The organism is Gammaproteobacteria bacterium (assembly GCA_016716465.1).
GTDB lineage: Bacteria > Pseudomonadota > Gammaproteobacteria > SZUA-140 > SZUA-140 > JADJWH01.
This window is the reverse complement of the sequence record JADJWH010000004.1, coordinates 1-55,798: the sequence shown is the minus strand read 5'-3', so window position 1 is coordinate 55,798 and position 55,798 is coordinate 1. Positions and strand designations below refer to the sequence as shown.

The following is a 55,798-nucleotide window of genomic DNA, read 5'->3' as shown; positions in this document are numbered from 1 at the left end:
ATGCGCCGATGGAGATGCGATCCACCCCGGTCAGGGCGATCGCGCGGATGTTGTCGAGCGTGATGCCGCCCGAGGCCTCGAGCAGGGCCTGTCCCCGGTGGCGGACGACGGCCTCGCGCAGGGTGTCGAGGTCGAAATTGTCCAGCAGCACGATGTCGGCCCCGGCCGCGATCGCCTCGGCCGCGCCCGCGAGGTCCTCGACCTCGGCCTCGATCGGCAGGCCGCTGGCGAGCGCGCGGGCGTTCTCGATCGCCCGCGTGATCGAGCCGCTGGTCGCGATGTGATTCTCCTTGATCAGGATGCCGTCGTAGAGTCCGAGGCGATGGTTGGCGCCGCCGCCGCAGCGCACGGCGTATTTCTGCGCGTGGCGCAGCCCCGGCAGCGTCTTGCGGGTGTCGAGCAGGACGACCGGCAGGTCGCCGATGCGCGCGCGGTAGGCCGCGGTCCGGGTCGCCGTGCCGGACAGGGTCTGCAGGAAATTGAGCGCCGTGCGCTCGCCGGTGAGGAGCGTGCGCGCCGGCCCCCCTAGGCGGCACAGTGTCTCTCCCGCGGTGACCGGCGCGCCATCGGCCAGCGCCCATTCCACCGACACGCCGCCGCCGAGCTGTTCGAACACCGCCTCGAACCAGGCCCGCCCGCACAGCACGGCCGCCTCCCGGCTGATGACCGCCCCCTCGGCGCGCAGCCCCTCCGGCACCAGGCGCGCGGTCACGTCGCCGCCGCCGACGTCCTCGGCGAGCGCGCGGCGCACGTCCTCGCCCACGATGACGGCATTCGGTCCGGTCCTTGCCCGGGAGTCTGTCTGCATGGCCCTGCTTCCTCGTCGCCTCGCGTCGTCGGCTCCGGCCGATTGTCACATATCCGTCGGCTGGAGGGGTTCATTGTACATGCGCGCCGGAAAATGCCCCGTCCTTCCCGGGCGCCGTGGCATCCCCGGCCGCAAATGCGGATAATTGGCCCACGTCACCAAACGACACGGCAAGGAGAGACGTCATGAAATCGCTCTGGATCGGCACGCTTCTGTTCACCCTCGCGCTCGGCGCGGCGAACGCCGCCGTCGTCACGAAGGAAGTCGACTACACCGTCGAAGGCACCACCCTCAAGGGCTATCTGGCCTACGACGATGCCATCAAGGGCGCACGCCCCGGCGTGCTGATCGTGCACGAATGGTGGGGCATGAACGACTATGCCCGCAAGCGCGCGCGCATGCTGGCGGAACTCGGGTATACCGCCTTCGCGCTGGACATGTACGGCGACGGGAAACAGGCCCATCACCCCGACGATGCCGGCAAGTTTTCCAGCGAGGTCATGAAGAACCAGGCGCTGGCGCGGGCGCGCTTCAACGGCGCGCTGGAAGTGCTGCGCCAGGAAAAGACCGTCGACCCGCGGCGCATCGCGGCCATCGGGTATTGCTTCGGCGGCGCGGTGGCCCTGCAGATGGCCCGCTACGGCGCTGATCTGAAGGGCGTGGTCAGCTTCCACGGGACCCTCGCCCCGGTCAGCCCGGCCGAGCCCGGCGCCATCAAGGCGAAACTCCTGGTCCTGACCGGCGGCGCCGATCCCTTCGTCCCGGCGGAGCAGGTCGAGCAGTTCAAGCAGGAGATGGACGCCGCGAAGGCGGATTACCGGCTCATCGTCTATCCCGGCGCCAGGCACAGCTTCACCAATCCGGGAGCGGACGCGTTCGGCAAGGAGTTCAACCTCCCGCTGGCCTATGACAAGGCGGCCGACGAGGCCTCCTGGAAGGAGATGCAGGACTTCTTCGATCAGGTCCTGAAGTAAGCTCTAATCACGTCATGCTCCCCGTCGCCCGGATGGAGCAACGCGGAAACCGGGGCCCCAGGTTTCCCCGGATTCCGGCGCTCCGCGCCTGCATCCGGGCTACATTTAGAGATGCACGAGGATGCGATCAGGCGCGGCCTGCCGTACGGCCGCCCCGTAGCCCGGATGGAGCGCAGCGGAATCCGGGGATGCCCGTTCCCCGGACCCCGGCCCCGCACACCCGCATCCGGGCTGTATCGTCGCGCTTGAATGTCCCGCCGAATGGCCCTATATCACTGGGGGAATAACAGGCCGGTGGCCGCCGCAGAGCGCGCCATCCCGCCGCACAGGGATTCGAAAACCCAGTCAATCGATCAACAAAACGCAGAATCGCGGAGTGCATTGCCATGCGCATGGACAAGCTGACCACCAAATTCCAGATGGCGCTCGCCGACGCCCAGAGCCTCGCCGTCGGACGCGACCACCAGTTCATCGAGCCGGCGCATCTGATGACGGCGCTGCTCGATCAGGAGGGCGGGACCGTGCGCCACCTGCTCGCGCAGGCCGACGTCAACGTCAACGCACTGCGCGACCAGCTCGACGGCCTGCTCGACCGCCTGCCGCGCGTCGAGGGCACGCCCGGCGAGGTGCATGTCTCGAACGACCTTGGGCGCCTGCTCAACGTCACCGACAAGCTGGCGCAGAAGCGCAACGACCAGTACATCTCCAGCGAGCTGTTCGTGCTCGCCGCGCTGGAGGACAAGGGCGAGTTCGGCAATCTGCTGCGCAAGGCGGGTGCATCGAAGGGCGCGATCGAACAGGCCGTCGATGCGATGCGCGGCGGCCAGAAGGTCAACGACCCCAACGCCGAAGAGAGCCGTCAAGCGCTGGAGAAATACACCATCGATCTGACCGAGCGTGCCGAGCAGGGCAAGCTCGACCCGGTCATCGGCCGCGACGACGAGATCCGCCGCACCGTGCAGGTGCTGCAGCGCCGCACCAAGAACAACCCGGTGCTGATCGGCGAGCCCGGCGTCGGCAAGACCGCCATCGTCGAGGGTCTCGCCAGCCGCATCGTCAACGGCGAGGTACCGGAGGGCCTGAAGGACCGCCGCGTGCTGTCGCTCGACATGGGCGCGCTGCTCGCCGGCGCCAAGTTCCGCGGCGAGTTCGAGGAGCGCCTGAAGGCGGTGCTGAACGACCTCGCCAAGCAGGAAGGCCGCGTCATCCTGTTCATCGACGAGCTGCACACCATGGTCGGCGCCGGCAAGGCCGAGGGCGCCATCGACGCCGGCAACATGCTGAAGCCGGCGCTCGCCCGCGGCGAGCTGCACTGCGTCGGCGCCACCACGCTGGACGAGTACCGCAAATACATCGAGAAGGACGCCGCACTGGAGCGCCGCTTCCAGAAGGTGCTGGTCGACGAGCCGAGCGTCGAGGACACCATCGCCATCCTGCGCGGCCTGAAGGAGAAGTACGAGGTGCACCACGGCGTCGATATCACCGACCCGGCCATCGTCGCCGCGGCCACGCTGTCTCATCGCTACATCACCGACCGCAACCTGCCCGACAAGGCCATCGATCTCGTCGACGAAGCGGCGAGCCGCATCCGCCTGGAGATCGATTCCAAGCCGGAGGCGATGGACAAGCTGGAGCGCCGCCTGATCCAGCTCAAGATCGAGCGCGAGGCGATGAAGAAGGAGTCCGACGAGGCCTCGAAGAAGCGCCTGACGACCCTCAATGAGGAGATCGCCAGGCTGGAGCGCGAGTTCGCCGACTTCGAGGAGGTTTGGAAGGGCGAGAAGCTCGCCGTGCAGGGCGCGCAGCACATCAAGGAGGAGCTCGACCGCGTGCGCCTGGAGCTGGAGACCGCGCGCCGCGCCGGCAACCTCGCGCGCATGTCCGAACTGCAGTACGGCCGTATCCCCGAACTGGAAAAACAGCTGGCCGCCGCCGGCAAGACCGATACCTCGCAGATGAAGTTGCTGCGCAATCGCGTCACCGAAGAGGAGATCGCCGAGGTGGTGTCGAAATGGACCGGCATCCCGGTGTCGAAGATGCTCGAGGGCGAGCGCGACAAGCTGCTGCGCATGGAAGAGGCGCTGCACCAGCGCGTGGTCGGCCAGGACGAGGCGGTGAAGGCGGTATCGAACGCGATTCGCCGCGCGCGCGCCGGCCTGTCCGATCCCAACCGGCCCTACGGCTCCTTCCTGTTCCTCGGTCCCACCGGCGTCGGCAAGACCGAGCTGTGCAAGTCGCTCGCCGCCTTCCTGTTCGACACCGACCAGGCGATGGTGCGCATCGACATGTCCGAGTTCATGGAGAAGCACTCGGTCGCGCGCCTGATTGGCGCGCCGCCCGGCTACGTCGGCTACGAGGAGGGCGGCTACCTGACCGAGTCGGTGCGGCGCAAGCCCTATTCCGTCATCCTGCTCGACGAGGTCGAGAAGGCGCACCCCGACGTCTTCAACGTGCTCTTGCAGGTGCTCGACGATGGCCGCCTGACCGACGGCCAGGGCCGCACCGTGGACTTCCGCAACACCGTGGTGGTGATGACCTCGAACCTCGGCTCGCAGGTGATCCAGGAATTAGCCGGCGAGGACAACTACGACAAGATGAAGTCGGCCGTGATGGAGATCGTCGGCGGCCACTTCCGTCCCGAGTTCATCAACCGCGTCGATGAGGTGGTCGTGTTCCACCCGCTCGACGCGCGGCAGATCCGCTCCATCGCCGACATCCAGCTCGCGTTCCTGAAGAAGCGCCTGCGCGACCGCGGCATGGATCTCACCGTCACCGAGGCCGCGCTCGACAAGCTCGGCGAGGCCGGCTTCGACCCGGTCTACGGCGCGCGCCCGCTCAAGCGCGCCATCCAGACCGCGATCGAGAACCCGCTCGCCAACGAGATCCTCGCCGGCCGCTTCGCCGACGGCGATGTCATCGAGGCGGATCTGAAGGACGGGGTGCTGGTGTTCGGGAAGAAGGCGCGGAAGGCGAGTGTGGCCTGATTCAGATGCCGTTCTAGCAGTCTAAGGCCCATTTCAGGCTTTCATCCATGAGATAGGTAAAGGTATGCTGGTGGAGTCTGGGCGGAGAAGGGGGGCGATGCTATTCACCAATAGCACCGATTTCGCCTAAATTAACTATTGAACAGAAAACGTACTTTCCAAAAGTTATGTTGATTGATGACGCAAATGCAGATCTGAGAGCGTTCGGTGAGAGCCTTTTTACGCTTGTGAGCCAGCTGGGCGGCGGACAGCCAACTTCGAGCGCTGACTGGTATCGTACCGAGATTGCAGGTGCTCCAGCGCTCTACTTCAGGTTCATTGGTAATCGTGCAAGGACCTACCCCAAGAACTCCGTTCACCTCTCTACGCAGTGGCGCGCGGGTTTTGCATCTATCGATGGAGTAGAAAAGAAGAATAACTGGTATGGTAGTCAGCCATCAGCTGATGTCTGCGCTCGACCTGGCTACCCCAATGAAATTGAGAATGCTCGTAAATTCATTCGGCGCGCCTTTGGGTCGACGATAGTGCCCAAGCCGATGCCCGCACATGAGCCATCAATTTCATCCGCGCGAGTAGCGACAACATCCCCTATACCGCTGGAGAGCAACGCATTCCCATTCCGAGATTGTGGTGAAATCATAAGGTTATCTACAGTGTATTGGGAACTGATTAACTCAACGGAAGCTACAGAAGAGCGACGTTTTGAGCAGGATTTCGCTGAGGCCAGAAAGCAGGGTTTCCTTTCAAAAGATCTCTTTGTTCGAGTTGCTCGCTGGAAGTCTGTTCGCAACACCTCACACTATCAGAGCAACTCCATCGAGAGTATTCGTGCTGCTACTGCCAAGGCGTTCACGGCTGCCAATGACGCGAGTGCACTTGCTGCGCTCATGCAGTTGCAGGGCGTAGCTCTTCGCACTGCTTCTGCGATTCTCCACTGGATGAGACCAGATCAATTTCCAATTCTAGATGTTCGAGTTGTGGCCGCGCTTGGCCTCGCAGAATCTGCATCGTACGAGGATTTTGAGTTTTACTCATTGGTTGCATCCGAAGTTCGTGGTCTCGCGCGAGAATGCGACATTGATTTACGGATCATAGATCGAGCGTTGTGGACTTGGGATAAGCTAAGGAGCCGCATGGAGGTATGACTAACAATCGCAAACAATCGGGGACAGACCACGGTTTTCTTTCCTGAACCCTCGAATTGTGGGGTTGGTATCCTTTTCTCTGTGTCGACGTATCAATCTGTGACAAGGATCTGAATGAGTAATCTACCCAAATGCCCCCAATGCCATTCCGAGTACACCTATGAAGACGCGGGCATGTACATCTGCCCCGAATGCGCCCATGAATGGTCGCCGCAGGCCGCGGCGGAGACGGTTGAGGAGAAGCGCGTCGTGCGCGACGCTTTCGGAAACGAGCTGAAGGACGGCGACGCGGTGACGGTGATCAAGGACCTGAAGGTCAAGGGTTCGTCCACCGTGGTCAAGGTCGGGACCAAGGTGAAGAACATCCGCCTGGTCGACGGTGACCACGACATCGACTGCCGCATCGACGGCATCGGCGCGATGGGCCTGAAGTCTGAGTTCGTGAAGAAGGCCTAGATTCGATTTATCTGTATATCTGTCAGGGGACAGATTTAAAATCTGTCCCCAAGTGGAATGGTGACCTGGAATCGAATGTCATACGGGGACGGGGTGGACAGGCATTTATTCGTGTTCCTGTCGGTCATGCTGTCGGTGGCGTGTCCAGCGCAGGCGGCGGAACCGGCTTCCGGGCAAAGGCTCGATGAGGTCGCCGGGCGCGGCGCGCAGGTCATGCCGTTCAGCCTGGAGCGGACGACGCATGTGTTCACGAAAACGGATCGGGGCGGTGTGCAGCAGGTGCTGGCCAAGGATGACGGCGATCAGGCGCAGATCGCGCTGATACGCGAACACCTGTCGAAGATCGCGCGGGAATTCCGTCGGGGCAATTTCTCCGATCCGGCCTGGATCCATGGCGACGGGATGCCTGGGCTGGCGGCGCTGAGGGTGGCGCGGCCGGGCGAGATTGAGATTATATATAAGGAACTGCCCGCTGGCGCCGAGATCGACTATTCATCCGGCGACGCAAAGCTGGTCACCGCCATCCACGAGTGGTTCGATGCTCAGCTCAGCGATCATGCCCACCATGCCGTTCCGGGGCATGACCATCATCCGCAATTTCAGCACTGACAGATAGCAGGATAGTCTGGCAGTCGCGCTGGTTCGCACTATCGGGAAAAGGAATGGAATGGGGACAGATTTGTAAATCTGTCCCCTGCGAAATTCAAGGGTATATCCGAGCCCGGCGCGGGTTTTCCGCCGGTTATACCAGTGACGTTGTTGCCTGTATAATCAGCCTCGATTCCCGCAATCCCGCCAGAGGCCACATGATCGAGCTGTTGTCCGACCCGAACGCCTGGATCGCCTTCGTTACGCTGACCGCCCTCGAGCTGGTGCTCGGGATCGACAACATCATCTTCATCTCCATCCTGGTGGACAAGCTGCCGGAGGCGCAGCGCGCGCTGGCGCGCCGGCTCGGGCTGTTCTTCGCCATGTTCACGCGCATCGGCCTGCTGTTCCTGCTGGCGTGGATCGTTGGGCTGACGGCGCCGCTGTTCACGGTCTTCGCGGAAGAGATCTCGGGCCGCGACCTGATCCTGATCAGCGGCGGCCTGTTCCTGCTGTGGAAGAGCACGATGGAGATCCACCAGCTGCTGGAGGGCGAGCCGGGGCATACCTCCTCGGCGGTGCGCGCCACCTTCGGGGCCGTCATCGTGCAGATCGCGATCATCGACATCGTCTTCTCGCTCGACTCGATCATCACCGCCGTGGGCATGGTCGATCACGTGGAGATCATGGTCGCGGCGGTCGTGGCCTCGGTCGCGCTGATGATGTTCTTCGCCGGTCCGATCAGCCGGATCGTCTCGGCGCACCCGACCATCAAGGTGCTGGCGCTCGCCTTCCTGTTCGTCATCGGCGTGGTGCTGGTCGCCGACGGCTTCGATCACCACATCCCGAAGGGTTACGTCTACTTCGCCATGGCCTTCGCGGTCGCGGTGGAGGCCATCAACCTGCGCGTGCGCAAGCGTGCGGCGAAACCGGTGGAACTGCACGAGCCCTATACCAAGGACGAGAAGTGATCCGGGCGGGGTCGCCGTGGCGCTGTTCCTGAGTCTCTGGATCAAGCTGTTCTTCGTGCTGACGCCGTTCTTCGGCCTCACGATGTTCCTCAGCATGACCGAGGGCTACGACGCGGGACGCCGGCGCCGGCTCGCGCTGGCAGTCTCCTTGGCGGTGGCGGTGCTGTGTCTGGTGCTGTTCTTCGCCGGTCAGCAGATCTTCTCCCTGTTCGGCATCACGCTGGATGCCTTCCGCATCGGCGCTGGCGTGCTGCTGATGCTGTCGGCCATCGCGCTGGTCCAGGGTCGTACCGGCGCGGCGGATGCGGCCCGCGAAGGCGATGTCGCCGTGGTCCCGCTGGCGATGCCGATCATCGTCGGGCCGGCCACCACCGGCACGCTGCTGGTCCTGGGCGCGGAACTGGACACGCTGGCGGCCAAAATGATCGGCAGCCTGGCGCTGCTGCTCGCGGTGGCCTGCGTCGCCGCCATCCTGCTCGCCGGTTCCTATATCCAGCGCTGTCTGGGTGTCCGCGGCATCTCGATCCTGAGCAAGCTGACCGGGCTGATCCTGGCGGCGCTGGCCGCCCAGATGATCATGACGGGGATCCAGGGTTTCATCGGTGTTGCGTGAATACGCCCGCCGGTTACATGGCGGATGCGTCCGGCAGGGGGTGCGGCCGGTGTACAATCCCCGATCGTGAGTCGCCGCGACCCTCGGGTCCGGCCAGGGAGGGAGTATGTCCGAATTGAAGGTCTATCCGGTTTGGGATGCCGGCACGCGCTGGTTTCACTGGATCAACGTGCTCTGCGTCCTCGCGCTGGCGGGGATCGGCCTCACGATCCTGAACGCGGGCGGCCTCGGGGTTACCAACGACGGCAAGGCCGCCCTGAAGACCCTTCACGTCTGGGTCGGCTATGTCTTCGCGCTGAATCTGCTCTGGCGTTTCGCCTGGGCCTTTCTCGGCAACCGCTATGCCCGCTGGCGCGCGATCCTGCCCGGGGGCAGGGGGTACTTCGAAGCGCTGCGCCGCTATGTCGCGGCCTTCCGCGCCGGCCGGCCGGAACCGTATGTGGGACACAACCCCGCCGGCCGGCTGGGGGTTGCCGTTTTGCTTCTGCTCCTGGCGGTCATGGCGCTGACCGGCCTGGTTCTGGCCGGAACGGACCTGTTCTATCCGCCGCTGGGGCACTGGATCGCGCAATGGGTGGCGGCGCCGGGGGTGGACCCCGCGACGCTGAAGCCCTACGCGCCCGCGATGTACGACGAGGCGATCTACAAGGAGATGCGCGCCTGGCGCAAGCCGTTCGGGTCGGTGCATCTGTACGGTTTTTACGCCCTTCTGGTGGTCGTGGTCGTGCACGTGGCATCGGTGATCGCGACGGAGGTGAAGGAGGGCGGCAACCTCATTTCCGCGCTGTTCACCGGCCGCAAGATACTCGGCGGTCGTCCCGTTGACGACGTGCGCGACAGGAACGGCTGACATCTCGAAACGAACGGCGGCGGCCGGGAGGAAGTGCGATGGACTATGGTCTGCGTGACAAACGGGCGCTGGTGACGGGATCGACCGCGGGCATCGGGCTCGCGGCGGCGCAGGCGCTGGCGGCGGAAGGCGCGCGCGTGACGGTGAACGGCCGCACGGAGGCGCGGGTGGCGGCGGCGGTGAACCACCTGCAGGCCGCCTTCCCCGGCGCGTCCGTCGACGGCATCGCCGCCGATCTCTCCACCGCCGCCGGCTGCCAGGCCCTGATCCGGCGCCTGCCGGAACTCGACATCCTCGTCAACAATCTCGGCATCTTCGAGCCGAAACCCTTCGGGGAGATTCCGGACGAGGACTGGCTGCGTTTCTTCGAGACCAACGTGCTCAGCGGCGTCCGCCTGGCGCGCCATTACGTGGCCGGCATGCGCGCGCGCAACTGGGGACGCATCGTGTTCGTGTCGAGCGAGTCCGCGCTGCAGATCCCGGTCGAGATGATCCACTACGGCATGACCAAGACGGCGCAGCTCGCGGTCGCGCGCGGCCTGGCCGAGAGCCTCGCCGGCACCGGCGTCACCGTCAACAGCGTGCTGCCCGGGCCGACCACCTCCGAGGGCGTCGGCGAATTCGTGGCCGGGATGGCGGCGGCGCACGGCGTGGACGTCGCGACCATCGAGCGCGAATTCTTCGAGGCCGCGCGGCCCTCCTCGATCCTCCGGCGCTTCACCACCCCGGACGAGGTGGCGGCGATGATCGCCTACGTCTGCAGCGCGCAGGCCTCGGCCACCACCGGCGCGGCGCTGCGCGTCGACGGCGGCGTGGTGCGGGCCATCGCCTGACGGCGGACACCGGGTTGGACACGGCGCCGCTGCTGTGGGGTCTGCTGTTCAGCTCGATCGGGCTGGGCTACTTCATCTATGGCAGGAAGCAGCGGGCCGTGGTGCCGCTGGTCTGCGGGCTGGTCCTGATGATCTACCCCTATTTCGTTTCCGGCACGCTGCTGCTGGTCGCGATCGGCGCGGCGCTGATGATCGTCCCGTACTTCATCCGTCTCTGACCCCGGGCGGGTTCGCATCCGTCGCCGGAGGTCGTCAGCGCGCCTCGCCGCCGCGCGTCTGCCCCGTCCAGTCGCGGTGGTTGAATACCTGACCGTTCGCGCGCACGCGTTCGATCGCGGCGGGATCTACGTCGCCGTAGACCCACTGTGTCCGGTCGAGTTCGCCGATCGCGAGCACGCCGTCGGCGGGGAAGCCGCGGTCGACCGGGGTGTAGATCGCGGCGGCGCCCGTGTTGACGTCCACCCCCTCCGACCACGGCGCCGCGCCCACGGTGCTCGCCTGCACGACATGGCACTGGTTTTCCAGCGCGCGCGCCTGGCAGCCGATGCGCACGCGCCAGTAACCGGCGAGGGTGTCGGTGCAACTCGGGACGACGATCAGTTCCGCGCCGGCCTCGACCTGGCGCCGCGCGATCAGCGGGAACTCGGCGTCGTAGCAGATGTTTATGCCAAGGCATCCGAGCGCGGTATCGAACACGCGCAGCGCGCTGCCCGGGCGGATCAGCCACTGTTCGTCCTCGAAGCGCGTCATCTGCAGCTTGTCCTGGAAGTCGCTGCGGCCGTCCGGATGAAAGAGGTGAGCGCGGTTGCGATACCCGCCGTCCACCTCGCGCACCGGGAAGCTGCCGGCGACGATGTGTACACCATGCCTGCGCGCCTGCGCGGTGAACAGCGCGCGAAAGTCCGGTAACAGACCCTGCAGCGCGTCAAGCTGTTTCTCCAATGAGGAATACACCGTCGGTCCAAACAGCGAGGCCAGCTCCATACTGAAGTACTCGGGAAAGACCAGCAGCTTCGCGCCATTCGTGGCGGCCTCATCGATCCAGCGCGCGATCTTGGCCTCATAGGCGGACCAGTCGGCGAAGAAGCCGATGTCATACTGCGCGGTGGCGACGCGGAAGGGCGCGCTCATTGCGGATTCTCCCGGAGCGGCTTGAGCCAGAACACCATCGGCTTGGCCGAGGAGGCGGATTCACCGAGATCCTTCCAGGCGAAGCTCGTCACCAGCTCCGGGTGAGGCACGTAGCCATAACGCGTCCACGCCGGATCGAGCGGGGCGTAATCGGCGGGCCGCAGCGGATGATCGTCCGGCCGCTGCACGGCGCAGAAGGCGCTCCAGTCGAAGTGTCCGAGCGCGCGGGCGTGGTCCTCGCGCGCGGCAAAGAAGCGCGGATAGATGCCCCGCCCGCGGTAAGGTTTCAGCAGCACCGACTCGGCGCAGTAGAAGATGCGCTCCACCTCATAACCGGCCGCTGAAAACGGGCGCCGGAATTCCTCCGTCTCGTCCGCCAGCGGCAGCGCGGTCGTTGCGCCGACCGGCGTGTCGCCGTCGCAGGCCAGTACCGCGAGGCTGTCGGGGGATTCGACGTAGGCGCGCAGATAGTTTTCCTCGTAGTCCAGGCTGCCGTCATACAGATAGGGATAGTCGCGAAAAACATCGATGCGCAGACGCGCCAGGACGCCGAGCCAGGGTTCGATGGCGCGTCCGCGGAGAGTCCTGAAGGTGATATCGGGCTCGGCCACGATTCAGGCGACCTGCGCGATCCAGTCCTGCAGGTTGTAATAGTTGGTCACGCGTGCGACCTTGCCCCCGCGCACCTCGAAAAAGGCGCCCGCGGGCAGGCGATATTTCTGTCCGTGCGCCGGCGGCAGGCCCGGTTCGCCACGCAGGTATTCGCCCAGCACGACGAACTCGGCGGCGGCGCGCGCGCCATTGGCGCCGGCCATCACGACGATATCGGTCAGGCGTTCCTTGTAGGCGCCGTTCATGCGCCCCATGAAGGCGCGGAAGGCCGCCTTGCCGGTCTCACGTGCGCCCTGGTTGATGTCGTGCACGACATCGTCAGTCAGCAGGCCGAGGAAGGTATCCATGTCACCGGCATTGAAGGCGGCGTAGTATTTCTCGATAAGAGTGATCGTCTCGTTCATCAAGCGTATTTCCTGAGCTGGTCAAGGTATTCCCGCACGATTATCGCAGCTTTGCCGGCGGGCGTGTACTGTGCTCGCGGAGAGCCGCAGAGATGATTCAAAGAATGTCCGGCCGCGCCCGCCATCGTGCCATGTCCTGATGTTACGATGCGCATATACACACAATTTCGAAGGAGATGCGCGGCGGTTAGATGCTGGAAAAAGTTTGTTGTAGTATTAGCCGCTGTAATCGTTCGCCGACACATCGGTACGCGGGACTGGGGGAGGTCCTGTGAACAAGACTGTTGCGCTGATCGTGGCTGTGATCGCGGGCTTCATCGCCGTGGCCGCGCCCATCCTTTTCTCCATCGATCTCGCCCGGCGGCAGAGCCTCGATAGCGAAATGGATCGCGTACTGGAGTACGCGCGCGATGTGCTGCGCCGGTCGGACCGCATCGCCGAACAGATCCGCGTCGCGATCGGGAAGCTGGAGACCGCGCTTGCCGTCGATGCCTGCTCGGACGCCGGCATCGAATTGATGCGCCAGGTCGCGCTTGAATCCGCTTATATCAAGCTTATCGGCCATGTGTCCGACGATTATCTGGATTGCTCCGCCCTGGGACGACATGGAACCGAGGTGCCACTCGGGCCGGTCGAGCGGGTCACCTCGACGGGCTCGGCCGTGCGGACCAACGTGAAACTGCCGCTCGCGCGGGATACCGCATTCACCGTGATACAGCGCGGCAGTTTCGCCACCTTCATCAGCCGGGAGCTGAGTCTCGATACCTCGACCGACGAGGAAGATGTTTCGCTGGCCACCTATACGCCGGATGACAGGAAAATCCGCTCTTCCCGCGGTTTCATCAAGCAGGAGTGGATCGACCGGTCACAGGAGCGCAGCCAGACGACATTCTTCGACGGCGAATATGTGGTTGCCGTGGTGCGCTCGCCGCGGTTCGCCACCGGCACCATCGCCGCCCTGCCGGTGCGGTATCTGGACGCGCGCGCGCGTGCCTTCACCCTGCTGCTGGTGCCGCTGGGCATCGTCGCCGGGGGGGTGCTTTCGCTCGCCATCTTTTACCTGGCGCGCCTGCAGCTGTCGTTTCCCTCCGTGCTGAAGGCCGGGCTGCGGCGCCGGGAGATCTTCCTCGCCTATCAGCCGGTGGTGGAGCTGGCCACCGGGAAGTGGGTGGGCGCCGAGGCGCTGATCCGGTGGCGCCGTACCAATGGCGAGGTCATGCGGCCGGACCTGTTCATCCCCGCCGCCGAGGACAACGGGCTCGGCCAACGCATCACGGAGCGCGTGATGGAGATCGTCGCGCGCGACCTGCCGCGGGTCCTCGAGGCGGACCGCGACTTCCACGTCGGCATCAACCTGACATCGGCGGACCTGCAGTCCCGCGAAACCGTCGACCGGCTCCGCAGACTTTTCCGCGCTGCCGGTGTTGATCCGCGCAATCTGCTGGTGGAGGCGACCGAGCGCGGTTTTCTGAACGCGGACATCGCCAGGGAGGTGATCCAGGAAATCCGCACGCTCGGCATACGCGTCGCCATCGATGATTTCGGCACCGGCTATTCCAGCCTGGCCTACCTGCAGTCGTTCAAGATCGATTGCCTGAAGATCGACAAGTCCTTCGTGGACACGCTTGGCACCGACGCGGCCACCAGCCATGTGGTGCTGCACATCATCGAAATGGCGAAGGCGCTGAACCTGGAAATGATCGCGGAAGGCGTCGAGACGATCACTCAGGTACAGTTGCTGCGTGAGCTGGGGGTGAAATACGCGCAGGGCTACCTGTTCGGGCGGCCGATGTCGCTGGATGATCTGATCGACAAACTGTCGTCGGCCCGAAGCGAGGACCTGCGATAAACCCGGAAACAGGGGACATGTTTACTTATTTTCTGATTGGAGAACGGTTATGGATCTCGGCTTGACGGGCAAGCGTGCCCTGGTGACGGGCTCGACGGCAGGCATAGGGTTCGCGACGGCGCGCGCGCTGGCGTCCGAGGGTGCGCAGGTGACGGTGAACGGGCGGACGGAGGCGCGCGTCCGGGGCGCGGTGGAACGGCTGCAGGACGAGTTCCCCGGGGCCTTGGTCGAAGGTATCGCGGCGGACCTCGGGGGCGCGGCCGGCTGCCGTGCCCTGATCGACCGGCTGCCGGAGGTCGACGTGCTGGTCAACAATCTCGGCATCTTTGAGCCGAAGCCGTTCGAGCAGATCCCCGACGAGGACTGGCTGCGCTTTTTCGAGATCAATGTGCTGAGCGGTGTCCGGCTGGCGCGGCAGTATCTGCACGGCATGCGTTCCCGCAACTGGGGCCGCATCGTCTTCGTGTCGAGCGAGTCCGGGTTGCAGATTTCCGTAGAAATGATCCACTACGGCGTCACCAAGACCGCGCAACTCGCCGTTGCGCGCGGCCTGGCCGAAAGCCTCGCCGGTACCGCGGTGACCGTCAACAGCGTATTGCCCGGGCCGACCGCGTCCGAGGGCGTCGGGGAATTCGTCGCGCGCATGGCGGCCTCGCGCAATGTGGACGCCGCCACGTTGGAACGCGAATTCTTCCAGACCGGGCGGCCATCCTCCATCCTCAAACGTTTCACCACTCCGGATGAAGTGGCCGCGATGGTCGTCTACGTCTGTAGCGCCCGTGCCTCCGCGACGACCGGTGCGGCGCTCCGCGTCGACGGCGGCGTCGTGCGCGCGATCGCCTAGGCATCCGGACAAAAATCGGGGACAGATTTAAAATCTGTCCCCGTATTGCCCATGTGTTGCCGTCAGGGGACGGATTTCAAATCCGTCCCCTTGTCACGATACTCAGAACTTCCAGGCGTAGCTGGCCGCCAGCTCCCACTCGTCCATGCGCAGCGTGATGGTCTGGCCGGGGTCGAGCGGATTCGCGCCGCTGACCTCCTTCTCCGGCGCGTACATCGCGGCGAAGCTCCATTCGCCGGCCTCGCCGAGGCGCTGGGTGAAACCGGCGGTGAGGTGCTGCTCCATCACGCCGGGCGCGAGGATGTTGAACAGCACCTCGCTGTCCGGGATCGGCTGGTCGCAACGGCTGTAGCCGATACGCCAGGTCCAGTTCTCGTCGCGCACCCACTGATAGCCGAGTTTGATCACGGTGACGTCTTCCCAGCCGAAGCCGGCGCCGCCATCGTCACCGAGCTGCGCGGTCTGCAGGTTGGGCAGCATCGGGGTGCCGACCGACTTGATGTCGCTGTACCAGATGCGCTGGGCGTCGAGCAGCAGCGTCGTGGCCGGGGAGGTCTCCCAGGCCAGGCCGAGGGCCAGGGTCGCGGGGATATTGAAACCGCCCTGTTCGGCGAACAGGCCGCGATACTGGTCGAACTCGTCCATCCGCATCTCGGTCTGGTAGGAGGCGCCCAGCGTCAGGCCGGTCTGCACCTCGCTGAGGATGCCGATGCGGGCGCCGTAGCCGAACGAGGTGTCGTGGCCGTTGTCGGTCAGCTTGTCCGCATCGCTGGAGAAACCCTGTGCCCCGAAGGCCGCGAGGCCGGTGGCCTCGAAGCGCTGGTAGGCGAGGATCGGGCTGACACCCCAGGCGGTCGCGTCGTTGATGCGCTGCGCGTAGCTGAGGTTGACGAAGAGCTGGGCCAGATCGACCCCGGCGCCCGCCTCACCGCCGAAGAATCCGCCGAAGAAGGTGCCGGCGCCGCCGCCGGCGCTGTCCGGCCAGTCGGTATTCATGCCGCCGTTGGCGTAGACGCTGACGCCGAGCGCGCGGTCGGCGTCGAGCATCCGGTTCCAGCCGAAATGCGGGATCAGGAAATATTCGCTGTCGCTGTCCACTTTTTCAGGGGTCAGGCCGAAACTCCCAAGGGCGCCCGAAGGCGCCCCTTCGACGGTGTAGGAGCGATGCGGGCTGAACAGCGCCACACCGGCGTCGATGCGGTTGCCGACCTCGACCATGCCGGCCGGGTTGGCGGCCGCGGCCAGGGAATCCTGCGGCAGGGCGACGCTCGCGCCGGCCAGTCCCTTGTCCTTCACACTGTAGGCGTGCGAGAAGTACCCGTTGGTGGCAAAGGCGTTACCGGTGGCGATCAACGCGCCGATCGCGGTCCCAAAGACGAGTTTCTGATGATGCCGCATGCTGTTCCCCTCTGGTGGTTTTTAGTTATCGTGCCCGGCCGTTATGACCGCGTCCGGCCGTGGAGGACCAGTATACCCCTTCGCCCCAGGGCGGCCATCCCGCAGGCGGGGCGAGATTCGCTATAATTGCGGGCATCGGGTACGGGATTCTTAAGATCGCGGCGGCGGAGACAGGGGCGAATATGGATCTCAACGAATGGTTTCCCAACGGCTATCTGCACTACCTGTTGGGCGGCTTGTTGATCGGCGGCGGGACGGCCCTGCTGTTCGTCGGCGCGGGCCTGGTCGGCGGCATGAGCGGCGTCTATTCGTCGGTCTGGTCCTGGTTCTCGAACGCGCCCCATTTTCAGCAGGAGCGCATCCGGGGTAATCGCGACTGGCGCCTGGTCTATTCGGCCGGGCTGATCCTCGGCGCCTTCCTCTGGCTGATCACCGGCGGAACGGCCTGGCATACGGGCGTCGGCGCCTGGCAGTTGCTGCTGGGCGGGTTCGTCGCCGGATTCGGCGCGCGGCTGTCGAACGGCTGTACCTCGGGACACGGCATCTGCGGACTGGCCGCCCTGCAGCCGCCGTCCCTGTTGGCGGTGCTGATCTTCATGACGACCGCGATCGCGACCGCGCACTTGGTGCAGGCGATGGGGGGCGCATGAGCGGCGTGTGCAAATACCCGAAGTTTTACGGCTGCCTGTTCGTGCTCGCCGGCGGCCTGATGGCGGGCTTCGGGCTCAGCCTGTCGGGTATGGTGCGCCCCGAGGTCGTCCTGAGCTTCCTGCGTTTCGAGGACCTGGGCCTGCTGCTGGTGCTGGGCGGGGCCGCCGGCACGGCGCTGCTGGCCTATCAGCTGGCGCCGCGCCTGCTGCGCAAGCCCCTGGCGGCCCCGGTCTTCAGTATCTATTCATCGGTCATGAACGCGCGCACGCTCGGCGGCGCGGCGATATTTGGCGTCGGCTGGGGTATCTGCGGCGTGTGCCCGGGTCCCGCGATCGCCGGTCTCGGCGCCGGCGACGGGGCCCTGCTGTTCTCGCTGTTCGGCATGCTGGCGGGCGCCTTTGTCCAGGGACGCTACTTCGGCGAGTACCCGCTGGAGGGCGCGCGACACCGCGGCTGAAGGCTTACCCGGCGCGGAGGCACAGATACACCTGTTTGGGGACGGATGTATAAACCTGTCCCCGTCGTCCCGCTAAATCTGTCCCCATATAGGTGAGTCCATCCCCGCATCTGCCATGACTCCCCTTCCCATCGATGAAGTCCTTTCCGAACTGCGCGCGGCCCTGTCCGCGCATCCGGCGGTGGTGCTGCAGGCGCCGCCGGGCGCGGGCAAGACCACGGGCGTGCCGCCGGCGCTGCTGGACGAGGACTGGCTCGCGGGCGCAACGATCCTGATGCTGGAGCCGCGCCGGCTCGCGGCGCGCGCGGCGGCGGCGCGCATGGCCCGGCAGCGCGGCGAGGAGATTGGCGACACCGTCGGCTACCACATCCGTTTCGAGAGCCGTACCTCGAAGCGCACGCGCATCAAGGTGGTGACCGAGGGCATCCTGACGCGCCATCTGCAGACCGATCCCGAGCTGAAGAACGTCGGGCTGGTCATCTTCGATGAATTCCATGAACGCCACCTCCATGCGGACCTCGCGCTCGCGCTGTGTCTCGACGCCCAGCGCGGCCTGCGCGAGGACCTCAAGATCCTCGTCATGTCGGCGACGCTGGACGGCGAGGCGGTGTCGCGCCTGCTCGGCGGCGCGCCCATCGTCACCAGCCGCGGGCGCAGTTTTCCCGTGGACCTGCATTATCTGCCGCGCGATCCGTCCGGTCCGCTGCCGGCGGTGGTGGCCGAGGCGGTCGCGGGCGCGCTGGCGCGCGAGGAGGGCGACGTGCTCGCCTTCCTGCCCGGCGCCTGGGAGATCCGCCGCGCGCAGGCGCTGCTCGAGCAGCGTCTCGACGGGGCCGCCGAGGTGTTTCCGCTCTACGGCGATCTTCCCTGGGAGGCGCAGGATCGCGCCGTGCTGCCCGGCGCCGGGTGCCGCCGGGTGGTGCTGGCGACGCCGATCGCCGAGACCAGCCTGACCATCGAAGGCATCCGGGTCGTCGTCGATTCCGGGTACGCGCGCGCGCCGCAGTTCGATCCCGGCACCGGGCTGTCGCGGCTGGTGACGCATCGCATCTCGCGCGCCTCGGCCGACCAGCGCGCCGGCCGTGCCGGCCGCCTCGCGCCCGGCGTGTGTTACCGCCTGTGGGGTGAGGCGACCCAGCGTGGCCTGCTGCCGTTTTCCCTGCCGGAGATCCGCAGCGCCGACCTGGCCCCGCTCGCGCTCGAGCTCGCGGCCTGGGGCGTGAGCGACGCCGGCGCGCTCGCCTGGCTTGATCCGCCGCCCGCCGCGGCGTTCGGGCAGGCGCGTGCGCTGCTGACGGAGCTCGACGCGCTGGACGGCGCGGGCGTGATCACGGACACCGGACGCGCGCTGGTGCGCCTGCCGCTGCATCCGCGTCTCGCGCACATGCTGTTCGCGGCCGAGCGCATTCAGCTCGGCGCCCTGGCCTGCGACGTCGCGGCGCTGCTCGCGGAGCGCGACATCTACACCGGCGAGGCGCGCCGTTCGGCCGATTTCGCCCAGCGCATTGAGGCCTTGCAGGCCTTTCGTGACGGCGGGCGGCGGGCCGCGCTCGCGCACGGCGCCGACGCCAACGGCTGCACCCGCGCCGCACAGGCCGCGCAGCAGTTTCGCCGCCTGCTGTCGACGGCGGCAATGCCGATGCCGTGGGACTGCTGCTCGCGCTCGCCTATCCGGACCGCATCGCTCTGCAGCGCGCGCCCGGTGACAACCGCTATCTGCTCGCTTCCGGGCGCGGCGCGCGCCTGCACGAGTCCGAGATGCGCCTGCGCCAGCCCTGTATCGTCGCGGCCAGCCTCGATGCCGGTATGACCGAAGGCCTCATCCACCTCGCCGCACCGCTCGATCCGGACCTGCTGCGCAGGCGTTTCGCCGGGCATATCCGGCGGGAGGATGTCGTGCGCTGGGACGCGCGGGAAGCGGCCGTGGTCGCGCGCCGCGAGGAGCGCTTCGGGGCGCTGGTGCTCGATGCGCGTCCGCTGCAGGACGCGGACCCCGGGCAGGTGCGCGCGGCGATGCTGGAGGGGGTGCGCCGCCTCGGCCTCGAGGCCCTGCCGTGGACGCGCGAGGCGCGCGAATGGCAGGCGCGCGTGCTGTCGCTGCGCGCATGGCTGCCGGACGAGGCGTGGCCGGATGTGTCCGATGCGGCGCTGCTCGCGACGCTCGGGGACTGGCTCGGTCCGTATCTGGAGGGCGTCACGCGCCGCGAGCATCTGGCGCGCCTCGACCTGTCGTCCATCCTGAAGGCCCGGCTGGACTGGAGTACCGCGCAACGACTGGAGGAGGGTGCGCCTACGCATCTGACGGTGCCGAGCGGTTCGCGCCTGCGTCTCGAGTACGCCGCCGGCGAGGCGCCGGTGCTGCGCGTCAAGCTGCAGGAGATGTTCGGCTGCGCCGACACCTCGCGCGTCGCCTTTGGGCGCGTGCCGGTCACGCTGCACCTGCTGTCGCCCGCGCAGCGCCCGATCCAGGTCACGCAGGACCTGCGCGGTTTCTGGGAACGCACCTATGCCGAAGTGAAGAAGGAGCTGAAGGGGCGCTACCCCAAGCATCCCTGGCCCGACGATCCGTGGAGCGCCGCGCCGACCGCGCGCGCCCGGCCGCGCAAGTGATTTGATCATATCCCTTCCGCGGGAGTGAACGGCGTGCGGCGCCCCGAGGCTTTGCAAAGCTGATTCACTGTGAGATATATAGCCGGGTACCGGGCTCTGGAGCAGCAATACATGGGCATGCCGACCCTGGCGGAGCTGCGCGCCGCCGCTGAGCGCATCGCGCCGCACGCGGTGCGCACGCCAGTGCTGCGCGGGCGCGGCGGGCTCGACGAGCTGGCCGGCGCGGCATTGTTCTTCAAGTGCGAGAATTTCCAGCGCTGCGGCGCGTTCAAGTTCCGCGGCGCGCTGAATGTCGTGCTGTCGCTGACGGCGGAAGCGCTGGCGGCGGGAGTCGCGACGCATTCCTCCGGCAATCACGCCGCCGCGCTGGCACTGGCGGCGCGGATCCGCGGCGTGCCGGCGCACGTCGTGATGCCTGAAAACGCGGTGGCGACGAAACGGCAGGCGGTCCTCGCCTACGGGGCCCACGTCTACGATTGCGCCCCCACGCTCGCGGCCCGCGAGGAGACCCTGGCCGAGGTGGTGCGCGAGACGGGCGCGCGTTTCGTGCCGCCGTACGACGACTGGGGCATCATCGCGGGCGCCGGCACCGCGGCGCTGGAGCTGCTGGACGAGATCCCCGGACTCGACCTGGTGCTGGCCCCCGTCGGTGGCGGCGGGCTCGTCGCCGGCAGCGCGATCGCGACCCGGGCGCTGAATCCGGCGGCGCGGATGATCGCCGTCGAGCCGGCCGGCGCGGATGACGCCCGCCGCTCCTGGCTCGCGCAGCGGCGCGTCCCGCAACTGAACCCGGTCACAATCGCGGACGGGCTGCGGACCTCGCTCGGCGAACGCAACTTTCAGGTCATGCAGGCCTGCGTTGACGATGTCGTGACCGTGAGCGAAGAGGCGATCGTGCGGGCCATGCGGCTGCTGTGGCAACGTCTCAAGGTGGTCGTCGAGCCGTCAGCCGCGGTCCCGTTCGCCGCGCTGCTGGAGGGCTGCGTCGATGCCGCGGGCAAGCGGGTGGGTGTTATCCTGTCGGGCGGCAATGTCGATCTGGATGCCCTGCCATGGCGGCGGGCGGTCTGACTGACGGGATGGGAGAGGCGGATATGCGGCGATGCAGGAATGGCGTGGGATTCATGGCATGTCTGGCGGGAGGTGTCCTCGCCGCACTCGCGGGCTGTGCCGGTGGAGCGCACGGCGTCCATGGCATGCAGCATGGCGCGCATTCGGTGTCGCCGCCCGCGGCGCCGGAGGCGTCCGCAATCCAGCCGGTCTCCGCGGCGCCGGCGCTCGACCTGAAACGGATGGCCACGCTGGAGGACATCGCGCCGGCGCTGGCGGCGCGGCGCGTGGTCTACGTCGGCGAGACCCATGACCGTTACGCGCACCACCTGGTCCAGCTCGAGATCGTCAAGGCCATGCATGCGGCGCATCCGCGCCTGGCGATCGGGATGGAGATGTTCCAGCAGCCGTTCCAGGCCTACCTGGACGACTATGTGGCGGGTCGACTCTCCGAACGCGAGATGCTGGTCGCCACCGAATACTACCGGCGCTGGCGCTACGATTACCGTCTCTACGCCCCGATCCTGCGCTATGCGCGCGAAAACGGTCTGCCGGTGGTGGCACTGAACGTCGCCGGCGATCTGGTCGAGCAGGTGCGCGCGCACGGCCTCGACGGACTGGATGCCGCGGATCGCGCCCGCGTGCCCGCGGAGATCGAGCGCGGGAACGCGGACTACGAGGCGCGGTTGAGGGAGATCTTCGAGCAGCACCCGCACACGAAAGGCCGCGGCTTCGAGCGCTTCCTCGACGGCCAGTTGCTGTGGGACGAAGGGATGGCCGAGCGGGCGGCGCGGTACCTGAAGGAACACCCGGAAGACGCCATGGTGGTGCTGGCGGGCAGCGGTCATCTCGCCTATGGCGACGGCATCCCGGAGCGGCTGGAGCGCCGCGTGCCGGTGGCGGGCGCGATCGTCGTGAACGGCTGGGAGGGCGAGATTACGCCGGAGGTGGCGGATTATCTGCTGCTGCCGGCGCCGCAGTCCCTGCCGGCCCCCGGTCGACTCGGCGCCTTGCTCACGCCGGGCAAACATGGCCTCGAGGTGGAATCCTGCGTCGCAGACAGCGCCTGCGCCGCCGCCGGCATCCGGCGCGGCGACCGCCTGCTGGCGATCGATGCCGTGCCGGTATCCGATATCGCCGACGTCAGCACGCAGATGTGGGACCGCAAGCCGGGCGACGTGGTCACGGTCTCGCTGCGGCGCGACCGCTGGTTCGCGCCGGCGCGGGAGTGGGAGGTCGAGGTGAGTCTGCGCTGAGGACCGCTGCTGCGGTCCGGGATCGCGGGGTGAAGGACGCGCCGCGGCTTCAGGGTTTGTCGATGAACTCCACGCCGACCCGGTAATGCTCGTTGGCCTTGCGCACCCAGCGCACCTTCGCGTCGCGCGGCTCCTCCCATTCGCCGTAGCCTTCCAGGCGCAGGGTCTGGTTCAGGTTGAGCGGTTCGTCCAGCACCAGGCCGGCGCCGTTTTCGCTGACATCGAGCAGGGTGGCCGGCTTGCCGGCATCCCCCGGGTTCGGAGAGCTGTAGCTGATGTCCATGTTGATGCTGATGCGGAGATTCTTCCGCAGCTCGATGTGCTCGATGTGCATGGCCCTTCCCCCTGAAATCTATAATTATTATGGCCTCAGCTTAGCATCATCGGGTGGCGGGGGAGAAGCCTGTATGGGCGAGGCGTGAGCCGTGAGGCGCCCGGCGTGAAACTCCACCACGATAGATGTAATACCAAAAACTCTATATAACTAGAGGGTTACCTAAGACAAGGGGCCGGGATTATTCTCGCCGGATGCCTCACCCTTTCAGCGTCTGCCGCAGCACGTAGGGCAGGATGCCGCCGTGGCGGTAGTATTCGATCTCGTTCGGGGTGTCGATGCGGACGAGGGCCTCGAACTCCTTGTGTCCGCCCCGGGTGTCCTCGGCGCGGACCGTGATCCGCATGCCGGGCGCGAGCCGGTCGAGGCCGTTGATGGTGTAACTCTCCTCGCCGTTCAGGCCGAGCGAGGCGCGGTCCGCGCCGGGCAGAAATTGCAGCGGGAGGATCCCCATGCCGACCAGGTTGGAGCGGTGGATGCGCTCGAAGCTCTCGGCGATGACCGCGCGGATGCCGAGCAGCTTGGGGCCTTTGGCGGCCCAGTCGCGCGAGGAACCGGTGCCGTATTCCTTGCCCGCGAGCACGATCAGCGGCACGCCTTCCTGCGCATACTGCATCGCCGCCTCGTAGATCGAGGTCTGCGCGCCGTCCGGCAGGTGGCGCGTGACGCCGCCCTCGGTGCCGGGCGCGAGCAGGTTGCGCAGGCGGATGTTGGCGAAGGTGCCGCGCACCATCACCTCGTGATTGCCGCGCCGCGCGCCGTAGGAATTGAAATCCTTCGGATCGACGCCCGCGTCGATGAGATACTTGCCGGCCGGGCTGTTCTTCTTGATCGAGCCGGCGGGCGAGATGTGGTCGGTGGTGACGGAATCGCCGAGCACGGCCAGCACGCGCGCACCCTCAATCGCGGCGACCGGCGCCGGCGTCGCGCCCATGTCGTGGAAGAACGGCGGTTCCTTGATGTAGGTCGAGTCGCCGTCCCACTCGAACAGGTCGCCCTTGGGCACGTCGAGCTCGTTCCACTCGCGGCTGCCTTCGGAGATGCGCGCGTAGATGCGGCTGAACTGGTCCTCGCCGACGAATTTCCGGACGCACTCCTCGACCTCGGCGCGCGAGGGCCAGAGGTCCTTCAGGTAGACGTATTTGCCGTTCGGATCCATGCCCACCGGGTCGCGCGTCAGGTCGATGCCGAGATTGCCGGCCAGCGCGTAGGCGATCACCAGCGGCGGCGAGGCCAGGTAGTTCGCCAGCGCGTTGGGATTGACGCGGCCCTCGAAATTGCGGTTGCCCGACAGCACGGCGGCGACGGCGAGGTCCTCGGCGTGGATCGCGCTGACGATATGGTCGGGCAACGGTCCGCTGTTGCCGATGCAGGTCGTGCAGCCGTAACCGACGAGGTGGAAGCCGAGCCCCTCCAGGTAGGGCATCAGGCCCGCGGCCTGCAGGTAATCGGTCACCACGCGCGAGCCGGGCGCGAGACTGGTTTTGACCCACGGCTTGGTCTTGAGGCCGTACCGGACCGCGTTGCGCGCGACCAGGCCGGCGGCGAGCATTACCGCGGGATTCGAGGTGTTGGTGCAGCTCGTGATGGCCGCGATCACCACCGAGCCGTGGCAGAGATTGTAGGTGACGCCGTCCGGGTTGCGCACCTTCACGCTCTTCGCAAAGGGATCGTGCCCGCCTTCCTCGTGCGGATGGGCGAGTTCCGGGGCGACCATCATCGGGTTGCCGCCTTCCTCGAGCCAGCTGCTGAGCGCTTCCTGGTCGATGCGGTCGTTGCCCGCCTGCAGGTGGGTCGCCAGCGCCTTGCGGAAGGAGGCGCGCACGTTGTTGAGCGTTACCCGGTCCTGCGGCCGGCTGGGGCCGGCCAGGCAGGGCTGCACCGCGCCGAGGTCGAACTCGAGCACCTCGGAATAGACCGGCTCAGCCTGGTCCGGGGTATACCAGAGACCCTGGGCCCGGTAATAGGCCTCGACCGCCGGCGCGTACTGCGCGCGGGCGGACAGGCGCAGAAAGTCCACCGTCTTGGCGTCGACCGGAAACAGGCCGCAGGTCGCGCCGTACTCCGGCGCCATGTTGGCGATGGTGGCGCGGTCGGCCAGCGACAGGTGGGTGAGCCCGGGGCCGAAGAACTCGACGAACTTGCCCACCACGCCGTGCTTGCGCAGGCGCTCGGTGATCGTCAGCACGAGGTCGGTCGCGGTGGTGCCGGGGGCGGGTTCGCCGACCAGGCGGAAGCCGACGACCTGCGGGATCAGCAGCGAGGACGGCTGGCCGAGCAGCGCCGCCTCGGCCTCGATGCCGCCCACGCCCCAGCCGAGGACGCCGAGGCCGTTGATCATCGTGGTGTGCGAGTCGGTGCCGATCAGGGTGTCGGGATAGATCCACTGCTTGCCGCCGCGTTCGCCGGTCATGACGACGCGCGCCAGGTATTCCAGGTTGATCTGGTGGACGATGCCGCTGTCAGGCGGTACCACGCGGAAGTTGTTGAAGGCGTTCTGGCCCCAGCGCAGGAACTGGTAACGCTCGCGATTGCGCTCCAGCTCGCAGATGGCGTTGACGCGGAAGGCCGATTCGCTGCCGTAGCTGTCGACGATCACCGAGTGATCGATGACCAGGTCGGCCGGCGTGAACGGATTGATGCGGTTGGGATCGCCGCCCAGGCGGCGCAGCGCGGCGCGCATCGCCGCGAGGTCCGCCACGGCGGGCACGCCGGTGAAGTCCTGCAACAGCACGCGCGCCGGCATGAAGAAGATCTCCTTGTCCGGGGTCGCGCGCGGGTCCCAGCGGCACAGTGCGGCGATGTCATCGGCCTTGACCGTCACGCCATCCTCGTGACGCAGCAGGTTCTCCAGCAGGATCTTGTGCGCGAAGGGCAGGCGCGCGGCCGACTCGAGCCCGGCCTTGGCGAGCGCCGGCAGGGAATGGTAGTGCAATGCCTTGCCGTCGATCTTCAGCGTAGCCTGCGTCTTGAAGCTGTTGGTCTGGGTCGGGGTCATCGTTCGTTGTGCTTATGGATAGGTGGGCGCCGCGCCGGCGCGGCAAGGATCCGATTATAACCGATGCGGGCGCGTTTTCAGCGGTTTTCGCCCGCGCTCACGCGTCGCAGCAGGCGATCGAGCAGACGCTGGGGCAACAGGCGGCGCGCCCAGGCGAACAGATGCGTCGGGAAGGTGACGTAATAGCGCGCGCGCGGACGCGGGCGTTCGAGCGCCTGGATCAGCTTGTCCAGCACCGCCTCCGGCGGCAACGTGAACGGCGCGGCGGGGCCGGGCTTGGTGAGGCGGCGTTCCATGCCCTCGTAGCGTGCGCGGTGCGCGCTCGCGGCCGGGTCGACATGACGGTGGAAGGCGGCGCGGGCATTGGCGCGGAAGCGGCTCGTGATCGGGCCCGGCTCGATCAGGACCACGTGGATGCCGCTGCCCGTGAGCTCGAGGCGCAGGGTGTCGGTGAGTCCTTCGAGGGCGAACTTGCTGGCGTTGTACGCACCGCGATAGGGCAGGGCGACCAGCCCGAGCAGCGAGCTGGTATTGACGATGCGGCCATGCCCTTGAGCCCGCATCACCGGGACCGCGCGATTGATCAGCTCCAGCGTGCCGAACAGATTGGTCTCGAATTGCGCGCGCAGCGCCGCGCGGGTCAGGTCCTCGACCGCGCCCGGCTGGCCATAGGCCGCGTTGTTGAACAGCGCATCGAGCGTGCCGCCGGTGGCGGCGAGCACCGCGTCGAACGCGGCGTGGATCGACGCCGGATCGTCGAGATCCAGCCGCAGGCTCTCGAAACCCTCATCACCGAGACGCGCCACGTCCTCCGCCTTGCGCGCCGTCGCGAACACGCGCCAGCCGCGCGCTTTCAGGCCGCGCGCCGCGCAGGCGCCGATGCCGGAGGAACAGCCGGTGATGAGGATGGATGGGGGCGAAGGTGATTTCATAAGCCGTCAGGTCGGGGACGGATTTCAAATCCGTCCCCATGCATGTTATGCCAGCCGCGCCGCTCTGATAAAGAGGGGGACAGATTTAAAATCTGTCCCCCAATGCCTATGCAAGCAGCACCGCCACGATCCCGGTCAGGAAGATCCCGTCGAACGTGCCCGCGCCGCCGATGGAGGCGATCGGCACGCCCATGCGGCGGATGTTGCCGAGGCGCAGCAGGTCGGCGCCGATCAGCACGCCCAGCGTGCCGCAGATGTAGGCGAGCGGCGCGCTCTGTTCGCCGTTGATGAGCAATGCAACGATGGCCGCCGTGAGCGGGGCGATGAAGATCGGCATGCCGATGCCGATGCCGGCGACCGGGCGGCTGAAGGCGTGACATACCGCGGCGACCAGCGCGGTCGCGATCAGGACCTGGTCGAGCGGCAGCGGATGGTGCCGCATCAGATAGAACGAGAAGGCCACCGGGATCAGGCCGCCGCCGACATTGATCGCGATCAGGGTGCGGCCCTTGAATTCCTTCATCGCCTGCCGCAGCAGGCCGCGCAGGCGTTCCGGCACCTGATCGAGCGGCGCCGCCTCGGCGCGCACGCTGAACAGCGGCAGGTTGATTGCGCTGCCGAACAGCGAACTGAACAGCAGCAGGATCGCGGAGTGCTGCGACAGGCCGAGCTTCTCGAAGACGATGGTCAGTGCGCCGACCTGGACGAAGGCGACCAGAAATCCGATCAGCAGGATGAAGCCGAAGAGGTGAAGCGGTGAAAAGGGCGTTTTCATTCAGGTGAAGGTCAGGGCTCAGGACTCGGGGCTGAGGACTGTGAACAGCCTGAAACATCCGTCTCACGGGCCGGCGAAAATGTAGCCCGGATGAAGGCGCGGAGCGCCGGAATCCGGGAGGCCGGTACCCCCGGATTCCGCTGCGCTCCATCCGGGCTACGATACATCTTTTAACCCGGGTTGCGCAGCCTGCGGAGGTTCAGGGCTTATGCTCTTCACTTAGTCCTGGGCCCTGAGTCCCAGGTCCTGTGTTCGGAGCGCCGCATCCGGTGTCTTCAACTCGTGCTCCCGCTGTTCCTGTTGCAGCGCCCACATCCGGGCGTAGACGCCGGCGGCGGCGAGCAGCTCGCGGTGGGTGCCCTGTTCGACCAGGCGGCCCTGTTCCATCACCAGGATGCGGTCGGCGTCGACGACGGTCGACAGGCGGTGGGCGATGACCAGCGTGGTGTGATCGGCGGCGACCTCGCGCAGCGCGCGCAGGATGGCCTGCTCGGATTCCGAGTCCAGCGCCGAGGTCGCCTCGTCGAAGACCAGGATGCGCGGCTGCTTCAGGATCGCGCGCGCGATCGCGATGCGCTGCTTCTCGCCGCCGGAGACCTTCAGCCCGCGTTCGCCGACCCGGGTGTCGAAGCCCTCGGGCAGCGTCGCGATGAAGCGCGTCAGGTGCGCCAGTTGCGCCGCGCGCTCGACCTCCTCGCGGCTCGCCTCCGGGCGCGCGTAGGCGATGTTGTAGTAGATGGTGTCGTTGAACAGCACGGTGTCCTGCGGCACGATGGCGATGGCCGCGCGCAGGCTCTGCTGGGCGACGTCGCGGATGTCGATGCCGTCGATGCGGATCGCGCCGGCCTCGACGTCGTAGAAGCGGAACAGCAGGCGCACCAGCGTCGACTTGCCGCTGCCGCTCGCGCCCACCACCGCGACCTTGTGGCCGGGCGGGATCTCGAAGCTGACGTCGTCGAGGATGCGGCGCCGCGCGTTGTAGCCGAAGACGACGTGCTCGAAGGCGACGTGGCCGCGCCCCGCGGGCAGGTCCGGCGCGTCCGGCTGGTCGTTCACGTCGCGCTGTTCGTTGAGCAGGCGGAACATGCGTTCCATGTCGGCCAGCGAGTGCTTGATCTCGCGGTAGACGAAGCCGAGGAAGTTCATCGGGATGAACATCTGCATCATGTAGACGTTGATCATGACGAGGTCGCCCAGCGTCATGCCGCCGTTTGCCACCCCGCGCCCGGCGAGCAGCAGCATGCCGGTCATGCCGAAGGTGATGATCGCGCCCTGGCCGATGTTGAGCGAGGCGAGCGAGGTCTGGTTCCTGACCGCGGCGGCCTCCCAGTCGCGCAGGTTGACGTCGTAACGGCGCGCCTCGTAGTCCTCGTTGCCGAAGTATTTCACCGTCTCGTAGTTGAGCAGGCTGTCGATGGCCCGGGTGTTGGCCTTCGAGTCCATCTCGTTCATCTCACGCCGGAACTTCATGCGCCACTCGGTCACCAGCAGGGTGAAGGTGATGTAGATCACCGCGGCGCCGAGCGGGATCAGGGCGAACCAGACGTCGAAGTTGATCAGCAGCACGGCGGCGATCAGGCCGATTTCGATCAGGGTCGGCAGGATGTTGAACACCATGAAATTGAGCAGGAAGCCGATGCCGCGGCTGCCGCGCTCGATGTCGCGCGACACGCCGCCGGTCTGGCGGTCGAGATGGAAGCGCAGCGACAGCGAGTGCAGGTGCCGGAACACCTGCAGCGCGATGCGCCGGATCGAGCTCTGGGTGACCTTGGCGAAGATCGCGTCGCGCAGTTCCCCGAACACCACGCCGGCGAGGCGCACGAGGCCATAGCCCACGATCAGCCCCAGCGGTACCAGCACGACCGGCTGCAGGCTGGCGTCGAGGGCGTCGACGATGTGCTTCAGCACCAGCGGGACGCCGACGTTGGCGACCTTGGCCAGGATCAGGCAGGAAAGCGCGAGCACCACCCGGGGCTTGTGTTCCCACAGATAGGGCAGCAGGGTCCTGAGGGTTTGCCAGTCGTTGCGTTCGGGCGGGGTCATGACCCGCCCAGCTTACCGGGGCCCCGTCCCGCGGGCAACGCGGCGATTTCCCGGCGGGCACTTCTGTCGGCTTGAATTTTCTGGGAAAATCCCCATTTACCGGATGGTTTGGTCTGAATGGGGTTTAGCACATGCCGATCTACGAATACGCCTGCGCGGCCTGCGGGCATGAACTGGAAGCAATGCAGAAGATGAGCGACGCGGCGCTGACCGATTGCCCCGCCTGCGGCAAGCCGGCGCTGAAGAAGCAGATTTCGGCCGCGGGCTTCGTGCTGAAGGGGGGCGGCTGGTACGCCACCGATTTCCGCGACAAGGGCAAGAAGAAGGACGGGGGAGACACGAAGGAGAGCAAGGATTCCACGGAGTCCAAGGAAGCCGCTCCGCCCCCCGCCTGCGGTTCCGGCGCCTGCGACGCCTGTTCGGACTGACCCGGCCGCCGTATGGCGCTGCTGCGCAAGTATCTGATCGCGGGCCTGATCGTCTGGGTCCCGCTGGGCGCGACCCTGCTGGTCATCAAGGTCGTCATCGACCTGCTGGACCAGGTGCTGCTGATACTCCCCGGGCGTTACCACCCCGATGCCCTGCTGGGCTTCCACATCCCCGGGCTGGGCGTCCTGTTGTCGGTGGCCATCGTGTTCGCCACCGGCGTGGTGGTAGCCAACCTGTTCGGGCGCCAGCTGGTGGCGGCCTGGGAGGGCCTGATGGGCCGCATCCCGCTGGTGCGCACCATCTACATGAGCGTCAAGCAGCTCACCGAGTCCGTCTTCACCGCCAAGGGGACCTCGTTCCGCAAGGTATTGCTGATCCAGTTTCCGCGCGCGGGCATGTGGACGTTGGCCTTTTACACCGCCGAACTGACGGGCGAGGCGCGCGAACGCCTGGCGCAGGACCTGGTCACCATCTATGTCCCGACCGTTCCAATACCCACCACCGGTTATTTCATCATGATGCCGCGCGCCGACGTGATCGAGCTCGACATGACGGTGGACGAGGCGCTCAAGATGATGCTGACCCTCGGGGTGGTCATTCCGGAATGGAAGAAGCGGGAGCTGACCGGGCAGGCCTGACGGGGACGGCTGATGGGGACGACAGCTGATGGGGACAGACTTGAAGTCTGTCCCCATGCTTCCTGCGGTGATAGAATACCCCGCTCACCCGGCCGCGGCCGGTTCGTACTTCGTTTCCGACACCCAACTTTCTATTTGGATCTATGCGCACCCATTACTGCGGTCACGTCACCGAGGCCCTGGTCGACCAGGACGTTGAACTCTGCGGCTGGATGCATCGCCGGCGCGATCACGGCGGCGTGATCTTCGTCGACCTGCGCGACCGCGAGGGCCGCGTGCAGGTGGTGTTCGACCCTTCGGTGCCCGACAGCTTCCTGGTGGCGGAGAAGGTGCGCAGCGAGTACGTCCTGCGCGTGAAGGGCCGCGTGCGCCCGCGTCCCGAGGGTACCGTGAACCCCGACCTCGCCACCGGCAAGGTCGAGGTGCTGTGCCACGAGCTCGAGATCCTGAATCCGGCGGAGACTCCGCCGTTCATGCTCGACGAGGACAGCGAGGTGAACGAGGACGTGCGCCTGCGCTACCGTTACCTCGACCTGCGCCGCCCGCTGATGCAGCGCAATCTGACCCTGCGCTCGCGGGTCGCGCGCGCGCTGCGCCGCTATCTTGAGGACCAGGGCTTCATGGAGATCGAGACCCCGATCCTGACCAAGTCCACCCCGGAAGGGGCGCGCGACTTCCTGGTGCCGAGCCGCAACAGCCCGGGCGAATTCTACGCCCTGCCGCAGTCGCCGCAGCTGTTCAAGCAGCTGCTGATGGTGGCCGGCATGGACCGCTACTACCAGATCGTGCGCTGCTTCCGCGACGAGGACCTGCGCGCCGACCGCCAGCCCGAATTCACCCAGCTCGACATCGAGACTTCCTTCCTCGACGACGAGCAGCTGATGACGCTGATGGAGCGCATGATCCGCATGCTGTTCGCCGAAGTGCTGGAGGTGGCGCTGCCGGATCCGTTCCCGCGCATGACCCACGCCGAGGCGGTGGCGCGTTTCGGCATCGACCGCCCGGACCTGCGCATCCCGCTCGAGCTGACCGAGGTGACCGACCTGATGAAGGCGGTGGACTTCAAGGTCTTCACCGGCCCGGCCAACGACCCGCACGGCCGCGTCGCCGCGCTGCGCCTGCCCAACGGCGGCGAGCTGACGCGCAAGGAGATCGACGACTACACCCAGTTCGTCGCCATCTACGGCGCCAAGGGCCTGGCCTATATCAAGGTCAACGCGCGCGCCGTCGGCCGCGAGGGCCTGCAGTCGCCGATCCTCAAGTTCCTGCCCGACGAGGTGATCGAGGAGATCCTGGAGCGCACCGGCGCCGAGGACGGCGACCTGATCTTCTTCGGCGCCGACAAGGCCAAGATCGTCAACGAGTCGCTCGCCGCGCTGCGCGTGAAGCTCGGTCACGACCGCGGCCTGGTCGAGCACGGCTGGCGTCCGCTGTGGGTGGTCGACTTCCCGATGTTCGAGTGGGACGACAAATCCAATCGCTGGGCCGCGCTGCACCACCCGTTCACGCGCCCGCGCGTGCAGGACGCCGCCGCGCTGGAGGCGAATCCCGGCACGGCCACTTCGTTCGCCTACGACATGGTGCTGAACGGCACCGAGGTCGGCGGCGGTTCGATCCGCATCCATCGCAGCGAGGTCCAGTCGGCGGTGTTCCGCCTGCTCGGCATCAGCGATGAACAGGCCGAGGCCAAGTTCGGCTTCCTGCTGCGCGCGCTGAAGTTCGGCTGCCCGCCGCACGGCGGCATCGCCTTCGGTCTCGACCGTCTCGTGATGCTGATGACCGGCTCGCCGTCGATCCGCGACGTCATCCCGTTCCCCAAGACCCAAACCGGCGCCTGCCTGCTGACCGAGGCGCCGTCGCCAGTCGACGAGGAACAGCTGCGCGAACTCGGTATCCGCATCCGCAAGCCGGCGCCATAGCCGGAGTCCCCCAAGCCGGCTTGAAATCCGGACCGGGCGCAGCCATGTAGCCCGTATGGAGCGTGGCGGAATCCGGGAATACCCGGATTCCGCGACGCATGCCTTCCTGCGGGCCACGACGCTTCGCATCCGCAAGCCGGCGCAACATCCGGGATGGAAAGGCTTTTTTATCCTGGATCCGTGTCACCGCGGCGGCGCTTTGCTAACATGGGCGTCAGCCGCCTCTTGATATCGGGGCCGACCGGAGCAAAGTTGTTCCTTATAGACAGGTAGCCCGGATGGAGCGCAGCGGCATCCGGGAACTCCCCCCGGAGTGCGGCGCGTGGCGCCTTCATCCGGGCTACGATTCGATGGCGGACCGATCTGTCCCGCGATATTGAACGACCAGGTGAGGATCTAATGTCATGACCGCCAATGCCGCCGCCGTCCCGGCCGCACCCGACGTAACCGACGAGGAATGGGATGCCCGCATCCGTGCCGCCAAGGCGGCGTTGGGCGAGCGCCTGCTGATCCTCGGGCACCATTACCAGCGCGAGGAGGTGTACCGCCACGCCGACGTGACGGGCGATTCGCTCAAGCTGTCGCGCCAGGCCGCCGACTCGCGCGCCGAATACATCGTGTTCTGCGGCGTCCACTTCATGGCCGAGGTGGCCGACATCCTGACCCGTCCGGACCAGCAGGTGATCCTGCCCGACCTCAGCGCCGGCTGCTCGATGGCCGACATGGCCAACCTCGCCAAGGTCGAACGCGCCTGGCGCGAACTGGCGACGGTGCTCGCGCCCGACGAGACCGTGACCCCGGTGACCTACATCAACTCCGCCGCCGACCTCAAGGCCTTCTGCGGCCGCCACGGCGGCATCGTCTGCACCTCCTCGAACGCCGCGCGCATCCTCGAGTGGTCGTTCGCGCGGCGCGAAAAGGTACTGTTCTTCCCCGACCAGCACCTCGGCCGCAACACGGGCCACCGCATGGGCATCCCGCTCGAGCAGATGGTGACCTGGGACTTCAGCCTGCCGCTCGGCGGCCTGACGCCGGAGCAGATCCGGAACGCGCGCATCATCCTGTGGAAGGGTTTCTGTTCGGTGCACCAGATGTTCCGCCCCGAGCACATCGACCGTTTCCTCGCCCAGTATCCCGACACCCGCGTGATCTCGCACCCGGAGTGCTCCTACGAGGTGTGCCAGAAGTCGGAGTTCGTCGGTTCCACCGAATACATCATCCGGACCATCGCCGACTCCGCGCCGGGCACGCGCTGGCTGGTCGGCACCGAGCTGAACATGGTGCAGCGCCTGCACGAGCGCCACCGCCACGAGGGCAAGTCGGTGCACTTCATGTCGCCCACCATCTGCATGTGCTCGACCATGTTCCGCATCGATCCGCCCCACCTGTGCGCGGCGCTGGAAGCGCTGGTCGAGGGCCGCGTCATCAACCGCATCACCGTGCCGCCCGACGAGGCCGCCGAGGCGCGGCTGGCGCTGGAGCGGATGCTGGACATTAAATAAGGGGACAGATTTCAAATCTGTCCCCTTCTCCGCTGGCATGCGAGTTCGGGGACAGACTTAAGTCTGTCCCCGTCTCATTTCATGATGGATGATGGTCGTCTTCCTCCACGGCATCTGGATGACCGGCGTCGACATGGCGCTGCTGCGCCGCCGCGTGCGCATCTGCGGTTTCCCGGTGCGGCAGTTCTCCTATCCGGGCGTGCGTCTCCCGCCGCGCGAGAACGCGGCGCGCCTGCAGCGCTGGCTCGCCGGCGTCGAGGCCGACACGGTGCATTTCGTCGCGCACAGCCTCGGCGGGCTGGTGGTGCGGTGGCTGCTGCACGATTTCCCGGACCAGCGGCCCGGCCGCGTCATCACCCTGGGCACGCCGCACGCGGGCAGCCGGGCCGCGGCCGCCGTCGCCCGTCGGCCGGCGTTGCGCTGGACCCTCGGAGCGAGCGTGGAGCAGGGCCTGCTCGGTGGCCTGCCGTCCTGGGACGGGTCGCGCGAGCTCGGCGTCATCGCCGGGACGCGCGAATTCGGCATCGGGCGGTGGGTGACCCGCCTGACGCCGCCCCATGACGGCACGGTGGAGGTCGGCGAGACCCGCCTCGACGGGATGACGGATTTCACCACCGTCCACGCCACGCACCTGGGGCTGCTCCATTCCGCCGCGGCCGCGCGGCAGGTGTGCGCCTTTCTTGAGAGCGGGCGGTTTGAGGCCCTCAGATAGGGGACAGACTTAAGTCTGTCCCCACACCCCTCTAGGGGACAGATTTCAAATCTGTCCCCGGCCTGCACAGATGCAGGCGGCGAGTTACAAGCGGCGGAAAAATCGTTACACTGCACCCAGTTCCGGCCTGTTTCCTGCCGGAGTGACTCTCAATTTTATGGCACGCATACTCGGCATAGATCCCGGCTCCCGCGTGACCGGTTTCGGCGTAATCGAGACCGGCGGCCGCAAGCCCGCGTACATCGCGAGCGGCTGCGTGCGCAGCGAGGATCCCGACCTGGCGCAGCGCCTGCGCACCATCTTCGAGGGCCTGCGCGCGGTGATCGCCGAGCACCGGCCCGACGAGGCGGTGATCGAGAACGTCTTCGTCAAGCACAACGTCGAATCCGCCCTCAAGCTCGGCCAGGCGCGCGGCGCCGCCATCACCGCGCTCGCCCTTCACGGCTTGTCGGTGCATGCCTACACCCCGGCGCAGATCAAGCTCGCCGTCGCCGGCAAGGGCAACGCCGCCAAGGCCCAGATCCAGCACATGGTGCGCGCGCTGCTCAACCTGCCGGCGGCGCCGCAGGCCGACGCCGCCGACGCGCTCGCCTGCGCGCTGTGCCACTGCCATACCGGCGCGACGCTCGCCCGCATCGCCCGCGCCGGCGCGCTGGCGCGGGAGCAGCGCCTGTGATCGGGCGGTTGCGCGGCACGCTGGTCCAGCGCCAGGTCCCGTTCCTGCTGCTCGACGTGAACGGCGTCGGCTACGAGGTCGAGGCCACCATGAGCACCTTCGACGACCTGCCCGCGCTCGGCGCCGAGTGCGTGGTCTATACTCACCTGATCGTGCGCGACGACGCCCACCTGCTGTACGGCTTCGCCGATCTCGGCGAACGCGCGCTGTTCCGTGAACTGATCAAGGTCAACGGCGTCGGCGCGCGCATGGCGATGAACGTGCTGTCCGCCATGCCGGTGGGGGAATTCGCGCGCTGCATCCACGACAACGACGCCGCGGCGCTGACCCGGGTGCCGGGCATCGGCAAGAAGTCGGCCGAGCGCCTGATCGTCGAGATGCGCGACCGCCTGAAGGACGATGCGCCGGAGTCGACGCCGCTGGCCGCCGTCGCGCGCCTGCCCGGCGCGCCGGCCGACCCGGTGCATGACGCGGTGAGCGCGCTGGCCGCGCTGGGCTACAAGCCGCACGAGGCGAGCCGCATGGTGCGCGCGATCGACGTGGCGGGCAAGAACAGCGAGGAGATCATCCGCTCCGCGCTGCAGTCGGCGGCGAGGTAGGCGATGATCGAGACCGACCGCATCGTCATGGCGCAGGGCTTCCGCGGCGAGGACGTGGTCGACCGCGCCGTGCGTCCGTCCCGCCTCGCCGACTACGTCGGGCAAAGCGCCGTGCGCGAGCAGATGGAGATCTTCATCCGCGCCGCCGGCGCCCGCAACGAGGCCCTCGACCACACGCTGATCTTCGGCCCGCCCGGCCTCGGCAAGACCACGCTGGCCCACATCATCGCCAACGAGATGGGCGTGAACCTGCGCCACACCTCGGGGCCGGTGCTGGAGCGCGCCGGCGACCTCGCCGCGCTGCTGACCAACCTGGAGCCGCGGGATGTCTTGTTCATCGACGAGATCCACCGCCTGAGCCCGGTGATCGAGGAGGTGCTCTATCCGGCGATGGAGGACTATCAGCTCGACATCATGATCGGCGAGGGCCCGGCGGCGCGCTCCATCAAGCTCGACCTGCCGCCCTTCACGCTGGTCGGGGCGACCACCCGCGCCGGCCTGCTGACCTCGCCGCTGCGCGACCGCTTCGGCATCGTGCAGCGGCTGGAGTTCTATACGGTGGAGCAGCTCGCCGCCATCGTCACGCGTGCGGCGGGGATTCTCGGCGTACCGGTCGACGCCGCGGGGGCGGGCGAGATCGCGCGCCGCTCGCGCGGCACCCCGCGCATTGCCAACCGCCTGCTGCGCCGGGTGCGCGACTTCGCCGAGGTGCGCCAGGACGGCCGTATCACCGGCGCGGTGGCCGACCAGGCCCTGCGGATGCTGGACGTCGACAGCGGCGGCCTCGACGCCATGGATCGCCGCCTGCTGCTGACCATCATCGAGAAATTCGACGGCGGCCCGGTCGGCGTCGATAGCCTGGCGGCCGCGATCGGCGAGGAGCGCGGTACCATCGAGGATGTGATCGAGCCGTTCCTGATCCAGGAGGGCTATATGATGCGCACCGCGCGCGGCCGCATGGTGATGCGCGGCACCTACCTGTATCTCGGCCTGACCCCGCCGGCCCGGTCGGCGGCGTCCGAGCCGGCGCCGGACCTGTTCGGGGCGCAATGACGCAAAACCCGCTTTTTTCCGGTGTATCTGCCGAAAATGCGTGCCATTCATCATGACACGCCCCACGATTTCCTCTAATATCTCCGACTTTGTGGCCCGGTGACCTCGGCGCGTTCGCACATGTTCTACTGGCCGGTGCGGGTGTATTACGAGGATACCGACAGCGGCGGCGTGGTGTATTACGCCAATTACCTCAGATATCTGGAGCGGGCGCGGACCGAGTGGTTGCGGAACCTCGGCGTCGAACAGGATGTCCTAGCGAAGGACGCGGGCCTCATCTTCGCCGTGCGTTCGCTCACGATCGATTACCTGCGTCCAGCCCGATTCAACGAGCAGCTTTATGTCGGCGCCGCGGTGAGCGCGCGCCGCGCGGCGAGCCTCGACTTCGCCCAGCGCGTGGTGCGGGCGGACAGCGTGCCGGCGGCGACGGCGGTGGAGGGCGGCGGGGACGGGGAGTTGTGCACGGCCCGGGTGCGGATCGTGTGCGTGGACGCAGAGACCCTGCGGCCGCGCCGGATCCCGGATTATTTGTTGGCGGAGACGATACGTGAAGGTTGATTTATCGCTGTTGCATCTGGTGACCAACGCCAGCTTCCTGGTGCAGATGATCATGCTGCTCCTGCTGCTGGCGTCGATCGCGTCCTGGACGCTGATCTTTCGCAAGTGGCGCGAGCTGAAGACGGCGCGCCTGTCCATGGACCAGTTCGAGGACCGCTTCTGGTCGGGCGGCGATATCACCGAGCTGCATCAGAAGATCTCCGCCCGCAAGCAGGTGATCCAGGGCGCCGAGCAGCTCTTCAACATCGGCTTCACCAGCTATCTGCACAACCTGAAGAAAAAGGGCGCGAGCGCGGGCGAGGTGCTGGACGGCACGCGCCGGTCCATGCGCGTGGCGCTCAACCGCGAGGCGGACAAGCTCGAGATGCACCTGCCGTTCCTGGCCACGGTCGGCTCGATCAGCCCCTTCATCGGCCTGTTCGGCACGGTCTGGGGCATCATGAATTCCTTCCGCGCGCTCGGCAACGTGAGCCAGGCCACGCTGGCGATGGTCGCGCCCGGCATTGCGGAGGCGCTGATCGCCACCGCCATGGGCCTGTTCGCCGCCATCCCCGCGGTGATCGCCTATAACCGCTACGTCAACGAGGTCGAGCGGCTGGTCAACCGCTACGACAACTTCCTCGAGGAATTCTCCGCCATCCTGCAGCGCCAGACCCCGAGCACCCTCGGTGGTGGCGCAGCCTCCGCCGCCGTCGTGGAGGAGGCGGGCTGATATGCTGCGACGCACGCATCGGCGCCCGATGTCCGAGATCAACGTGGTGCCCTACATCGACGTGATGCTGGTGCTGCTGGTGATCTTCATGATCACGGCCCCGCTGCTGACCCAGGGCGTCCAGGTCGAGCTGCCGAAGGCCGCGGCCAAACCGATGAAGAGCGAGCAGCCGGAGCCGCTGGTCGCCACCGTCGATGCCCAGGGCCGCATCTATCTCAACGTCGGCGGTGCCGAGGACAAGCCGATCGACGCCGACACGCTGGTGCAGCGCACCGCGGCGGTGCTGCGCAACAAGCCCACGACTCCGGTCATGGTGCGCGGCGACAGCAAGGCCGACTACGGCTCGGTGGTCGGCGTCATGACCCTGCTGCAGAAGGCGGGGGCGCCGAGCGTCGGTCTGGTGACCGAATCGCCGGAGGCGAAGCGGCGATAGCCCGATGAAGCGCATGAACCTGCTGGCGGAGATCGGGTCCGGTCTCGGGGAATGGCTGCGGGAGCTGTCCGCCCAGCCGCGTTATCTGATCTACGCCGTGCTGGTCCATGTCGTCTTTGTCACCGTGCTGGTGATGAGCTTCGAGTGGGCGCCGACGCCGGTCGGCGCGCCCGCGCCGGAGGTCGACGTGATCGAGGCCGTCGCCATCGACGAGACCAAGGTCCAGCAGGAGCTCGAGAAGCTCAAGCAGGCCGAGGCGCAGAAAAAGGCTGAGGAGGCGCGCAAGCGCGACCAGTTGCGCAAGGCCGAGGAGGCGCGCAAGCGTGAGGAGCAGCAACTGGCCCAGTTGAAGAAGCAACAGGAGGCGGTGCGCAAGGAGGCCGAGGCCGCCGAGAAACAGGCCGCCGAGGCGAAGAAACAGGCGGAGGCGGCGAAACAGCAGGCCGAGGCCACGCGCAAGGCGGAAGACGCGCGCCGGGCGGAGGAGGCCCGCAAGGCGGAGGATGCGCGCAAGGCGGCCGAGGCGGCCCGCAAGGCCGCGGACGCGAAACGGGCCGAGGAGGCCGCGCGCCAGGCCGCCGCCGCGCGGGAACGCGCCGCGCGCGAACAGAGTGAAGTGGACAAGTACGTCGTGATCATCAAGCAGAAGGTCGAGCGCAACTGGATCAAACCGGTCCAATGGGAAGGCAAGCGTTGCCGGGTGCGGGTCAGCCTGATCCCCGGCGGCGACGTGATCGACGTGAAGATCGTGGCGGGCAGCGGCGACGAGCTGTTCGACAGATCGGTCGAGGCGGCCGTGCGCAAGGCTTCGCCACTGCCGGTGCCCTCGGCCAGCGACCCGCTGTTCGACCGCTTCCGTGAACTGGAGTTTGTCTTCAATCCGCAGGGATAATCATGCCGCTATCGTTCAGGACACTCATCTTTCTCGCCTGCCTTTCCTGCGCCGCGAACGCGCAGGCGGTGCTGACCATCGAGATCACCCAGGGCGCCGCCGGGGCGATGCCCATCGCCGTGGTCCCGTTCTCCTGGAGCGGGCAGGAGGCCCTGCCGGTCGACATCGCCGGCGTCATCTCGGCCGACCTGCAGCGCAGCGGGCGGTTTTCCCCGCTGGCGGTCAAGGACATGTTGTCGCGCCCGAACGAGGCCTCCCAGGTCAACTACCGCGACTGGCGCATGGTCAACGTGGACCATCTCGTGGTCGGCAAGGTGATGCCGCAGGCCGACGGGTACATGGTGCAGTTCCAACTCCTCGACGTGGTCAAGCAGACGCAGCGCGCCGGCTACACCGTGCAATCCGACCGCGCCCGGCTGCGCTGGACCGCGCACCAGATCGCCGACATGATCTACGAATCCCTGATCGGCGAGCCGGGGGCCTTCGCCACCCGCATCGCCTTCATCTCGGAGGTCATGGAGGGCGGCAAGCGCAAGTACTCGCTGCAGGTCGCGGATTCGGACGGCTTCAACGCGCGCCCGATCCTGAAATCCGCCCACCCGATGATGTCGCCCTCGTGGTCGCCGGACGGCAACCGCCTGGCCTACGTCTCGTTCGAGACCGGGGCCGCGGCGGTGTACGTGCAGGACATCAACACCGGCCGGCGCGAAATTGTGTCCTACGCCAAGGGCTTGAACAACGCCCCCTCGTGGTCGCCGGACGGCAGAAAATTGGCGCTCGTCCTGTCCAAGGAAGGCAACCCCGAGATCTACATCCTGGATCTGGCCTCCAAGCAGCTGCGCCGGCTGACCAACAACTTCGCGATCGACACCGAGCCGGTCTGGACCCCGGACGGCGCGGCGATCGTGTTCACCTCCGACCGGGGTGGCGGTCCGCAGATCTATCGCGTGGCGATCGGCTCGGGCGAGACCACCCGGCTGACCTTCGAGGGCAAGTACAATTCCCGGCCGGTGCTGTCGCCCAACGGGAAGTACCTGGCGTTCGTGCACGGCACGGGCAACCAGTTCAACATCGCGACGATCGAACTCGCAACCGGGAACATGCAGGTGCTGACGAATTCGCAGCTCGACGAGTCGCCAAGTTTTGCACCCAATGGTAGCATGGTCATCTATGCGACCAAGGACAGGGACAGAGGATTCTTATCCGCAGTGTCCGTCGATGGCCGCGTGCGCCAGAGGCTGGTATTGCAGGAGGGACAGGCACGCGAACCCGCCTGGTCACCATATGTACGGTGAATAATGGGCGTTTTGAAAAATTGAACATCGGGTATAAGAAAAGACACTAAGGAGACCATCATGAAATTTTTTACCAAGTTGAGTGTTGCAGTACTTCCTATCGCCTTGCTCGCCGGCTGCGCCTCGACGCCGGATGAGCAGGCCACGACGTCGGACGGCGGCGCGATGACTCAGCCGATGACCTCGGGCGACGGCGCCCAGAGCATGGGCGCGGGCACCTCGGGCGGCATGGCGATGAATCCCCTCGACGATCCGAACAGCCTGCTGTCGAAGCGCGTCATCTACTTCGATTTCGACAAGTCGGACATCCGGCCCGAGTTCCGCGACATCGTGCAGGCGCACGCGACCTACCTGAGCCAGAACGCCAACGTCAGCGTCACCCTCGAGGGTCATGCCGACGAGCGCGGTTCGCGCGAGTACAACATCGGTCTCGGCGAGCGCCGCGCCAATGCCGTCAAGAACGTGCTGATGCTGCAGGGTGCGAGCGGCGGCCAGGTCGAGACGGTGAGCTACGGCGAGGAGCGCCCGGTCGCGATGGGCCATGACGAGCAGTCCTGGGCCCAGAATCGCCGCGTCGAAATCGTCTATCGTTAAGGCGCTCGCGGAATGGGCAGGGATCACTCGGCCTGGATGGCGACGGCGGTGCTGCTGACGGCGGGAGCCGTGCACGCGGCCTCCGCCTTGCCGCCCATCGTTGAATCCCAGCCTGTTTCGCCATCGTCGTCATCATTGCCCGTGCAGGGCCCGGCAGGCGCCGGGCCCGCACAGCGTCCGCAGTCCCTGGACGAACGCGTCGCGCGCCTCGAACGCCAGCTCGACAACCAGACCCTCGTCGATATGTACACCCGGCTCGACGCCCTGACGCAGCAGGTGCAGGAGCTGCGCGGCACCATCGAGGAACAGAGCCACAACACGCAAGGCGTGGAGCAGCGTCAGCGCGAGATCTATCTCGACTTCGACCGCCGTCTGCGCCAGCTCGAGACGCAACTCGCGGGCATGCAGACCTCCGCGCTGCCGCCGCCCGACACCGCGGCGCCGTCCTCCGCCGACAGCGGAGACCAGGCCGCCTATCAGCAGGCCGTCGATGCGCTGCGCGCCGGCCGCAACCAGGAATCCATCGCGGCCCTGCAGGATTTCCTCACCCGCTACCCCGAGAGCCAGTACATTTCCAACGCGCAGTACTGGCTCGGCGAGGCCAACTATGTCATGAAGCGCTACCCGGAGGCGGTCGCCGAATTCGACAAGGTGCTCAAGCTCTACCCCGACAGCAACAAGGTGCCGGACGCCATGCTCAAGCTCGGCTACAGCCAGTACGAGCTCGGCCAGGCCGACCAGGCCAGCGCGACCCTGAAGTCCATCATCACCAAATATCCCAACAGCACCGCCGCCCAGCTCGCCCAGAACCGGCTGCAGAGGATGAAGCGATAAAAGCAGGACTTAGGGCTCAGGACTAAGGGCTGAGTCAAAACCTTGGATGCATGCGTGTAGTTGTTTTCGCTGTTTTTTCAGATACCCCCTCATCTCACGTATATCGGTTCAGGAAATTTTATTTCTTTCACTTGGTCCTGAATCCTCAGTCCTTAGTCCTGGTTTTCAGCAGGTGTTAAACTAGCGCCATCCCAACGCGTTTCCGCCGCCGCATGAAAGACCCGTCACCCCAGTTGCGCATTACCGAGATCTTCTTCTCGATCCAGGGCGAGTCGCGCTCGATCGGGTGGCCGACGGTGTTCGTGCGCCTGACCGGTTGTCCGCTGCGCTGTGACTACTGCGACACCGCCTACGCCTTCACCGGCGGCGAGTCGATGTCGATCGAGGCCGTGCTGGCCGAGGTGCGCCGGCATCCGGCGCGTCACGTCACCGTGACCGGCGGTGAACCGCTGGCGCAGAAGGCGTGCCTTCCGCTGCTGGGCGCGCTGTGCGATGCGGGCTACGAGGTCTCGCTCGAAACCAGCGGCGCGCTCGATGTCGCCGCGGTCGATCCGCGCGTGGTGAAGGTGCTGGACCTGAAGACGCCGGGCTCGGGCGAGGCGGCGAAGAACCGGCTCGAGAATCTCGCCCATCTGACGCCGCGCGACCAGATCAAGTTCGTCATCTGCGACCGCGCCGACTACGACTGGACGAAACAGATGATCGCGACCCACGGCCTCGTCGAACGCTGCGAGCTGCTGCTGTCTCCGGTGTGGAGTCGAGTGGATCCGGCGCAGCTTGCCGAATGGATGCTCGCCGACGGCGTGCCGGCGCGGCTGCAGGTGCAGCTCCACAAGATCCTGTGGGGCGAGGCGCGGGGGCGGTGAGCGTGTCCGCGACCGCCGGCCGCAGGCGCGCCGTCGTGCTGCTCTCCGGCGGACTCGATTCCGCGACCCTGCTCGCGCTGGCGCGCGAACAGGGTTTCGCCTGTCACGCGCTGAGCTTCTCCTATGGCCAGCGCCACGGCGCCGAGACCATCGCCGCGGCGCAGGTTGCCGACGCGCTCGGCGCGGTCGAACTGCGCGTCATGAGCCTGTCCGGACTGGGCGAGCTTGGCGGCTCCGCGCTCACCGACAAGACCATCGCGGTGCCGGAGGCGCCGAGCGCCGGCATTCCGGTCACCTACGTGCCCGCGCGCAACACGGTGTTCCTCTCGCTCGCGCTGGCCTGGGCCGAGGTGCTTGGTGCGCGCGACATCTTCATCGGCGTCAACGCCGTGGACTACTCCGGCTATCCCGACTGCCGGCCCGAGTTCATCGCGGCCTTCGAGCGGACGGCGAACCTCGCGACCCGGGCCAGCGTCGAAGGCGGGCGGTTCCAGATCCACGCCCCGCTGATCGCGCTGGGCAAGGCCGACATCATCCGCGCAGGCCTGCGCCTCGGCGTGGACTACGCGCTCACGGTCTCCTGCTACCAGGCCGATCCGCACGGCCGCGCCTGCGGGCGCTGCGACTCCTGCCGCCTGCGCGCCGAGGGGTTCCGCGCCGCCGGCGTCCCGGACCCGACGCGCTATGCGTGATATCCGGGGATCTCGGGCCGATTTCGGCTTGGCGCGGGCCGCGGTTTGCGGCTAAAATACCCCATCCCGCCGGAACCGCGGACACGATCCGCCCGGCCCGCACAATCCAGGCAAGTCAGATTACCCCATTGGGCCGTTAGCTCAGTCGGTAGAGCAGCGGACTTTTAATCCGTTGGTCCTGCGTTCGAGTCGCAGACGGCCCACCAATATCAATGAGTTAGGTCGCATCTGCCACAGTTCGTTAACGTGGCTGTAGATATGTAGCACAATTGTGCTGATCGCCGATTAAATACCTATTTAAAGTGATGTGGCATGCACGTCCACGGGCAAATGATTCTAACCCCGTTGGCCTGTTTGTAATGGGAAGTAAGTTCGGCAAAATTTATGAAGACATCCGAACTTATGACTAGCATGAATATATTGCGACTACTAATAGGCAAGTATTCAGGAGGGCTTAATATTAACCGCCGTACTTTTAGTAGACACTATGTAGCCAGCTCGAGTTGATATATTTGACCCAAGAAATATTTTCTTAAAATTCCATCCTGAAAGCTAGCTCGATATTTCGAGTGTTATCGCCTTTGCTATAACCAAGAATAAATGAGCGCTCATTATCAAACTTGATAAGAGTGCCAATGCTAAGCATGCTTTCGGTGTCATCGTATAAATCAATTACTTCTATGCTTGCATTTAACTCCACATTTGCATTAGTCGAATATCGCAACCCTGCCTCAGCAGAATAGCCTGTATCATCTGAGCGGCCGAGTGATTCAGTATCGACTTGTGCGTCCAATAATAATGCTTCGAAAACAAGGTCAGTGCTAGATGAAAGCGAATTATGAAATCCAAGTCCAATTCCGAATAAGTCAGTGTCTAAATCGAAGTCATAATTTCCTGTCTGAAGGGATGCAACTGCATTTATTTTCTGGTTGACAGCAAATGATCCCGATAAAGAGATCGAGCTTCCATCAACATTAGCTCCCTCAAGATCAATATCCGTATTGGTGTATCCAATTTGGAAATAGTTGTAGTTAAAATTACTTGCTAGAGCTGACATAGTGGTTAGTTGGAATCCAACCGCACACAAAATTTGCATATATATCTTCATTATCCCTCCTGGTTATTTCTGCTCATTAATAATCCTGGTAAGCAAAATAATCTATTGCGGGCCAAAGCTATACAAAGTCAGTTAGGTCCAAGTATAAGAATAATTTTGAGTATTCTAGAAATATCTAATTCCACGTGCTATTTTTCTCGGCTATAGACAATAACCATATTTCAAAGATCAACCAAAGTCTAAGACTTTTGTATTAGGAGGGGGGATGAAGAATAATAAGCTCGCTTCTATCTTTATAGTTTTGTTGCTCAGTGGTTGTGCGACCGCGACAAAACAAGTCATCAATAAGCCTGAATCATCCCCGCCACAAATAAGCCCAAGTGTTTCTGAGCAACCTGTAAAAGGTTTGAAGCGCAAAGTAGCTATTGCTCGCTTTTCTAACGAAACTAAGCATGGAAATAGTTTCTTGTTGGATGAGAATAATGACCGCATTGGTAAGCAGGCGATGGATATCTTGTCAGCCCGTCTAACCGATACAGGAAAGTTTCTGATGTTTGAGCGTCAAGATTTAAGCAAAATTAAAGCCGAGCAGGATATTGCGAATATCAGTGCTTCGATGGTTGGCGCTGACTATCTTATTATCGGATCAGTATCTGAGTTTGGTCGGACCTCGGTAAGTGAAGTAGGTGTTTTCAGTCGCAACTTAAAGCAGCGTGCCAATGCGACAGTAAACGTGCGACTTATCGATGTCACTACTGGGCAAATAGTTTTTTCACAAGAAGGCAGCGGTGAAGCCCTATCGGAAGCTAGCAGAACATTGGGGGTGGGTGAGGCTGCAGGATACGATTCGAAAATTGATGATCAGGCACTGTCTGCTGCCATTTCAAAATTAGTTAGTAACCTTGTTGAAAATCTCCTCGATAAACCTTGGGCGGCGTATATCCTGGATCAACAAGACGGGCAAATAATTATTTCCGGCGGGATTTCCCAAGGACTTAAGTCAGGCGATACATTAAGGGTAATGAAGCGAGGGCGAATGGTGAAGAACCCGCAGTCTGGTCTGGAAGTGGAGTTGCCCCGTCAGGAGGTCGCAACAATAAAAATTGAGTCTTTTGCAGGGAATGATAATAACGAGGTATCAATTTGCAGCTTGTCCTCAGGAAGTTTGGCGGGATTAAATGTTGATCAACTAATCATTCAGGAAAAGTGAGAGATCACATGAAAATTAACTTAATAGCGCTGAGCTTTCTGTTGCCATTATTTTTAGTTGGATGTGGGTCTTACAATGAGGCTGTTCAAGTGAATGATAGTGCCTATTTATTACTAATAGGTAATCCTGACGGCAATATAGTCCAAATAGACAATGGAGTTCCCGTTGAATTAGGGAAAGATACAACATCTTTCTCTTTGAATGGAAAGCAGGCTACTAAGATCCAAATTTCTACGGGCAAACATGCTGTAAAAATTACAAAGAACGGGACTGTTGTTGTTCATAGGGAGTTTTATGTGTCTACTGGGACCTCATTTGAGCTCGAGCTATGAAAAAAATAATCACAATATTGTCAGTTGCATTCATTGTTGGTTGCGCAACAGTCAGTCAATCCAACCTTTATTGGGGAAATTACTCGCATACGCTTTATGAATATAAAAAGAATCCGAATGACAACACAAAAATGGCACATCAAACCGAATTGCAATCTATCGTGGAAAAATCAAAGCAATTAAATTTGAGAGTGCCGCCCGGAATTTACGCTGAACTTGGTGTCTTTGCGATGGAGAGTGGGGATAGTAAATCGGCTAACCAATATTTTCTTTTAGAGCGAGAAACTTATCCGGAGTCTAGTGCGTTAATGGCGCACGTAATTGATAAGTGACGGCGCAAGAATCCTGAGGTATCTCGAAAATGAAATTATACAGCGTATTATTGCTTAGCAGTTTGTTATTGATGTCTGGCTGCGCTGTTCAACCATTAACAAAAGGCGAAGCATTCCCGGGGATGTATGGTGAAAAGCCAACTTCCATATTAGTCATTCCTGCAATCAATCACAGCACAGCTGCTGATGCTCCGATACTCTATTCGTCGACTATTAATGAACCGCTCTCAAACGCGGGATATTACGTATTACCAATTGAGGTAACAGATCGATTTCTGCGGAACGAGGGTCTAATTGAAGGTGAGCAGATATCGGAAATTCCGCCACAGAGATTTTCTGAACATTTTGGTGCGGATGCAGTGTTATATGTAATTATTGATATATGGGATACAAACTATTACGTGGTTGGTGGGAACGTGACGGTCGGAGTTCAATTCAGTTTGAAATCTACCAAGTCTGGAGAGACGCTTTGGGCCTATAAAGATCAGCTGGTGGTGGATACAAGTGGTGATAGTAATAATGGTGGTGGGCTGCTCGGCGCAATCATTGCGACTGCAATAAAAACCGCATCCCAGGATTACGTCCCTGTTGCGCGAAATATTAATGTTATTGCATTAAATGCTATTCCGTTCGGAAAATATCATAAGGCTCATGACAAAGATATGAGCATGAATATCCCGGCTGCTAAGGTGCAGAACTATAAAACCACACCCTAGCATCCGCGCAAGAGATGGGGCCATTCTCGATTGATTAATTTAATAGAGTCTGGCCGCATTGGATTTTATCAAATTATTTCTTGGCCTTTTAATTCCTTGACCTTGCGCTCGAGTCGCAGACGGTCCACCAAATTCAGAGCTTCAAGAATCTGCCCGGTTGGTTCGCCGACGTCATTCCGACTCATTTCGTTGCCGGCTGAATGTGATATCTCATTCGGTTCAGTCATCACCGTTTCGGGTGATCCACCTCGTTTGATCTCTCGGCTATGATGCCATTGCGCCGGGATCTCTCCGTATCGCGCTGAAAGGCATGCATGAATCTCGGGGCGGGGTGTACCAATGATCATAATAAAAAGGGGGGATGCCATGAAAAAGAGTATTGCATTAATCGTCTCGGCGGGTTTGTTAGGGGTGTCCGCGATCGGCAGTGCCCATGACCTTGAAAAGGGCACGGTAGAACTCGGTGGCTCCTTGCAGGCATCGATGACTTCATCAACCATCGAGATAGATGGTTTTGAGGATCTTGATCAGGATAGCACTTCGCTCGATATTCTGGCGCTGTATTATGTGTCCGATAATTTCGGTTTCGGGGTAACGTGGAATTACGATACCACCGAATTCTCCTCGGGTGGCGACTCGCTTCAAGTAACCAGTAATGAGATTGGCCCTGTCGCCGCCTACAACATCAGCCTGAATAGAAACGCCAGCTTGAAGTTGTTCGGCGCGTTCCTGATCGCCTCGGTGGAAGATGATACGATCTTTGGCGATGAGGTGACCATCGACGGGAATGGCTGGGCAGTAGGCGGGATGATCAGTAACTTTATCAATGATTACATTTCTGTCGATGCGACGCTGGTCTATGAAACACTTTCACTGGAAGAAAGTGATTCTGATACCGATGTAGACGTAAACGGATACACGGTTGGGGTGGGAGTTTCCGTCTATTTTCCGTAGGGATCCCTGAATAAGGAGGCGGTGTCCCGTTTGCCTCGTTTCTGATTCGCCCGGTAGGGAATTAGAGGCGGTCGGGCACTGTCTCCCTGGCAGCTGATCGCCACGGCTCCGCGTTCGCGCTGCGAACAGCCAATATGGAGTCTCAGTTTTTCAGTAACCCAATATCAGGCACGGTGTGCAGCAGCGCATCGAGGCAGTCGTTGTCGATGGCGATGCCGCGCTGCCGCTGCATGATGTCGATGGATTCTTCCACCGGGATGGCGCCGCGGTAGGGGCGGTCGGCGGTGAGCGCGTCGAAGATGTCGCACAGGGTGATGATGCGTGTCTCGAGCTTGATCTGGTCGGCGGGCAGGCCGCGCGGGTAGCCCTTGCCGTCCAGGCGCTCGTGGTGGGCGCCGGCAACCAGCGCCAGTTCCGCGAACGGGCTCAGGCGCATCAGGATCTCCTCGGTGTGTTGCGGGTGGCGTTTCACGGCCGTCCATTCCTCCGCGGTCAGCCCGGACGGCTTGTCGAGAATCGAGTTGCTGACGCCGAGTTTTCCGAGGTCGTGCAGGAAGGCGCCGCGACGCAGCCAGCGCCGGCGCTCGGGCGACAGTCCCAGGTGCTGCGCGATCAGGCTGGCATATTCGGCGACGCGGGTGCTGTGCCCGTAGGTATAGGGGCTCTTGGCGTCGACCACGCGGCCGAACCCGGCGGCGATGGCGTCGAGATAATCGTCGTCGACGATCATGCCCTTCGCGGTCGGCTCCAGTTCCGTGATCCGTTGTTCCAGATCGGGCGAGCGCAGTGTTTCCCAGAACGGGCCGTGCCGGCCCAGGCTTTCGAAGGCGCGCACGATCTCGGGATCGAACCAGCTGCCGCTGCGTCCGGCCACTTCCGCCAGCGCCCGTTGCGGTCCGCCGATCGAATGGAAGACGTCGGCCACCTGCGAGAGCAGGGCGATGCGCGAATAGAGCGGGATCGCCTCGCCGCTGAGGTGGAAGGGCTTCCCCTTGCCGTTCCAGTGCTCGTCGAGGCAGCGGATCCCGTGCGCGATGCGGTCGTTGAATCCGAGCTGCTGCGCGATCTCCGCGCCGCGCTCGCAGCGGGTGAGGATCAGCTCAGTCGCGAGCTGTTCTCCGTGCCGGGCGAGATGCATGATGTGGCGGATGCGCTCGCCGAGCTGTCGGCCGAGCGCGGTGTGCTGCAGCACGAAACGGGTGATCTCGACCAGTCGCTGTGAGTCGACCACCTTGAAGTCGCGCTTGGTGGCATGGTCGTCGTAGCCGTAGAGTTCGCACAGGCGGGCGGCATTGCTGCTGCAGCCGGCATCCTTCAGCAGCAGGGTGTAATAGAGATCCCACAGGTGTTCGGTATCGAGCCCGATCGTCTTGCCGATGTGGGTCCCGATCCAGCAGCAGCGCAGGCAGTGTCCGGGCGGCTGGCCCTCCGTCAGGTCGAGCGCGTAGCTGAAGGCCCCGATCACCTCGGAGAGCAGGATGTGTTCCTGCGCATGGATCAGTTTTCCCTCGACGCGGACGGCCATATCCCCTCCTGAACGCAAGACTTTTCCCGCGGCATCACGGCCAGCTTCGTACGCAAGTAGCATGCCAGTAAGAATTCGGGTTTCCTCTGGGAAATTACGGGATTTGCGCCTCAAGTGCTTTGTACGAAGACACGCAGGTTTGAGCGGATCCCGGCGAACGACGCGACAGGGACATTCGGCTCTGTCCGGTCTGTCGCCTGGGTCAGGGTCAGGCGGAGTCAGGCTCATAAATGCGGCAGGGTCGCAGGTCCGTTCGTCACCAGGAATCCGTTCCGTGCCCGGGAACGAGGCGGTCGCCCCGGCGTTCAATGATGCGTGGACGATCCGCCAGTAATTGATACACTGGTGCCAATGCTCGATATCGCCGCCATTTGTCTGGTCATCACCGCGCTGCTGGCCTATCTGAACCATCGGTTTATCAGGATCCCCACCACCATCGGCGTGATGGCGGCGGCGCTGATCATTTCCCTGTCGCTGGTCGCGCTCGATGCGCTGGGTATCGTGCACAGCCTGCGCGAGTACGAAGAATCGCTGGTGCGGTCGATCGATTTCACCGATCTGCTGATGCAGGGCATGCTGTCGCTGCTGCTGTTCGCCGGGGCCCTGCATATCGACCTCAGCGAGCTGCGCGCCTATCGCTGGCCGGTGGCCATGCTCGCGATCCTCGGAACGACGTTGTCCACGTTCATCGTGGGCGCCGGGATGTGGCTGGCGCTGCCGCTGGTCGGGGTCGAGCTGCCCCTGATCCATTGCCTGTTGTTCGGGGCCCTGATCTCCCCGACCGATCCCATCGCGGTCATGGGGATCCTGAAGACCTCCGGCGCGCCCAAGGAACTCGAACTGGTGATCGCCGGGGAATCGCTGTTCAACGATGGCGTGGGCGTGGTGATCTTCTCGCTGATCCTTTCCATGCAGCTGAGCGGTGAGGCCCCGACGTTCGGGCAGGGGCTGGAATTGCTGCTGCATGAGGCCGTCGGCGGCCTGATCTTCGGCGCCGCCCTCGGATACGTGGCATTTCTGTTGATGAAGGGCGTCGACAATTACCAGGTGGAGGTGTTGCTGACGCTGGCGACCGTGACCGGCGGGTATGCGCTGGCGAGCCATCTGCATCTGTCCGGGCCGCTGGCGATGGTCGTGGCGGGGCTGATCGTCGGCAACCACGGCCGGGCGCTGGCGATGTCAGAGACCACGCGCCAGCACCTCGACATGTTCTGGGAACTGATCGACGAGATCCTCAATGCGGTGCTGTTCGTGCTCATCGGCATGGAGGTCATACTGATCGCGTTTTCCGCCAATGTGCTGATCGCGACCGGTGTCGCCGTGGCAGTGACGCTGTTCGCCCGCCTGCTGACCGTCGGCCTGCCGGTCCGGCAATTGCGCAGGACGTTCGACCTGCCGCCGGGATCCTGGAAGGTCTTGACCTGGGGCGGCCTGCGCGGAGGCATCTCCGTGGCGCTTGCCCTGTCGCTGCCGTCGGGCCAGGAGCGGGATTTTATCGTCGCCCTGACCTACGGGGTCGTGACGTTCTCGATTCTTGCGCAGGGACTGAGTATCGGGAGCCTGACGCGGAAGGCGGTAATCCATTCCGGAAAGTGAATCAGGGCCCGATGTCATGGGCCCTTTCGACATCGGAGACGTCCCGCCGGATTCTCTACAGTTCGATTCGTTTGGTGTGATGTCTGATCACCGGTTCCTGAACGCGCTCAGGCCCAGATTGATCAGGCGCTGTATGAACTGGGGATAGCTCATGCCGGCCTTTTCGGCGGACTGGGCCATGTCATCGTCGCCGGAGAGGGCGGCGTTGGCATTGACGTCGAGCACGTAGACCTTGCCTTCCTTGTTCAGGCGCAGGTCGAGGCGCGCGTAGCCGCTGAGGTCGAGGATGCGGTAGATGCGCTTGCACAGCCTGGGGATCGCTTCGGCCATCCCGGCGGGCAGGGCGCGCACGAACTGGTAGTCGATGCCGTGGCGCTCGCGGTATTTCTCGTCCCACTTGACCTTGTAGGTGGCGATGCGCGGGCCGCCCTCGTCCTGGTCGCCGAACACCAGCTCGCGCAGCGGCAGCACCTGCAGCCGGTTGTGGCCGATCACCGTGGCGTAGATCTCGCGGCCCTCGATGAACTGCTCGGCGATGACGTCGCCGCCGGTCATTTCCTGCGCCTGGATCACGCGGGCGACGAGCTCGTCGGCGTCATGCACGATCGAGGCCTGCGAAATGCCGTGTGAGCCCTGCGCCAGCAGGCCCTTCACCAGCATCGGATAGGGCAGGGCGCGCGCTTCGCGCGCCGGGATGGTCCGTCCCCAGCGGAAGGCGCGGAACTGCGGCACGAGGATGCGGTGGTGGCTGAGCAGCTTCTTGGACAGCGCCTTGTCGCGCGACAGCAGCAGGCCGCGCGGGTTGCAGCCGGTGTACGGAATCTTCAGCATCTCCAGGTAACTGACGATGTAGTAGTCCACCGCCACGTTGCCCGCGAATTCCTCCAGCAGGTTGAAGGCGATGTGCGGCCCCCATTCGTCGATGGTGGCGCGGATCGGGGACAGGTCGTCGCTCACGCCGACGATGCGCGCCTCATGGCCGAGTTCGAGCAACGCCTGGTGGACATCATGCTCGGTGCGGTATTTGGGCATGCGCGGATCATTCGGGTCCGTCAGGTCGTCCGGCGGCACCAGGTCGGAGTGCGTGAGCACCATGACGCGCAGTTTTTTATTTTTCATAGATGGATGCGGAATCCGCCACTGTAGAGTTTTTGCAGGACGACCGAAGTGAGCAGGGCCACCAGGTCGATCTTCAGTTCCTGTTCGTCGCGCGCGATGCGCAGGTCGAGTTCATCGCAGCGACGTTCCATGCCCTTGAGCACCTTGCTGATGCGGTATTTATACTCCGCCGTCCAGCGTTCGACCACATCGATGACCTCGCGTTGCGTGCGGCGGATGTAACGTGAGGCCTTTTCGTTGCGGGCGTGCGCGGGGTCGGGGGAGAACATCTTGAGCAGGTCGCGGTCGGCGAATTCCGGGCTGTCGGAGCCGTAGCGCGCGACCTTGGCGGCATAGTAGTCACGCAGGGTGGTCCGTATCCTGCCCGTCGGCCGGTCCTCGCGGCGGTTGCTCAGCAGCGGGCGCCGGGAGCGGATCTCGCGCATCAGGGTGTCGACGTATTCGAGTTTCATCAGGGCCGGCCACAGGCGGTAGCGCCGCCGCCAGTCCGACTTCGGCCGCAGCCAGACGGCGAAGGTCTCGGCCCAGTCCTCGTGCGGGTGCGCCTGGGCGTACCAGTTGGGCAGGTTGTGCACGAAGCGCTTGCTGTAGGGCTTGGGCAGGTAGGTGTCCGGATAGGCGGCGTTGGGGCGGCCGAAGTGGCGCTTCCAGTCGGGCCGTTCGTGCAGGCGGTAGGCATTGAGCAGGGCGTGAGCGGTCTCATGACGCAGCAGGCGCATGCACCAGTCGCGCGTGCCGCCTTCCACCTCCATCAGGGCCTCATGTTCCAGGCGGCGCAGGCGCGGATGGGAAAGGAAGAACGGGATCGCGATGCCGGGCACGCCGTCCGGGCAGTACCACTCGTCCGACAGCCAGAAATGCGGGCGGAAGACGAAGCCGCGCTGCCCCAGTTCCCGGTAGAGCTGCTCGATGCGGGGCTCCAGCGACGAGCCTTCGATGCGCAGGCCGAGGTCGCAGATGCGCAGGTCGAGCAGCTTGTCCTTCGGCAGGCGCGTCCAGCGCCGGGGTTTGTGACGGGCGGCGGTCGATTTGCTCCGGGAGGCCATCGGCCAAGGATAAGGAAATGACGTCCGCCGGGAAAGGTTTTCCGGCGCCCCCGGATCCCCGATTGCGATTTATCAATGTCCGGGCCCCGTCCATGCCGTACCCTGCCCTCGATCACTGGCGCGGGCATGCGGGAATAGTCGTCGGCGAATATCGCGAGGCGGAGGCAGATGGCGAATCCGGAGCAGGCAGCCCCAGGGCTGGTCGATACCGATCTGGTCAGGCACTGGCTGTACTGGGGGCTGGCCTGGCTGACGGTGTTCCCGCTGGTCGGGCTGCTGGTCTCCATCAAGTTCCATAACCCCGAGTTCCTTGGCAGCGAACCCTGGTTCACGTTCGGACGGCTGCGCCCGGTGCACGTGAACGGCGTGATCTTCGGGGCCTTCAGCACCCCGTTCCTCGGGCTGCTGTATTATTTCGTGCCGCGCCTGGCCGGCCGGCCGATGGCCGGGATGGCGCTGAGCCGCTGGGCGCTGTGGGGCTGGCAGCTGTTTCTGGCCACCGGCACGGTCTCCTTCCTGTTCGGTCAGAACCTGGGTTTCGAGGCCGACGAATTCGAGTGGCCGTGGAACATCCTGCGCTGGATCGTACTCGCCATCATCGGCAGCCAGGTCCTGGTCACGCTGTTCCGGCGCCGCCAGGCCGGATTCTACGTCGCGCTCTGGTACACCACCGCGGCGCTGGTGTGGACCCTGATGAACCTGGTCCTCGGCAACGTCATTCTCCCCTATGTGGAGATGTCCGGCATCAGCAATGCCGCCCTGCATGGTCTGTATATCCACTACGTCGTCGGTCTGTGGATCACGCCCGCCGGACTGGCGCTGATGTATTACTTCATCCCGCTGGCCTGCAAGAACCCGCTCTTCAGTCACGCCCTGTCCAAGTTCGGCTTCTGGACCCTCGCGCTGCTGTATCCCTTCGTCGGCACGCATCATTACCTGTTCAGTCCGATACCCTTTCACAACCAGACGCTCTCCATCGTGACCAGCATGCTGTTGATCATCCCGGTCTGGGCGGTGGTCACCAATCTGTTCGGGACGGTGCTCGGCCGCTGGGGCGCCATCGCGCACGGCACCGATGCCGACAGCTACGGCGCGAAATTTCTCCTGCTCGGGGTCTTCTTCTATCTGGTCGGATGTTTTCAGGGATCTACCGAGGCACTGCGCCGCGTGCAGGAACTGACCCATTTCAGCGACTTCGTCATTGCCCACTCCCATTTCACCGTCTTCGGCACCTTCGTGGTCGCGGTGGTGGGGTCGATGTACTACATCTGGCCGCGCGTCACCGGCCGCCGGCTGTGGAGTGCGCGCATGGCGAGCTGGCACTTCTGGCTCACGGTGGCCGGCGCCAGCGTCATGGTGCTGGGCCTGACCGCGCAGGGTTTCGTCCAGGGCGGCATGCTGGAATACGGCGCCAATTTCGTCGACAGCGTCGTCGAGATGAAGCCCTGGTGGGTGACGCGCACGCTGGCCGGCGCCACGATGGACATCGGCTTCGTGCTGATGGTGGTCAACTTCATCCAGACCGCGCGCCATGGGGGCCCGTTCGTGGAGACTGCCGGCAGCGCGGCGCTGGCGGCCCGTCCGGCCGGCGAGGAAAGGCGCATCCTCAGCACGCCGAGCGGCGTGTTCCTGCTGCCCGGCATCACCTATTTCTTCGCGGCGGTGTTCGTCCAGGGGATCTGGCCTTCGCTGCTGCCGTCGACCAATACCCCGGCCGTGAAGGACGCCGGTACCGGTCTTACGCTGCGCGCGGTCGACTATTCGCCGACGGAGCGGCGCGGGCGCCGTGTCTATATCCGCGAGGGTTGCTGGTACTGCCATTCGCAGTATATCCGGCCGGTGACCGGCGAGACGCGCCGCTGGGGCCCATTGTCGCAGGCGGGTGAATATGTCTATGACCAGCCGCACCTGCTCGGCACGCGTCGCATCGGGCCCGATCTG

Annotated in this window: 55 protein-coding genes, 1 tRNA gene and 1 pseudogene (1 of these 57 cut by a window edge); 42 read left to right on the top strand and 15 right to left on the bottom strand. The window is 64.7% G+C overall.

All coding sequences use genetic code 11. From position 1 onward, the window contains the following. Positions 1–808, bottom strand: the 5' portion of a protein-coding gene (gene nadC, locus IPM20_08000) for a carboxylating nicotinate-nucleotide diphosphorylase (protein ID MBK9131556.1). Its footprint begins 56 nt before the window's first position; only the first 808 of its 864 coding nucleotides appear in the window; it begins with the start codon at positions 806–808; its stop codon lies off the left edge, out of view. Between the two features lie 185 nt (positions 809–993). Here nadC and IPM20_07995 point away from each other — a divergent pair, with 185 nt between their 5' ends. The 10 genes from IPM20_07995 (at position 994) to IPM20_07950 (ending at position 10,440) form a co-directional block, all read left to right on the top strand. Next, positions 994–1,782 carry a dienelactone hydrolase family protein gene (locus IPM20_07995; GenBank protein ID MBK9131555.1) on the top strand — a complete coding sequence of 263 codons (789 nt, stop codon included), beginning with the start codon at positions 994–996 and terminating at the stop codon, positions 1,780–1,782. 386 nt (positions 1,783–2,168) lie between these two features. Next, entirely contained in the window at positions 2,169–4,766 is a 2,598-nt protein-coding gene (gene clpB, locus IPM20_07990; protein ID MBK9131554.1) for an ATP-dependent chaperone ClpB, read from the top strand. 167 nt (positions 4,767–4,933) lie between these two features. Next, a complete protein-coding gene (locus IPM20_07985; GenBank protein MBK9131553.1) occupies positions 4,934–5,911 on the top strand; it encodes a hypothetical protein in 978 nt (325 codons plus the stop codon). Between the two features lie 114 nt (positions 5,912–6,025). Then, the gene (locus IPM20_07980; GenBank protein MBK9131552.1) at positions 6,026–6,367 is read left to right on the top strand and encodes an alkylphosphonate utilization protein; all 342 of its coding nucleotides are present in this window, start codon (positions 6,026–6,028) and stop codon (positions 6,365–6,367) included. 126 nt (positions 6,368–6,493) lie between these two features. Further along, complete coding sequence (locus IPM20_07975) at positions 6,494–6,976, top strand: aspartate carbamoyltransferase (protein ID MBK9131551.1); 483 nt, start codon at positions 6,494–6,496, stop codon at positions 6,974–6,976. A 197-nt stretch (positions 6,977–7,173) separates the two neighbouring features. Continuing rightward, a complete protein-coding gene (locus tag IPM20_07970; protein MBK9131550.1) occupies positions 7,174–7,926 on the top strand; it encodes a TerC family protein in 753 nt (250 codons plus the stop codon). Next, positions 7,907–8,539 (top strand): MarC family protein, encoded by a 633-nt coding sequence (locus tag IPM20_07965; GenBank protein ID MBK9131549.1) that lies wholly within the window; start codon positions 7,907–7,909, stop codon positions 8,537–8,539. Before IPM20_07970 ends, IPM20_07965 begins: the two co-directional genes overlap by 20 nt. A gap of 106 nt (positions 8,540–8,645) precedes the next feature. After that, positions 8,646–9,389, top strand: coding sequence for a cytochrome b/b6 domain-containing protein (locus tag IPM20_07960; protein ID MBK9131548.1), 744 nt, complete (start codon positions 8,646–8,648; stop codon positions 9,387–9,389). Positions 9,390–9,427: 38 nt separating this feature from the next. Then, positions 9,428–10,222, top strand: coding sequence for an SDR family oxidoreductase (locus tag IPM20_07955; protein ID MBK9131547.1), 795 nt, complete (start codon positions 9,428–9,430; stop codon positions 10,220–10,222). Between the two features lie 14 nt (positions 10,223–10,236). Continuing rightward, a complete protein-coding gene (locus IPM20_07950) occupies positions 10,237–10,440 on the top strand; it encodes a hypothetical protein (protein MBK9131546.1) in 204 nt (67 codons plus the stop codon). Between the two features lie 34 nt (positions 10,441–10,474). Here the strand turns inward: IPM20_07950 and IPM20_07945 are convergent, their stop codons facing one another. Genes IPM20_07945 through IPM20_07935 form a run of 3 tightly spaced genes read right to left on the bottom strand, consistent with a single transcriptional unit; the run spans position 10,475 to position 12,369 of the window. Then, a complete protein-coding gene (locus tag IPM20_07945) occupies positions 10,475–11,353 on the bottom strand; it encodes a carbon-nitrogen hydrolase family protein (protein MBK9131545.1) in 879 nt (292 codons plus the stop codon). Beyond that, the gene (locus tag IPM20_07940; protein MBK9131544.1) at positions 11,350–11,949 is read right to left on the bottom strand and encodes a GNAT family N-acetyltransferase; all 600 of its coding nucleotides are present in this window, start codon (positions 11,947–11,949) and stop codon (positions 11,350–11,352) included. The genes IPM20_07945 and IPM20_07940 overlap by 4 nt, the downstream gene beginning before the upstream one ends. A gap of 18 nt (positions 11,950–11,967) precedes the next feature. Further along, positions 11,968–12,369: a nuclear transport factor 2 family protein gene (locus IPM20_07935; GenBank protein MBK9131543.1), complete on the bottom strand. Its 402-nt coding sequence runs from the start codon at positions 12,367–12,369 to the stop codon at positions 11,968–11,970. A gap of 271 nt (positions 12,370–12,640) precedes the next feature. On the opposite strand from IPM20_07935, the gene IPM20_07930 reads away from it, so the two are divergent. Continuing rightward, positions 12,641–14,218: an EAL domain-containing protein gene (locus IPM20_07930; protein MBK9131542.1), complete on the top strand. Its 1,578-nt coding sequence runs from the start codon at positions 12,641–12,643 to the stop codon at positions 14,216–14,218. A gap of 49 nt (positions 14,219–14,267) precedes the next feature. Further along, positions 14,268–15,062 (top strand): SDR family oxidoreductase, encoded by a 795-nt coding sequence (locus IPM20_07925; protein MBK9131541.1) that lies wholly within the window; start codon positions 14,268–14,270, stop codon positions 15,060–15,062. 102 nt (positions 15,063–15,164) lie between these two features. Here IPM20_07925 and IPM20_07920 read toward each other — a convergent pair whose 3' ends face one another. Next, a complete protein-coding gene (locus tag IPM20_07920; GenBank protein MBK9131540.1) occupies positions 15,165–16,460 on the bottom strand; it encodes an outer membrane protein transport protein in 1,296 nt (431 codons plus the stop codon). A gap of 182 nt (positions 16,461–16,642) precedes the next feature. On the opposite strand from IPM20_07920, the gene IPM20_07915 reads away from it, so the two are divergent. From IPM20_07915 to IPM20_07895, 5 genes and pseudogenes are all read left to right on the top strand, one after another. Next, positions 16,643–17,110, top strand: a complete 468-nt coding sequence (locus IPM20_07915) for a YeeE/YedE family protein (protein ID MBK9131539.1) — start codon at positions 16,643–16,645, stop codon at positions 17,108–17,110. Then, positions 17,107–17,568 (top strand): YeeE/YedE family protein, encoded by a 462-nt coding sequence (locus IPM20_07910; protein ID MBK9131538.1) that lies wholly within the window; start codon positions 17,107–17,109, stop codon positions 17,566–17,568. The genes IPM20_07915 and IPM20_07910 overlap by 4 nt, the downstream gene beginning before the upstream one ends. A 115-nt stretch (positions 17,569–17,683) precedes the next feature. Next, positions 17,684–20,178 (top strand): annotated as a pseudogene (gene hrpB / locus IPM20_07905) (ATP-dependent helicase HrpB). Positions 20,179–20,289: 111 nt separating this feature from the next. Further along, positions 20,290–21,249: a pyridoxal-phosphate dependent enzyme gene (locus IPM20_07900; GenBank protein MBK9131537.1), complete on the top strand. Its 960-nt coding sequence runs from the start codon at positions 20,290–20,292 to the stop codon at positions 21,247–21,249. A gap of 53 nt (positions 21,250–21,302) precedes the next feature. Then, entirely contained in the window at positions 21,303–22,484 is a 1,182-nt protein-coding gene (locus tag IPM20_07895) for a ChaN family lipoprotein (protein MBK9131536.1), read from the top strand. 49 nt (positions 22,485–22,533) lie between these two features. On the opposite strand, the gene IPM20_07890 is transcribed toward IPM20_07895, so the two are convergent. The 5 genes from IPM20_07890 to IPM20_07870 form a co-directional block, all read right to left on the bottom strand. Next, positions 22,534–22,818: a PilZ domain-containing protein gene (locus tag IPM20_07890; protein ID MBK9131535.1), complete on the bottom strand. Its 285-nt coding sequence runs from the start codon at positions 22,816–22,818 to the stop codon at positions 22,534–22,536. Between the two features lie 199 nt (positions 22,819–23,017). Next, positions 23,018–25,816 (bottom strand): aconitate hydratase AcnA, encoded by a 2,799-nt coding sequence (acnA, locus tag IPM20_07885; GenBank protein MBK9131534.1) that lies wholly within the window; start codon positions 25,814–25,816, stop codon positions 23,018–23,020. Between the two features lie 77 nt (positions 25,817–25,893). Then, entirely contained in the window at positions 25,894–26,748 is an 855-nt protein-coding gene (locus IPM20_07880) for an SDR family NAD(P)-dependent oxidoreductase (protein ID MBK9131533.1), read from the bottom strand. A 106-nt stretch (positions 26,749–26,854) separates the two neighbouring features. Next, the gene (locus IPM20_07875) at positions 26,855–27,523 is read right to left on the bottom strand and encodes a DUF1614 domain-containing protein (protein MBK9131532.1); all 669 of its coding nucleotides are present in this window, start codon (positions 27,521–27,523) and stop codon (positions 26,855–26,857) included. A gap of 219 nt (positions 27,524–27,742) precedes the next feature. Continuing rightward, complete coding sequence (locus IPM20_07870; GenBank protein ID MBK9131531.1) at positions 27,743–29,566, bottom strand: ABC transporter ATP-binding protein/permease; 1,824 nt, start codon at positions 29,564–29,566, stop codon at positions 27,743–27,745. Positions 29,567–29,697: 131 nt separating this feature from the next. On the opposite strand from IPM20_07870, the gene IPM20_07865 reads away from it, so the two are divergent. From IPM20_07865 to IPM20_07780, 18 genes are all read left to right on the top strand, one after another. Further along, entirely contained in the window at positions 29,698–29,994 is a 297-nt protein-coding gene (locus tag IPM20_07865; GenBank protein ID MBK9131530.1) for a zinc ribbon domain-containing protein, read from the top strand. 12 nt (positions 29,995–30,006) lie between these two features. Then, a complete protein-coding gene (locus IPM20_07860) occupies positions 30,007–30,633 on the top strand; it encodes a DUF502 domain-containing protein (protein ID MBK9131529.1) in 627 nt (208 codons plus the stop codon). A gap of 143 nt (positions 30,634–30,776) precedes the next feature. Continuing rightward, the gene (aspS, locus tag IPM20_07855; GenBank protein ID MBK9131528.1) at positions 30,777–32,552 is read left to right on the top strand and encodes an aspartate--tRNA ligase; all 1,776 of its coding nucleotides are present in this window, start codon (positions 30,777–30,779) and stop codon (positions 32,550–32,552) included. A gap of 404 nt (positions 32,553–32,956) precedes the next feature. After that, positions 32,957–34,054: a quinolinate synthase NadA gene (gene nadA, locus IPM20_07850; GenBank protein ID MBK9131527.1), complete on the top strand. Its 1,098-nt coding sequence runs from the start codon at positions 32,957–32,959 to the stop codon at positions 34,052–34,054. An 88-nt stretch (positions 34,055–34,142) separates the two neighbouring features. Further along, a complete protein-coding gene (locus tag IPM20_07845; GenBank protein MBK9131526.1) occupies positions 34,143–34,766 on the top strand; it encodes an alpha/beta hydrolase in 624 nt (207 codons plus the stop codon). Positions 34,767–34,923: 157 nt separating this feature from the next. Beyond that, positions 34,924–35,442 carry a crossover junction endodeoxyribonuclease RuvC gene (gene ruvC / locus IPM20_07840; GenBank protein MBK9131525.1) on the top strand — a complete coding sequence of 173 codons (519 nt, stop codon included), beginning with the start codon at positions 34,924–34,926 and terminating at the stop codon, positions 35,440–35,442. Then, a complete protein-coding gene (gene ruvA, locus IPM20_07835; GenBank protein ID MBK9131524.1) occupies positions 35,439–36,041 on the top strand; it encodes a Holliday junction branch migration protein RuvA in 603 nt (200 codons plus the stop codon). The genes ruvC and ruvA overlap by 4 nt, the downstream gene beginning before the upstream one ends. Before the next feature lie 3 nt (positions 36,042–36,044). Then, positions 36,045–37,094: a Holliday junction branch migration DNA helicase RuvB gene (gene ruvB / locus IPM20_07830; GenBank protein ID MBK9131523.1), complete on the top strand. Its 1,050-nt coding sequence runs from the start codon at positions 36,045–36,047 to the stop codon at positions 37,092–37,094. 120 nt (positions 37,095–37,214) lie between these two features. Continuing rightward, on the top strand, positions 37,215–37,652 hold the full coding sequence (gene ybgC / locus IPM20_07825; GenBank protein MBK9131522.1) for a tol-pal system-associated acyl-CoA thioesterase: 438 nt from the start codon (positions 37,215–37,217) through the stop codon (positions 37,650–37,652). Beyond that, positions 37,642–38,364, top strand: a complete 723-nt coding sequence (gene tolQ, locus IPM20_07820; GenBank protein MBK9131521.1) for a protein TolQ — start codon at positions 37,642–37,644, stop codon at positions 38,362–38,364. Before ybgC ends, tolQ begins: the two co-directional genes overlap by 11 nt. A 1-nt stretch (position 38,365) precedes the next feature. Next, on the top strand, positions 38,366–38,797 hold the full coding sequence (gene tolR, locus IPM20_07815) for a protein TolR (GenBank protein ID MBK9131520.1): 432 nt from the start codon (positions 38,366–38,368) through the stop codon (positions 38,795–38,797). Positions 38,798–38,801: 4 nt separating this feature from the next. Then, positions 38,802–39,689 carry a cell envelope integrity protein TolA gene (gene tolA, locus IPM20_07810; protein ID MBK9131519.1) on the top strand — a complete coding sequence of 296 codons (888 nt, stop codon included), beginning with the start codon at positions 38,802–38,804 and terminating at the stop codon, positions 39,687–39,689. Between the two features lie 2 nt (positions 39,690–39,691). After that, complete coding sequence (gene tolB, locus IPM20_07805; GenBank protein MBK9131518.1) at positions 39,692–40,984, top strand: Tol-Pal system beta propeller repeat protein TolB; 1,293 nt, start codon at positions 39,692–39,694, stop codon at positions 40,982–40,984. Between the two features lie 60 nt (positions 40,985–41,044). Continuing rightward, on the top strand, positions 41,045–41,578 hold the full coding sequence (gene pal / locus IPM20_07800; GenBank protein MBK9131517.1) for a peptidoglycan-associated lipoprotein Pal: 534 nt from the start codon (positions 41,045–41,047) through the stop codon (positions 41,576–41,578). Positions 41,579–41,590: 12 nt separating this feature from the next. Beyond that, entirely contained in the window at positions 41,591–42,412 is an 822-nt protein-coding gene (gene ybgF, locus IPM20_07795; protein MBK9131516.1) for a tol-pal system protein YbgF, read from the top strand. 212 nt (positions 42,413–42,624) lie between these two features. Further along, complete coding sequence (gene queE / locus IPM20_07790; GenBank protein ID MBK9131515.1) at positions 42,625–43,278, top strand: 7-carboxy-7-deazaguanine synthase QueE; 654 nt, start codon at positions 42,625–42,627, stop codon at positions 43,276–43,278. After that, entirely contained in the window at positions 43,197–43,970 is a 774-nt protein-coding gene (gene queC, locus IPM20_07785; GenBank protein ID MBK9131514.1) for a 7-cyano-7-deazaguanine synthase QueC, read from the top strand. Before queE ends, queC begins: the two co-directional genes overlap by 82 nt. A gap of 130 nt (positions 43,971–44,100) precedes the next feature. Next, positions 44,101–44,176: transfer RNA gene (locus tag IPM20_07780), tRNA-Lys, on the top strand. Positions 44,177–44,502: 326 nt separating this feature from the next. On the opposite strand, the gene IPM20_07775 is transcribed toward IPM20_07780, so the two are convergent. Next, positions 44,503–45,078, bottom strand: a complete 576-nt coding sequence (locus tag IPM20_07775; GenBank protein MBK9131513.1) for a hypothetical protein — start codon at positions 45,076–45,078, stop codon at positions 44,503–44,505. A gap of 214 nt (positions 45,079–45,292) precedes the next feature. Between IPM20_07775 and IPM20_07770 the strand changes: the two genes are divergently transcribed. Genes IPM20_07770 through IPM20_07755 form a run of 4 tightly spaced genes read left to right on the top strand, consistent with a single transcriptional unit; the run spans position 45,293 to position 47,617 of the window. Continuing rightward, positions 45,293–46,237, top strand: coding sequence for a curli production assembly protein CsgG (locus IPM20_07770; GenBank protein MBK9131512.1), 945 nt, complete (start codon positions 45,293–45,295; stop codon positions 46,235–46,237). A gap of 8 nt (positions 46,238–46,245) precedes the next feature. Beyond that, positions 46,246–46,569 (top strand): hypothetical protein, encoded by a 324-nt coding sequence (locus tag IPM20_07765; GenBank protein MBK9131511.1) that lies wholly within the window; start codon positions 46,246–46,248, stop codon positions 46,567–46,569. Beyond that, positions 46,566–46,901 carry a DUF4810 domain-containing protein gene (locus IPM20_07760; GenBank protein ID MBK9131510.1) on the top strand — a complete coding sequence of 112 codons (336 nt, stop codon included), beginning with the start codon at positions 46,566–46,568 and terminating at the stop codon, positions 46,899–46,901. The genes IPM20_07765 and IPM20_07760 overlap by 4 nt, the downstream gene beginning before the upstream one ends. A 29-nt stretch (positions 46,902–46,930) precedes the next feature. Further along, a complete protein-coding gene (locus IPM20_07755) occupies positions 46,931–47,617 on the top strand; it encodes a DUF799 family lipoprotein (protein MBK9131509.1) in 687 nt (228 codons plus the stop codon). 68 nt (positions 47,618–47,685) lie between these two features. Here IPM20_07755 and IPM20_07750 read toward each other — a convergent pair whose 3' ends face one another. Next, positions 47,686–47,844, bottom strand: coding sequence for a hypothetical protein (locus IPM20_07750; GenBank protein ID MBK9131508.1), 159 nt, complete (start codon positions 47,842–47,844; stop codon positions 47,686–47,688). 139 nt (positions 47,845–47,983) lie between these two features. On the opposite strand from IPM20_07750, the gene IPM20_07745 reads away from it, so the two are divergent. Beyond that, the gene (locus IPM20_07745) at positions 47,984–48,571 is read left to right on the top strand and encodes an outer membrane beta-barrel protein (protein MBK9131507.1); all 588 of its coding nucleotides are present in this window, start codon (positions 47,984–47,986) and stop codon (positions 48,569–48,571) included. A 142-nt stretch (positions 48,572–48,713) separates the two neighbouring features. On the opposite strand, the gene IPM20_07740 is transcribed toward IPM20_07745, so the two are convergent. Next, positions 48,714–50,096 carry an HD domain-containing protein gene (locus tag IPM20_07740; GenBank protein MBK9131506.1) on the bottom strand — a complete coding sequence of 461 codons (1,383 nt, stop codon included), beginning with the start codon at positions 50,094–50,096 and terminating at the stop codon, positions 48,714–48,716. Between the two features lie 351 nt (positions 50,097–50,447). On the opposite strand from IPM20_07740, the gene IPM20_07735 reads away from it, so the two are divergent. Further along, a complete protein-coding gene (locus IPM20_07735) occupies positions 50,448–51,692 on the top strand; it encodes a sodium:proton antiporter (protein MBK9131505.1) in 1,245 nt (414 codons plus the stop codon). An 87-nt stretch (positions 51,693–51,779) separates the two neighbouring features. Here IPM20_07735 and IPM20_07730 read toward each other — a convergent pair whose 3' ends face one another. Both IPM20_07730 and IPM20_07725 read right to left on the bottom strand, forming a co-directional pair. Further along, positions 51,780–52,811: an ATP-grasp domain-containing protein gene (locus IPM20_07730; GenBank protein ID MBK9131504.1), complete on the bottom strand. Its 1,032-nt coding sequence runs from the start codon at positions 52,809–52,811 to the stop codon at positions 51,780–51,782. Further along, a complete protein-coding gene (locus IPM20_07725) occupies positions 52,808–53,857 on the bottom strand; it encodes a putative zinc-binding metallopeptidase (GenBank protein ID MBK9131503.1) in 1,050 nt (349 codons plus the stop codon). Before IPM20_07725 ends, IPM20_07730 begins: the two co-directional genes overlap by 4 nt. 168 nt (positions 53,858–54,025) lie before the next feature. Between IPM20_07725 and IPM20_07720 the strand changes: the two genes are divergently transcribed. Beyond that, a partial coding sequence (locus IPM20_07720; GenBank protein MBK9131502.1) for a cbb3-type cytochrome c oxidase subunit I occupies positions 54,026–55,798 on the top strand: 1,773 nt, incomplete at its 3' end.

Coding starts and splice junctions, on each gene's coding strand:
- tolB (MBK9131518.1), top strand. CDS start 39,692: ATGCCGCTATCGTTCAGGACACTCATCTTTCTCGCCTGCCTTTCCTGC.
- IPM20_07935 (MBK9131543.1), bottom strand. CDS start 12,369: ATGAACGAGACGATCACTCTTATCGAGAAATACTACGCCGCCTTCAAT.
- IPM20_07975 (MBK9131551.1), top strand. CDS start 6,494: ATGCTGTCGGTGGCGTGTCCAGCGCAGGCGGCGGAACCGGCTTCCGGG.
- IPM20_07755 (MBK9131509.1), top strand. CDS start 46,931: ATGAAATTATACAGCGTATTATTGCTTAGCAGTTTGTTATTGATGTCT.
- IPM20_07745 (MBK9131507.1), top strand. CDS start 47,984: ATGAAAAAGAGTATTGCATTAATCGTCTCGGCGGGTTTGTTAGGGGTG.
- nadA (MBK9131527.1), top strand. CDS start 32,957: ATGACCGCCAATGCCGCCGCCGTCCCGGCCGCACCCGACGTAACCGAC.
- tolR (MBK9131520.1), top strand. CDS start 38,366: ATGCTGCGACGCACGCATCGGCGCCCGATGTCCGAGATCAACGTGGTG.
- ruvC (MBK9131525.1), top strand. CDS start 34,924: ATGGCACGCATACTCGGCATAGATCCCGGCTCCCGCGTGACCGGTTTC.
- IPM20_07725 (MBK9131503.1), bottom strand. CDS start 53,857: ATGGCCTCCCGGAGCAAATCGACCGCCGCCCGTCACAAACCCCGGCGC.
- IPM20_07995 (MBK9131555.1), top strand. CDS start 994: ATGAAATCGCTCTGGATCGGCACGCTTCTGTTCACCCTCGCGCTCGGC.
- IPM20_07760 (MBK9131510.1), top strand. CDS start 46,566: ATGAAAAAAATAATCACAATATTGTCAGTTGCATTCATTGTTGGTTGC.
- IPM20_07925 (MBK9131541.1), top strand. CDS start 14,268: ATGGATCTCGGCTTGACGGGCAAGCGTGCCCTGGTGACGGGCTCGACG.
- IPM20_07740 (MBK9131506.1), bottom strand. CDS start 50,096: ATGGCCGTCCGCGTCGAGGGAAAACTGATCCATGCGCAGGAACACATC.
- IPM20_07960 (MBK9131548.1), top strand. CDS start 8,646: ATGTCCGAATTGAAGGTCTATCCGGTTTGGGATGCCGGCACGCGCTGG.
- tolA (MBK9131519.1), top strand. CDS start 38,802: ATGAAGCGCATGAACCTGCTGGCGGAGATCGGGTCCGGTCTCGGGGAA.
- IPM20_07865 (MBK9131530.1), top strand. CDS start 29,698: ATGCCGATCTACGAATACGCCTGCGCGGCCTGCGGGCATGAACTGGAA.
- IPM20_07980 (MBK9131552.1), top strand. CDS start 6,026: ATGAGTAATCTACCCAAATGCCCCCAATGCCATTCCGAGTACACCTAT.
- IPM20_07860 (MBK9131529.1), top strand. CDS start 30,007: ATGGCGCTGCTGCGCAAGTATCTGATCGCGGGCCTGATCGTCTGGGTC.
- IPM20_07890 (MBK9131535.1), bottom strand. CDS start 22,818: ATGCACATCGAGCACATCGAGCTGCGGAAGAATCTCCGCATCAGCATC.
- IPM20_07870 (MBK9131531.1), bottom strand. CDS start 29,566: ATGACCCCGCCCGAACGCAACGACTGGCAAACCCTCAGGACCCTGCTG.
- IPM20_07775 (MBK9131513.1), bottom strand. CDS start 45,078: ATGAAGATATATATGCAAATTTTGTGTGCGGTTGGATTCCAACTAACC.
- IPM20_07880 (MBK9131533.1), bottom strand. CDS start 26,748: ATGAAATCACCTTCGCCCCCATCCATCCTCATCACCGGCTGTTCCTCC.
- clpB (MBK9131554.1), top strand. CDS start 2,169: ATGCGCATGGACAAGCTGACCACCAAATTCCAGATGGCGCTCGCCGAC.
- IPM20_07900 (MBK9131537.1), top strand. CDS start 20,290: ATGGGCATGCCGACCCTGGCGGAGCTGCGCGCCGCCGCTGAGCGCATC.
- queC (MBK9131514.1), top strand. CDS start 43,197: ATGGATGCTCGCCGACGGCGTGCCGGCGCGGCTGCAGGTGCAGCTCCA.
- IPM20_07875 (MBK9131532.1), bottom strand. CDS start 27,523: ATGAAAACGCCCTTTTCACCGCTTCACCTCTTCGGCTTCATCCTGCTG.
- ruvB (MBK9131523.1), top strand. CDS start 36,045: ATGATCGAGACCGACCGCATCGTCATGGCGCAGGGCTTCCGCGGCGAG.
- ybgF (MBK9131516.1), top strand. CDS start 41,591: ATGGGCAGGGATCACTCGGCCTGGATGGCGACGGCGGTGCTGCTGACG.
- IPM20_07895 (MBK9131536.1), top strand. CDS start 21,303: ATGGCATGTCTGGCGGGAGGTGTCCTCGCCGCACTCGCGGGCTGTGCC.
- IPM20_07770 (MBK9131512.1), top strand. CDS start 45,293: ATGAAGAATAATAAGCTCGCTTCTATCTTTATAGTTTTGTTGCTCAGT.
- IPM20_07730 (MBK9131504.1), bottom strand. CDS start 52,811: ATGAAAAATAAAAAACTGCGCGTCATGGTGCTCACGCACTCCGACCTG.
- IPM20_07970 (MBK9131550.1), top strand. CDS start 7,174: ATGATCGAGCTGTTGTCCGACCCGAACGCCTGGATCGCCTTCGTTACG.
- IPM20_07915 (MBK9131539.1), top strand. CDS start 16,643: ATGGATCTCAACGAATGGTTTCCCAACGGCTATCTGCACTACCTGTTG.
- IPM20_07955 (MBK9131547.1), top strand. CDS start 9,428: ATGGACTATGGTCTGCGTGACAAACGGGCGCTGGTGACGGGATCGACC.
- pal (MBK9131517.1), top strand. CDS start 41,045: ATGAAATTTTTTACCAAGTTGAGTGTTGCAGTACTTCCTATCGCCTTG.
- IPM20_07750 (MBK9131508.1), bottom strand. CDS start 47,844: ATGACTGAACCGAATGAGATATCACATTCAGCCGGCAACGAAATGAGT.
- IPM20_07845 (MBK9131526.1), top strand. CDS start 34,143: ATGATGGTCGTCTTCCTCCACGGCATCTGGATGACCGGCGTCGACATG.
- IPM20_07765 (MBK9131511.1), top strand. CDS start 46,246: ATGAAAATTAACTTAATAGCGCTGAGCTTTCTGTTGCCATTATTTTTA.
- IPM20_07945 (MBK9131545.1), bottom strand. CDS start 11,353: ATGAGCGCGCCCTTCCGCGTCGCCACCGCGCAGTATGACATCGGCTTC.
- IPM20_07985 (MBK9131553.1), top strand. CDS start 4,934: ATGTTGATTGATGACGCAAATGCAGATCTGAGAGCGTTCGGTGAGAGC.
- ybgC (MBK9131522.1), top strand. CDS start 37,215: ATGTTCTACTGGCCGGTGCGGGTGTATTACGAGGATACCGACAGCGGC.
- IPM20_07920 (MBK9131540.1), bottom strand. CDS start 16,460: ATGCGGCATCATCAGAAACTCGTCTTTGGGACCGCGATCGGCGCGTTG.
- acnA (MBK9131534.1), bottom strand. CDS start 25,816: ATGACCCCGACCCAGACCAACAGCTTCAAGACGCAGGCTACGCTGAAG.
- IPM20_07910 (MBK9131538.1), top strand. CDS start 17,107: ATGAGCGGCGTGTGCAAATACCCGAAGTTTTACGGCTGCCTGTTCGTG.
- aspS (MBK9131528.1), top strand. CDS start 30,777: ATGCGCACCCATTACTGCGGTCACGTCACCGAGGCCCTGGTCGACCAG.
- IPM20_07735 (MBK9131505.1), top strand. CDS start 50,448: ATGCTCGATATCGCCGCCATTTGTCTGGTCATCACCGCGCTGCTGGCC.
- queE (MBK9131515.1), top strand. CDS start 42,625: ATGAAAGACCCGTCACCCCAGTTGCGCATTACCGAGATCTTCTTCTCG.